The 44,798-nt window shown below is 63.4% G+C and carries 46 protein-coding genes and 3 pseudogenes; 27 read left to right on the top strand and 22 right to left on the bottom strand.

Annotated features, from left to right (window positions below; translation table 11 throughout):
* The 3 genes and pseudogenes from AC04SG_RS21140 to AC04SG_RS21130 form a co-directional block, all read left to right on the top strand.
* Positions 1 to 150, top strand: a pseudogene (locus AC04SG_RS21140) (ISAs1 family transposase); the annotation flags it as partial.
* Between the two features lie 244 nt (positions 151 to 394).
* Positions 395 to 1,238, top strand: a pseudogene (locus AC04SG_RS21135) (uracil-DNA glycosylase).
* 254 nt (positions 1,239 to 1,492) lie between these two features.
* On the top strand, positions 1,493 to 2,305 hold the full coding sequence (locus AC04SG_RS21130; RefSeq protein ID WP_488552639.1) for a helix-turn-helix domain-containing protein: 813 nt from the start codon (positions 1,493 to 1,495) through the stop codon (positions 2,303 to 2,305).
* Here AC04SG_RS21130 and AC04SG_RS21125 read toward each other — a convergent pair whose 3' ends face one another.
* The gene (locus tag AC04SG_RS21125; RefSeq protein WP_488552638.1) at positions 2,306 to 3,280 is read right to left on the bottom strand and encodes a DMT family transporter; all 975 of its coding nucleotides are present in this window, start codon (positions 3,278 to 3,280) and stop codon (positions 2,306 to 2,308) included. It lies immediately after the preceding gene.
* A gap of 242 nt (positions 3,281 to 3,522) precedes the next feature.
* On the opposite strand from AC04SG_RS21125, the gene pepN reads away from it, so the two are divergent.
* From pepN to AC04SG_RS21105, 4 genes are all read left to right on the top strand, one after another.
* Positions 3,523 to 6,162, top strand: coding sequence for an aminopeptidase N (gene pepN / locus AC04SG_RS21120; RefSeq protein ID WP_488552637.1), 2,640 nt, complete (start codon positions 3,523 to 3,525; stop codon positions 6,160 to 6,162).
* 316 nt (positions 6,163 to 6,478) lie between these two features.
* Positions 6,479 to 8,800 (top strand): PAS domain-containing sensor histidine kinase, encoded by a 2,322-nt coding sequence (locus tag AC04SG_RS21115; RefSeq protein WP_488552636.1) that lies wholly within the window; start codon positions 6,479 to 6,481, stop codon positions 8,798 to 8,800.
* A gap of 88 nt (positions 8,801 to 8,888) precedes the next feature.
* On the top strand, positions 8,889 to 9,149 hold the full coding sequence (locus AC04SG_RS21110) for a type II toxin-antitoxin system prevent-host-death family antitoxin (RefSeq protein WP_488552635.1): 261 nt from the start codon (positions 8,889 to 8,891) through the stop codon (positions 9,147 to 9,149).
* On the top strand, positions 9,146 to 9,583 hold the full coding sequence (locus AC04SG_RS21105) for a type II toxin-antitoxin system PemK/MazF family toxin (protein WP_488552634.1): 438 nt from the start codon (positions 9,146 to 9,148) through the stop codon (positions 9,581 to 9,583). Before AC04SG_RS21110 ends, AC04SG_RS21105 begins: the two co-directional genes overlap by 4 nt.
* Positions 9,584 to 9,638: 55 nt before the next feature.
* Here AC04SG_RS21105 and AC04SG_RS21100 read toward each other — a convergent pair whose 3' ends face one another.
* From AC04SG_RS21100 to AC04SG_RS21080, 5 genes are all read right to left on the bottom strand, one after another.
* On the bottom strand, positions 9,639 to 10,112 hold the full coding sequence (locus AC04SG_RS21100) for an EF-hand domain-containing protein (protein WP_488552633.1): 474 nt from the start codon (positions 10,110 to 10,112) through the stop codon (positions 9,639 to 9,641).
* Between the two features lie 64 nt (positions 10,113 to 10,176).
* Entirely contained in the window at positions 10,177 to 13,143 is a 2,967-nt protein-coding gene (locus tag AC04SG_RS21095) for a bifunctional [glutamine synthetase] adenylyltransferase/[glutamine synthetase]-adenylyl-L-tyrosine phosphorylase (RefSeq protein WP_488552632.1), read from the bottom strand.
* Complete coding sequence (locus tag AC04SG_RS21090; protein WP_488552631.1) at positions 13,143 to 14,618, bottom strand: sensor histidine kinase; 1,476 nt, start codon at positions 14,616 to 14,618, stop codon at positions 13,143 to 13,145. The genes AC04SG_RS21095 and AC04SG_RS21090 overlap by 1 nt, the downstream gene beginning before the upstream one ends.
* A 107-nt stretch (positions 14,619 to 14,725) precedes the next feature.
* The gene (locus AC04SG_RS21085; protein WP_112564197.1) at positions 14,726 to 15,397 is read right to left on the bottom strand and encodes a response regulator transcription factor; all 672 of its coding nucleotides are present in this window, start codon (positions 15,395 to 15,397) and stop codon (positions 14,726 to 14,728) included.
* A 257-nt stretch (positions 15,398 to 15,654) separates the two neighbouring features.
* A complete protein-coding gene (locus AC04SG_RS21080; RefSeq protein WP_192256622.1) occupies positions 15,655 to 17,205 on the bottom strand; it encodes a Do family serine endopeptidase in 1,551 nt (516 codons plus the stop codon).
* Between the two features lie 168 nt (positions 17,206 to 17,373).
* Here AC04SG_RS21080 and AC04SG_RS21075 point away from each other — a divergent pair, with 168 nt between their 5' ends.
* On the top strand, positions 17,374 to 17,559 hold the full coding sequence (locus tag AC04SG_RS21075) for a hypothetical protein (RefSeq protein WP_436261936.1): 186 nt from the start codon (positions 17,374 to 17,376) through the stop codon (positions 17,557 to 17,559).
* On the opposite strand, the gene AC04SG_RS21070 is transcribed toward AC04SG_RS21075, so the two are convergent.
* From AC04SG_RS21070 to AC04SG_RS21035, 8 genes are all read right to left on the bottom strand, one after another.
* A complete protein-coding gene (locus tag AC04SG_RS21070; protein ID WP_488552630.1) occupies positions 17,556 to 18,020 on the bottom strand; it encodes a cytochrome c-type biogenesis protein in 465 nt (154 codons plus the stop codon). The two genes, AC04SG_RS21075 and AC04SG_RS21070, sit on opposite strands and share 4 nt — an antisense overlap.
* Positions 18,017 to 20,008 carry a heme lyase CcmF/NrfE family subunit gene (locus AC04SG_RS21065; protein ID WP_488552629.1) on the bottom strand — a complete coding sequence of 664 codons (1,992 nt, stop codon included), beginning with the start codon at positions 20,006 to 20,008 and terminating at the stop codon, positions 18,017 to 18,019. Before AC04SG_RS21065 ends, AC04SG_RS21070 begins: the two co-directional genes overlap by 4 nt.
* Positions 20,008 to 20,451, bottom strand: coding sequence for a cytochrome c maturation protein CcmE (gene ccmE / locus AC04SG_RS21060; protein WP_488552628.1), 444 nt, complete (start codon positions 20,449 to 20,451; stop codon positions 20,008 to 20,010). The genes AC04SG_RS21065 and ccmE overlap by 1 nt, the downstream gene beginning before the upstream one ends.
* Before the next feature lie 3 nt (positions 20,452 to 20,454).
* Positions 20,455 to 21,609 (bottom strand): c-type cytochrome biogenesis protein CcmI, encoded by a 1,155-nt coding sequence (ccmI, locus tag AC04SG_RS21055; RefSeq protein WP_488552627.1) that lies wholly within the window; start codon positions 21,607 to 21,609, stop codon positions 20,455 to 20,457.
* A gap of 100 nt (positions 21,610 to 21,709) precedes the next feature.
* Positions 21,710 to 22,153, bottom strand: coding sequence for an RT0821/Lpp0805 family surface protein (locus AC04SG_RS21050; protein WP_488552626.1), 444 nt, complete (start codon positions 22,151 to 22,153; stop codon positions 21,710 to 21,712).
* 175 nt (positions 22,154 to 22,328) lie between these two features.
* Positions 22,329 to 23,750, bottom strand: a complete 1,422-nt coding sequence (locus AC04SG_RS21045) for an ATP-binding protein (RefSeq protein ID WP_203278030.1) — start codon at positions 23,748 to 23,750, stop codon at positions 22,329 to 22,331.
* Entirely contained in the window at positions 23,734 to 24,399 is a 666-nt protein-coding gene (locus AC04SG_RS21040) for a response regulator transcription factor (RefSeq protein WP_488552625.1), read from the bottom strand. Before AC04SG_RS21040 ends, AC04SG_RS21045 begins: the two co-directional genes overlap by 17 nt.
* A 64-nt stretch (positions 24,400 to 24,463) precedes the next feature.
* A complete protein-coding gene (locus AC04SG_RS21035) occupies positions 24,464 to 24,724 on the bottom strand; it encodes a hypothetical protein (RefSeq protein WP_488552624.1) in 261 nt (86 codons plus the stop codon).
* Positions 24,725 to 25,004: 280 nt separating this feature from the next.
* Here AC04SG_RS21035 and AC04SG_RS21030 point away from each other — a divergent pair, with 280 nt between their 5' ends.
* Positions 25,005 to 25,391 carry an ester cyclase gene (locus AC04SG_RS21030; RefSeq protein ID WP_488552623.1) on the top strand — a complete coding sequence of 129 codons (387 nt, stop codon included), beginning with the start codon at positions 25,005 to 25,007 and terminating at the stop codon, positions 25,389 to 25,391.
* Positions 25,392 to 25,401: 10 nt separating this feature from the next.
* Here the strand turns inward: AC04SG_RS21030 and AC04SG_RS21025 are convergent, their stop codons facing one another.
* Positions 25,402 to 25,806, bottom strand: a complete 405-nt coding sequence (locus AC04SG_RS21025) for a DUF3168 domain-containing protein (protein WP_488552622.1) — start codon at positions 25,804 to 25,806, stop codon at positions 25,402 to 25,404.
* Positions 25,807 to 26,086: 280 nt separating this feature from the next.
* On the opposite strand from AC04SG_RS21025, the gene AC04SG_RS21020 reads away from it, so the two are divergent.
* Positions 26,087 to 26,302, top strand: coding sequence for a hypothetical protein (locus AC04SG_RS21020; RefSeq protein ID WP_488552621.1), 216 nt, complete (start codon positions 26,087 to 26,089; stop codon positions 26,300 to 26,302).
* 6 nt (positions 26,303 to 26,308) lie between these two features.
* Positions 26,309 to 26,500, top strand: a complete 192-nt coding sequence (locus tag AC04SG_RS21015) for a hypothetical protein (protein ID WP_488552620.1) — start codon at positions 26,309 to 26,311, stop codon at positions 26,498 to 26,500.
* Positions 26,501 to 26,523: 23 nt separating this feature from the next.
* Here AC04SG_RS21015 and AC04SG_RS21010 read toward each other — a convergent pair whose 3' ends face one another.
* Together AC04SG_RS21010 and AC04SG_RS21005 are read right to left on the bottom strand one after the other, a co-directional pair.
* Complete coding sequence (locus tag AC04SG_RS21010) at positions 26,524 to 26,790, bottom strand: DUF1488 family protein (protein WP_112564165.1); 267 nt, start codon at positions 26,788 to 26,790, stop codon at positions 26,524 to 26,526.
* Complete coding sequence (locus AC04SG_RS21005; protein WP_112564162.1) at positions 26,787 to 27,050, bottom strand: hypothetical protein; 264 nt, start codon at positions 27,048 to 27,050, stop codon at positions 26,787 to 26,789. The genes AC04SG_RS21010 and AC04SG_RS21005 overlap by 4 nt, the downstream gene beginning before the upstream one ends.
* 247 nt (positions 27,051 to 27,297) lie before the next feature.
* Here AC04SG_RS21005 and AC04SG_RS21000 point away from each other — a divergent pair, with 247 nt between their 5' ends.
* The 6 genes from AC04SG_RS21000 to AC04SG_RS20975 all read left to right on the top strand — a co-directional run bounded on the left by AC04SG_RS21000 (position 27,298) and on the right by AC04SG_RS20975 (position 30,819).
* Positions 27,298 to 27,612, top strand: a complete 315-nt coding sequence (locus AC04SG_RS21000; protein WP_112564160.1) for a co-chaperone GroES — start codon at positions 27,298 to 27,300, stop codon at positions 27,610 to 27,612.
* 60 nt (positions 27,613 to 27,672) lie between these two features.
* On the top strand, positions 27,673 to 29,307 hold the full coding sequence (groL, locus tag AC04SG_RS20995; RefSeq protein WP_488552619.1) for a chaperonin GroEL: 1,635 nt from the start codon (positions 27,673 to 27,675) through the stop codon (positions 29,305 to 29,307).
* A 123-nt stretch (positions 29,308 to 29,430) separates the two neighbouring features.
* A complete protein-coding gene (locus AC04SG_RS20990) occupies positions 29,431 to 29,595 on the top strand; it encodes a hypothetical protein (protein WP_488552618.1) in 165 nt (54 codons plus the stop codon).
* A gap of 59 nt (positions 29,596 to 29,654) precedes the next feature.
* The gene (locus tag AC04SG_RS20985) at positions 29,655 to 30,155 is read left to right on the top strand and encodes an NAD(P)-dependent oxidoreductase (protein WP_488552617.1); all 501 of its coding nucleotides are present in this window, start codon (positions 29,655 to 29,657) and stop codon (positions 30,153 to 30,155) included.
* Complete coding sequence (locus AC04SG_RS20980) at positions 30,049 to 30,288, top strand: NAD(P)H-binding protein (protein ID WP_488552616.1); 240 nt, start codon at positions 30,049 to 30,051, stop codon at positions 30,286 to 30,288. Before AC04SG_RS20985 ends, AC04SG_RS20980 begins: the two co-directional genes overlap by 107 nt.
* Before the next feature lie 171 nt (positions 30,289 to 30,459).
* On the top strand, positions 30,460 to 30,819 hold the full coding sequence (locus AC04SG_RS20975; RefSeq protein ID WP_488552615.1) for an SPW repeat protein: 360 nt from the start codon (positions 30,460 to 30,462) through the stop codon (positions 30,817 to 30,819).
* A gap of 162 nt (positions 30,820 to 30,981) precedes the next feature.
* On the opposite strand, the gene AC04SG_RS20970 is transcribed toward AC04SG_RS20975, so the two are convergent.
* Together AC04SG_RS20970 and AC04SG_RS20965 are read right to left on the bottom strand one after the other, a co-directional pair.
* A complete protein-coding gene (locus AC04SG_RS20970; RefSeq protein ID WP_488552614.1) occupies positions 30,982 to 32,535 on the bottom strand; it encodes a trimethylamine methyltransferase family protein in 1,554 nt (517 codons plus the stop codon).
* 12 nt (positions 32,536 to 32,547) lie between these two features.
* Positions 32,548 to 32,751, bottom strand: a pseudogene (locus tag AC04SG_RS20965) (glycine cleavage T C-terminal barrel domain-containing protein); the annotation flags it as partial.
* A 26-nt stretch (positions 32,752 to 32,777) separates the two neighbouring features.
* On the opposite strand from AC04SG_RS20965, the gene AC04SG_RS20960 reads away from it, so the two are divergent.
* The 8 genes from AC04SG_RS20960 to AC04SG_RS20925 all read left to right on the top strand — a co-directional run bounded on the left by AC04SG_RS20960 (position 32,778) and on the right by AC04SG_RS20925 (position 40,410).
* Positions 32,778 to 32,987 (top strand): hypothetical protein, encoded by a 210-nt coding sequence (locus AC04SG_RS20960; protein WP_488552613.1) that lies wholly within the window; start codon positions 32,778 to 32,780, stop codon positions 32,985 to 32,987.
* Between the two features lie 94 nt (positions 32,988 to 33,081).
* Entirely contained in the window at positions 33,082 to 33,459 is a 378-nt protein-coding gene (locus AC04SG_RS20955; protein ID WP_488552612.1) for a nuclear transport factor 2 family protein, read from the top strand.
* Between the two features lie 97 nt (positions 33,460 to 33,556).
* Positions 33,557 to 34,489, top strand: a complete 933-nt coding sequence (locus AC04SG_RS20950; RefSeq protein WP_488552642.1) for an NAD(P)-dependent alcohol dehydrogenase — start codon at positions 33,557 to 33,559, stop codon at positions 34,487 to 34,489.
* A 43-nt stretch (positions 34,490 to 34,532) separates the two neighbouring features.
* Positions 34,533 to 35,237, top strand: coding sequence for a helix-turn-helix transcriptional regulator (locus AC04SG_RS20945; RefSeq protein ID WP_488552611.1), 705 nt, complete (start codon positions 34,533 to 34,535; stop codon positions 35,235 to 35,237).
* Between the two features lie 215 nt (positions 35,238 to 35,452).
* Positions 35,453 to 37,612, top strand: a complete 2,160-nt coding sequence (locus AC04SG_RS20940) for a transglycosylase domain-containing protein (RefSeq protein ID WP_488552610.1) — start codon at positions 35,453 to 35,455, stop codon at positions 37,610 to 37,612.
* A gap of 269 nt (positions 37,613 to 37,881) precedes the next feature.
* The gene (locus AC04SG_RS20935; protein WP_488552609.1) at positions 37,882 to 38,466 is read left to right on the top strand and encodes a DUF1214 domain-containing protein; all 585 of its coding nucleotides are present in this window, start codon (positions 37,882 to 37,884) and stop codon (positions 38,464 to 38,466) included.
* Positions 38,459 to 39,007 (top strand): DUF1254 domain-containing protein, encoded by a 549-nt coding sequence (locus AC04SG_RS20930; protein WP_488552608.1) that lies wholly within the window; start codon positions 38,459 to 38,461, stop codon positions 39,005 to 39,007. Before AC04SG_RS20935 ends, AC04SG_RS20930 begins: the two co-directional genes overlap by 8 nt.
* A 404-nt stretch (positions 39,008 to 39,411) precedes the next feature.
* Positions 39,412 to 40,410, top strand: a complete 999-nt coding sequence (locus tag AC04SG_RS20925) for a hypothetical protein (protein WP_488552607.1) — start codon at positions 39,412 to 39,414, stop codon at positions 40,408 to 40,410.
* Here AC04SG_RS20925 and AC04SG_RS20920 read toward each other — a convergent pair.
* The 3 genes from AC04SG_RS20920 to AC04SG_RS20910 form a co-directional block, all read right to left on the bottom strand.
* Entirely contained in the window at positions 40,397 to 40,744 is a 348-nt protein-coding gene (locus tag AC04SG_RS20920; RefSeq protein ID WP_488552606.1) for a DUF1491 family protein, read from the bottom strand. The two genes, AC04SG_RS20925 and AC04SG_RS20920, sit on opposite strands and share 14 nt — an antisense overlap.
* A 73-nt stretch (positions 40,745 to 40,817) precedes the next feature.
* Entirely contained in the window at positions 40,818 to 41,606 is a 789-nt protein-coding gene (locus AC04SG_RS20915; RefSeq protein WP_488552605.1) for a peptidoglycan-binding domain-containing protein, read from the bottom strand.
* Positions 41,581 to 43,326, bottom strand: coding sequence for a PAS domain-containing sensor histidine kinase (locus AC04SG_RS20910; protein WP_488552641.1), 1,746 nt, complete (start codon positions 43,324 to 43,326; stop codon positions 41,581 to 41,583). The genes AC04SG_RS20915 and AC04SG_RS20910 overlap by 26 nt, the downstream gene beginning before the upstream one ends.
* A 537-nt stretch (positions 43,327 to 43,863) precedes the next feature.
* On the opposite strand from AC04SG_RS20910, the gene AC04SG_RS20905 reads away from it, so the two are divergent.
* Both AC04SG_RS20905 and AC04SG_RS20900 read left to right on the top strand, forming a co-directional pair.
* Positions 43,864 to 44,238, top strand: coding sequence for a DUF5330 domain-containing protein (locus AC04SG_RS20905; protein ID WP_488552604.1), 375 nt, complete (start codon positions 43,864 to 43,866; stop codon positions 44,236 to 44,238).
* Positions 44,239 to 44,353: 115 nt separating this feature from the next.
* Positions 44,354 to 44,782 (top strand): SufE family protein, encoded by a 429-nt coding sequence (locus AC04SG_RS20900; RefSeq protein ID WP_192256860.1) that lies wholly within the window; start codon positions 44,354 to 44,356, stop codon positions 44,780 to 44,782.
* Positions 44,783 to 44,798: the final 16 nt, after the last annotated feature.

Here is a 44,798-nt window from a genome sequence, read left to right as displayed (position 1 = left end):
CTCGATGTCGTCTTCCATGAAGATGACGCCCGCACCCGAAAGGATAACGCTCCACAAAACTTGGCTGTCATCCGAAGGCTCGCGCAAAACATCTTGGCTGCCCATCCGCTCGACAAACCTATCGCCAGCAAGATGCGAAGGGCAAACTGAGCAAAGACTTCTTCTATGACCTCTTTACTCATATGCGATAGCCCTGCCCTTGAGGGGGAGATGTCGCCAAAGGCGACAGAGGGGGTCGGTACGTCCTGACGCGACACTCTCCCTCACTGACAGACGAGGCTAGCGCTCCACGCGCGGCGACCCCTCTGGCCTGCCGGCCATCTCCCCCTCGAGGGGGGAGATTACTAACCGCCCAACCTTGCAAATCGTCTCTCGCCGGACGAATGTGCCCGGCATGACTGCCGCCTCCCCCAACAACCGATCCGACCTTGCCGACCTTCTGGCATTCTACGCCAGCGCAGGCGTCGACGAGGCATTGGAAGACGCGCCGGTGAACCGGTTTGCCGAGGCCGCACCGAGGCCTGCCGAGCGCGTAGCGGCGCCGGCCGCGCCTCCACGCGAAAACAAGGCAGCGGAACAACCAACAGCCAGCCCCAGGCTGGATGCGAGCCAGGTGCCGGACGCGCCGGCGCGCTCCGTGCCGGCCACCGCGACCGTGCCCGATGAGGCACAGGCAGCACTTGCCCGGCAAATGGCGGCAAGCGCCTCGACGCTCGACGCGTTGCGCCAGCACATGGCGTCCTTCGACGGCTGCAACCTCAAATTCACCGCCAAGAACCTGGTCTTTGCCGACGGCAATCCGCAGGCATCGCTGATGCTGGTCGGCGAGGCGCCCGGCCGCGACGAGGACATTGAGGGCTTGCCCTTCGTCGGCCGCTCCGGCAGGCTGCTCGACCGCATGCTGGCGGCGATCGGGCTTGACCGCACTTCCGCCTATATCGCCAACGTCATCCCCTGGCGGCCGCCCGGCAACCGCACGCCGACGCCGCACGAGACCGAAATCTGCCGCCCCTTCATCGAGCGGCAGATCGAGCTGGTCAATCCCAAGGTGCTGGTCAATCTCGGCGGCCCATCGGCCAAGACCTTGCTCAACACGAGCGAAGGCATTTTGCGGCTGCGCGGCAATTGGCGGGTGCACACAACGGCGTCCGGCCTATCTGCTCAGGACCCCGGCGCACAAGAAGCTGGCTTGGCGGGATTTTCTCGAGGTGAAGGCGAAGCTGAAGGGGTTGGGGTGACTAGCAATCTCCCCCCTCGTGGGGGAGATGTCCGGCAGGACAGAGGGGGGCGCGAAGGATCGCCAGCCTCGCAATCTCGCTTATTTTCGCCCAGCGGAAGCAGCCCAAAAAAAAGCGGACAGGTCGGCGGGACAGCGCCCCCCTCTGCCTTGCCAGGCATCTCCCCCACAAGGGGGGAGATCAATTGTCGCCTCGGCCTCACCATAACCTCCGACGTAATTGAAATCCCTCCCCTGCCGGCCTACTCATCCCGCATGACAACAGCCCAGACCTCCGCCGGCAGCATGATCCGCGAATGGCGCACGCGGCGGCGCATGAGCCAGCTCGATCTCGCCATGGAGGCCGAGATTTCGCAGCGGCATCTCTCCTTCGTCGAAAGCGGCCGCGCGGCCCCTTCGCGCGACATGGTGCTGCATCTGGCGGAGCAGCTTGAGATCCCGCTCAGGCAGCGCAACCAGCTGCTGCTTGCCGCCGGTTTCGCACCGAGCTTCAGCGAACGGCCGCTCACCGACGCGACGCTGGCGCCGGCGCTTGCCGCAGTCGAGACCGTGCTCAAGGGGCATGAACCGTTCCCAGCGCTCGCCGTCGACCGGCACTGGAACCTGGTTTCGGCCAATGCCGCCATCGGCCCGTTTCTAGCCGATGTTGCCGAGCGGTCGCTGCTTCTGCCGCCGGTCAATGTGCTGCGTCTCAGCCTGCACCCGAACGGCATCGCGCCGCGCATCGTCAATCTCGGCGAGTGGCGGGCGCATCTGCTGGAGCGGCTAAAACACCAGAACGATGCCGCCGGCGACCCCGTTCTGGTCGAACTGGAGCGTGAATTGCGAACCTATCCGTCCGGCCTCAAGGGCACGCGGCCTGTGCCGGTCGAGCCCAGCGGCATCGTCCATCCGCTGCGGCTGGCGCATGGTGATCAGGTGCTGTCCTTCATCAGCACCATCACCGTCTTCGGCACGCCGCTCGATGTGACGCTGTCGGAACTGGCGATCGAATCGTTTTTCCCGGCCGACGAGCAGACGCGGACGGTGCTGGTGCGGCTTGCCAAAGAACGTTCGCAATCGTCCTGATCACCCCTGCGGCGGCGCTGCCTTTCTGGTGCGGGTGCGCTCAAGACCGAGCTGGCGCTCGCGCCAGATGATGAAGATGCCGGCGGCGACCACGATCACGCCGCCGACCAGCGTGTTGATGGTGGCGACATCGCCGAAGGCGAAATAACCGACGACGACACCAAGGATCATCGAGGTGTATTCGAAAGGCGCCACCACCGAGGCCTCGGCATGGCGGTAGGCGGCCGTCATCAGGATCTGCGCTAAGCCGCCGCAGAACCCGGCAGCAACCAGCAGACCGGCCTGCAGCGGCGTCAGCGCCTGCCAGCCGAAAGGCAGTGAAAACAGCGCCATGACGCTCGCCGTCGCCGAGAACCACAGCACGATGGTTGCTGTCCGTTCGGTCTGGACCAGATTGCGCACGAGCAGGATGGCGTTGGCGGAAATTGCAGCTGAAACCAGCGCCGCAACCACGCCCAGCACCTCCTGGTCAACGAGTGCGGCGCCCGAAGTGAGCAGCGTCAGTTCCGGCCACGAGATGATCAACACGCCGACCAGACCAACGGCAACCGCGCTCCAGCGATAGATACGGATGGCCTCGCCGAGGAACAGCGAGGAGAACACCACCACCAGCAGCGGCTGGGCATAGTTGAGCGTTATCGCCTCCGGCAGCGGCAAGCGCGTCAGCGCGAAGAAGCCGAGCCCCATGGCGCAGACGCCGACGACACCACGTGCGATGTGGTTCAGCGGTCGCTTGGTCGCGAACGCCGTGCCCAGTTTCCCCTTGAAAGCCAGGAAGACGATGATCGGAAAGATGGCGAAGAAGGAGCGGAAAAAGACAATCTGGCCGGCAGGCAAAGTGCCGGCTGCCTTGATGCAGGTCTGCATGCCGACAAAGACCGCCACCGACATGATCTTGAGCGTGATCCCGGTCAGGACACGGCCGGGGTGGTCGGACAGTTTCCCGGCCGCTTCGTTTCCCGGTCCGGCTTTCACTGCGGTGTTGCTTCCCGGATCGCCGCTGAGATGCACGTCACGGGACGCAGCACAGAGGCGCGCATGCCAAATTTCGGTGTGACGATGGTCATCAAGGCCTCGCGATGGAAGGAGAACGCCGTGAAATAGGCATTGGTGCAGTTTTGTCGAGTGGCCGTTTCGTGTAAAGAGCGCGCAACTTCAGATTTTATGGGCCAGCGGACACATCAGCGGCCCCTATAACGACAGGGAAACCCCAGGGAATGCGAACCGATACCGGCCAGGTCTTCAAGCTCGAAGACTATCGCCCCAGCGACTTTTCCATTCCGCAAACTGGCCTGACCTTTCGCCTTTCGCCAGACGCAACGCGCGTCACCGCCGTGCTGACGATCGAACGCCGCGATGGCGCCGCCGCCTCGGCGTCGCTGGTGCTCGACGGCGACGGGCTGCTGCTGAAGCGCATCGCCATCGACGGCCGCGAGCTCGCGCCGGCGGATTATCTCGCCACGCCGGACCAGCTGACCATTCTGAAGCCGCCGGCCCGCTTCGAGCTGCTGCTCGAGACCGAGATCGCACCGGCCAGCAATGAGGCGTTGATGGGTCTCTACCGCTCCAGCAATGTCTATTGCACGCAATGCGAGGCCGAGGGCTTTCGCCGCATCACCTATTTCCTCGACCGCCCCGACATCCTGTCGGTCTACACCGTGCGCATCGAGGCAAGGCTGGACGAGGCGCCGCTGCTGCTCTCTAACGGCAACCGGGTGGAAAACGGGCCGCTCACCGATGGCTGGCACTATGCCAGATGGCAGGATCCCTTTCCCAAGCCGTCCTATCTGTTTGCGCTGGTGGCCGGCAATCTCGGCCAGGTCGCCGATAGTTTCGTCACCATGTCCGGCCGCAAGGTCGAGCTCGGCATCTATGTCGAGCCGGGCAAGGAGGGGCTTGCCGGCTACGCCATGGATGCGCTCAAGCGCTCGATGCAATGGGACGAGCAGGCCTTCGGCCGCGAATACGACCTCGACGTCTTCAACATCGTCGCCGTCTCCGACTTCAACATGGGCGCCATGGAGAACAAGGGCCTCAACATCTTCAACGATAAATATGTGCTGGCCGACCGGGAGACCGCGACCGATGCCGATTTCGCCAATATCGAGGCGATCATCGCGCATGAATATTTCCACAACTGGACCGGCAACCGGATCACCTGCCGCGACTGGTTCCAGCTCTGCCTGAAGGAAGGGCTGACGGTCTTTCGCGACCACGAATTCTCCGCCGACCAGCGCTCGCGCGCGGTCAAGCGCATCGCCGAGGTGCGTACGCTGAGGGCGCATCAATTCCCCGAAGATCAGGGACCGCTGGCGCATCCGGTGCGGCCGCGCCGCTACCGCGAGATCAACAATTTCTATACGGCGACGGTCTACGAAAAGGGCTCGGAAGTCGTGCGCATGATCCGCACTATCCTCGGGGCCGAGACTTTCCGCGCCGGCATGGACCTCTATTTCGAGCGCCATGACGGCGAAGCCGCGACGATCGAGGATTTCCTGAAGGTGTTCGAGGACGTTTCCGGGCGCGACCTGTCGCAGTTCGCGCTCTGGTACCACCAGGCGGGCACGCCGAACCTGACCGTCAGTTCGACGCACAACCCGGCCACGCGCGAGTTCACGCTCGAGATCGAGCAGTCGGTGCCGCCGACACCGTCGGAAAGCCGCAAGCGGCTGATGCACATTCCGCTCGCCTTCGGCCTGGTCGGCGCCGGCGGCGAGCCGGTCGCCTATGGCGGCGTCGAGGGCGCCGCCGTCGAGGATGGCGTCATCCATATCCGCAAGCGCCGCCATATGGTGCGCTTCTCCGGCGTTGACGAGCGTCCGGCGGTGTCGCTCAACCGCGGCTTTTCGGCGCCGATCACGCTTTCTGTCGAGCAGAAGGCCGACGACCAGTTCTTCCTCGCCGGCCACGACAGCGACGCGTTCGCGCGCTGGCAGGCGTTCAACACACTGCTCACCGATGCACTGATAGCGGCCTTCCGCCAGATCCTCGGCGGCGCGAAGCCAGCCTTCAGCGCGAGGCTGACCGGGCTTGCCGGCAAGATCGCCGGCGATGAGACGCTTGAGCCCGCCTACCGCGCGCTAGCGCTCTCGCTGCCCGGCGAGGCCGATATTGCCCGCGACATCGGCAGGACCATCGATCCCGACGCCATCTTTGCCGCCCGCGAGGCGCTGGCGCTGGCAATCGCCCGCGCCAACCAGGACGCCTTCGCCGATCTTTACGGCCGCCTTGCCGACGATGGTCGGTTCAGCCCCGATGCGGCAAATGCGGGACGACGGGCGCTGCGCAACATCCTGCTCGACTATCTCTCGCTGTTGCCGGCAGGCGTCGAGTTGGCCACCCGGCATTTCGAGGCCGCGACCAACATGACCGACCGCGCCGCGGCGCTCACCGTGCTTGCGCATCGGCATGACGGGTCGCCCGAGGCGGTCAAGGCGCTGGCCGGCTTCGAGGCGCGCTATGGGGCCGATCCGCTGGTCATGGACAAATGGTTCCAGATCCAGGCCAGCGTGCCGGGACCGAAGACCGTCGAGCGGGTGCGCGCTCTGACCGGCCACGCAGCCTTTTCGATGGCAAATCCGAACCGGGTGCGCTCGCTGGTCGGCACATTTTCCAGCGCCAACCAGACCGGCTTCCACCGCGCCGACGGCGAAGGCTACCGGTTTTTTGCGCAGACCGTACTCGAGGTCGAAAAGCGCAACCCGCAAGTCGCGGCAAGATTGGCGACGGCGCTGCGCTCCTGGCGTTCGTTGGAACCGGGCAGACAGGCCAAGGCACGGGAAGCGCTGCTGGCGATCGCCGGTGCCGAGAACCTCTCGGCGGATTTGCGCGATATTGTGGAGCGGACCCTGGCGTGAGCCTACCCCTCCCCCTTGAGGGGAGGGTGGACAGCCGCCGAAGGCGGATGGACGGGTGGGGTCGTTGCGGCAGCGCGCGACCTCAACCAATTTCGATCGTGATTGAAAGAGTCGAGCGCTTCGCCGAGGACCCCTCCCGGCCCTACGGGCCACCCTCCCCTCAAGGGGGAGGGATTCCAGTGCTATTTCAATCAATTTTTAACGTTTTTTGCCCGCGCCACTGGACAAGGCGAATCACCTTTGATTCTTTACAGACGATTCGGACGTGCGGTGTTGCCGGATCGTCAAGCGTACGGAAATTCGGGGAGTGCCATTTATGGCCAAGGCGGACGCGTGGGGCGCGCCCGAAGGGACGGCTTTTGAGCGGCGCAAGGCGCGAGGCGACGGCCTCGCCGGCAATACGCGGCTCATTGCTGAACCAGCCTACCGGCGGCTCCTGGCTGCCGAACCCCTTCTGCGTCGCTCGATACCGGCGCTCATCATCATCTTCCTGATCGTCATCGCCGCACTGCGCGTCCTGTCGCTGATGAACGAACGCGACGAGGTCGAGCGCGACGTCAAGGCAGTGCTGGGACTGGCTGCCGGCCAGATGGCGAACGCAATCTCGGCCGATCCGAACGCGGCCGCCGGCGGCGCCATCGATCTTCTGGAAAGCACGACCCGCCAAGGCGCCATGGGCAGGAGCCATGTGCTCGTCATCACCGACAGCGCGTTCAAGATCATCGCCGTGTCGCCGCTGTCGACCGGCTGGCAAGGGCGATCGCTCGACAGCCTGGTGCTGGACGGCCAGCCCCTGTTCATGTTCGGCGACCGCGCTGGCGTCATGGATGTCAGCATCGGCGGACAGGACTGGTACGCGGCGGTGAGCCTGACCCGCGACAGGAAGAACGCCGCCGCCGTGCTGGTGCCGCAGGAAGCGGTGTTCGACAGCTGGCGCAAAACCGTGTCGCTCAATGTCACGCTGTTCGTGCTGACGGCGGGTGTGCTGATCATCATCCTCTACGCCTATTTCGGCCAGGCATCGCGCGCCCAGACGGCCGACCGCATCTACCTCGAAGCCCACCAGCGCATCGACATGGCCCTGGTGCGCGGCCGCTGCGGCCTGTGGGACTGGGACATGGTGCGCGGCAAGATGTACTGGTCGCGCTCGATGTACGACATGCTGGGCTACGAGCCCTGCAACTCGATGCTGTCGTTTGGCGAGGTCGACGACATCATCCACCCCGAGGACGGCGACCTGTTCGAGCTGGCCAACAAAATCGTCGAGCGCGAGATCGACCATATCGACCAAGTGTTCCGCATGCGCCACGCCGACGGCCAGTGGGTGTGGATGCGCGCCAGGGCCCAGGTGATCGACCCGGAAGCGCCTGAGATCCAGCTGATCGGCATTGCCGTCGACGTCACCGAACAGCGGCATCTGGCGTTGCGCTCGGAGGCGGCCGACCTGCGGCTCAGGACCGCGATCGAGAACATCAATGAATCCTTCGTGCTGTGGGACGCCGCCCAGCGCCTGATCATGTGCAATTCCAAATTCCAGAAGGACAACGGACTGTCGGACCGCGACGTCATGCCGGGGGCGGCGCGCGCCGTGCTGGAGGAGCGCATGCTGGCCTTCGCCTCGGAACGGCGGCTGGCCAACACCAACGGACCGCAAGGCGGCGCGACCTTCGAGCGGCAGCTCTCCGACGGGCGCTGGCTTCAGGTCAACGAATTGAGGACCAGGGATGGCGGCACCGTCTCGGTCGGCTCCGACATCACCCAGATCAAACTGCACCAGGAAAAGCTGGTCGACAGCGAGCGTCGGCTGATGGCGACCATCCACGACCTCAGCCTCGCCCGTCGAGCCGAGGAGGAACGCGCCAGCGAACTGGTCGAGCTCAACCGCAAATACATGAGGGAAACCGAGCGCGCCGAAGCCGCCAACCGGGCCAAGTCCGAGTTTCTGGCCAACATGTCGCACGAACTGCGCACACCGCTCAACGCTATCATCGGTTTCTCCGAACTGATGGAACAGGGCCTGTTCGGGCCGCTCGGTTCGCCACGCTACGAGGAATATGCCAACGACATCAATGGCAGCGGCAAATATCTGCTCGGCGTCATCAACGACATACTCGACATGTCGAAGATCGAGGCCGGCCAGTTCTCGATGGACCGCGAGGAAATCGATCTCTGTCCGCTGATCCGCGAGACGGTGCGCGTGATCTCGCTGCAGGCGGCGGAAAAATCGATCACGGTGGAAACCCGCATCGCCGATACGATGACCCTGTTCGCCGACCGCCGGGCCATCAAGCAGATCGCCATCAACCTTCTGTCGAATGCGGTGAAGTTCACCGGCCAGGGCGGCCATATCTCGGTGCGCGCCCGCAACACGTCAGGCGCGCTGGTGCTGACCATCGAAGACAATGGCTGCGGCATTCCGAAGGAGGCGCTGAGCAAGCTTGGGCGGCCATTCGAACAGGTGCAGAACCAGTTCTCCAAGAACCACGCTGGCTCCGGCCTTGGGCTCGCCATCTCGCGCTCCCTGGCCGAGTTGCAGGGTGGCGCGCTGAAAATCCGCTCGACCGAAGGCGTCGGCACAATCGTGTCCGTGCGCATCCCGGTGAAGAAGGCAGCGCCGTCGGTGAAGGCAGCGGCCTGAGGTAGGCCACCCTATCCCCGCGTGCTGAAACAACCATCCTTGAAAAGGTTATCTATTCTATCTATTATAGACAAAGAGGTAGCTTTTCATGCGCGTGACATCGACCGAATTCCAGCAGAACGTCGGACGCTTCCAGGACGCCGCACAGCGGGCGCCGGTTGCGATTACGAAAAATGGCCGCACTCATACGGTGCTTCTTTCGGCGGCAATGTTTGAAGTGCTGGTCAAGGGACGGGTCGCCCGTGCCGTTGAGGACCTGGACGACGAGACCTTGAACGCGATCGCCAAAAGCGCTGTCCCATCAGAATATGACGAGCTGGATGCGATGCTCAAAGACTGGACGCCGTGAGCCTGCCCAAGCCTGTCCCCGGTCTGGTGATTTCCTACTCCTATCTATGGGCGGACGAGCACAGCAAAGGTGCGGAAGAAGGTCGCAAGAATCGGCCCTGCGCAATCGTTGCCGCGCGTCGGATCGTGGAGGGCCGCGAGGTCGTCACAGTGGTTCCGATTACTCACTCGGCTCCGGGTGATCCCGCCGATGCGATAGAGATACCTGCGCCACTCAAGGCCCATCTCGGACTCGACAATATGCCGTCATGGGTGCTTGTCAGCGAAACCAACGATTTCCTCTGGCCCGGGCCTGATCTCAGGTCCATTGCGGGAAGCAGGCCCACCCGCTTTCACTATGGGATGCTGCCGCCTCGCTTCTACGCGTATCTGCGCGAGCGGATTTTGCAGGCTCATGCGAGCCGCGCTCTGCGCCGTGTTCAAAGAACCGAGTAGCCGAGCGGTCGTGTAAGGTCTCCAGCGGCTTTCGCCGCCGGAGACCTGTCGCCATTCACTGCATGCTGTCGTCGCCGCCGTCCCATTGGCGGTGGCGGCTCATGCGGCCGTTCTTCGGCAGCTCGTTGCGCTCGATCTTGCCGTCATTGTTGCGGTCGAGCATGGCAAACATCTTCTTCTCGCGCCCGGTGATGTCTTCCGTGGTCAGCGTGCCGTCGCCCTTGGTGTCGTAGCGGGCGACGATGCGCTTGGCCATTTCCTCGAACCGCGCCTTCTCCAGCGCGTCGGCGAGCTGGGCGACGGTGAGCTTGCCGCCATTGTCGGCGACCAGCTTCTTCAGCCGTGCGTTCATGGCGTCGGAAAACTGGTCGAAGCTGATGGTGCCGTTGGAGTCCTTCATCGCCTTGTCGAGCCGCATCATCATGCCCTCGCGCATTCTGGCACTGGCATTGTTCTCGGCATAGGCGGTGGTGCCGACGGCGCCGGCGAGCGCGACGAAGGCAAGGGCAAGTCCGGTTGTCTTTCTCATTGATATCTCCTGTTGCATCGTCACCCCCGATGCGATCCGAAACAGCCGCCAGCGCTTCACGCCCTCACGACTGTTTCGTACGAAGCAAAAGGTCGAAATCCTTTCTGACCTTTTGCGACGTTTCCTTGAGATGTGCTTCCAGCACACCGAAATCCGGCAGGTCAGTCACCGCCAGAAGCAGATCCGACAATCCCGGCGGAACGTCGTCACGTTCGAATGCGCCGGTAAGGCAAAGCCGCGTCATCTGGGTCAGCGCCAGATAGAGTTGATAGGCTTCGCAAAGCTGCTGCCTGACATCGGCGTCGGCGAAATCCGGGGCCAGATGCGACAGGATTTCGCCGGTGGCGGTCAGCCTTCCGCCGGCTTCGACCTGGCCGGTGATGACGGCCACCTGCGCGATGAATTCGAGGTCTATCAGGCCGCCCGGGATCAGCTTGATGTCCCAGAGGTCGCGCGGCGATTTTTCCTTCTCGATCAGCGCGCGCATCTCGGATGCCTCGGCCTTCACTTTGTCGACATTGCGCGGCAAGGCCAGAAGTGCCGCCACCTCGGTTTCGACCTCGGCGCACAGTGCCGCGTCGCCGCCAACGGCGCGGGCCCGGGCCAGCGCCATGTGCTCCCAGGTCCATGCTTCCTGGCGCTGGTACTTCTTGAAGGCGTCGACATGGGTCGCCACCGGCCCTTTGTTGCCGGATGGCCGCAAGCGCAGGTCGAGCTCATAGAGAACGCCCTCGGCGGTCGGCGCCGAGACAGCCGCGATCAACCGCTGCGTCACCCTGGTGTAGTAATGCGACGGCGCCAGCGGCTTTTCGCCGTCGGATTCTTCCGCATCGGCGTCGTGGTCGTAAAGGAGGATGAGGTCGACGTCTGAGCCGGCCGTCAATTCGCGGCTGCCGAGCTTGCCCATGCCGAGCAGCGACACCGTGCCGCCGGCGATACGGCCATGGCGGAGTGCGAATTCGGCCGTCACTGCCTGCAGCGCGGCGTCGATGGTGAGGTCGGCGAGGTCGGAAAAGGCACGGCCAGCACGGCTCGGGGTGATCGAGCCGGCGAGCAGGCGCACACCGATCAGGAACTTCTGCTCGGAGGCAAAGATGCGCAGACGGTCGAGCACGTCCTCATAGGCCCTGTCGCCTTCGATGAAAGCCGCAAGCCGCGCCGACAGATAGGCGCGGTTGGGAAGTTCGTTCAGCAGCGCCGGATCGAGCAGACCGTCGAAGACATGCGGGCGCTTGGTGATGATCGCAGCCAGCCGGGGCGCGGCACCCATGATGGTCGCCATCAGCTTCAGCAAAGCGGGATTGGACTGCAGCAGCGAAAACAGCTGGATGCCGGCGGGCAGACCGGCGAGGAATTCGTCGAAGCGCACCAAAGCCTTGTCGGCCCGGCGCGTCTGGCCGAAGGCTTTGAGCAGCGCCGGTGTCAGTTCGGTCAGCCGCTCACGCGCTTCAGCCGACTGGGTGACGCGGTAGCGGCCGAAATGCCAGCCGCGAATGACGCGGCAGATGTCGCTCGGCCGCTTGAAGCCGAGCCCGTGCAAGGTCCGCAGCGTGTCGGGATCGTCGACATCGCCGGTAAAGACCAGATTGCCGACGCCTGCGGACAGTTCCGGAGCTGTTTCGAACAGCGCAGCGTAATGGCGCTCGACTTCCTGCAAAGCCGCGCGGAAGGTTTCGGCAAATTCCGCCGCATCGGCAAAGGTCAGCATATGGGCGATGCGTTCCAACCCCTCATCATCGTCGGGCAGGATATGCGTCTGCTCGTCGGCGACCATCTGGATGGCGTGCTCGACGCGGCGCAAGAACCAGTATTGGCGGATGAGCGTGTCGCGGGCATCGGCGGTGATCCAGCCGCGCGCCGCCAGCGCACCCAGCATCGGCACGGTCTCGCGGCCGCGCAGCTCGGGAAAACGGCCGCCGGCAATCAGCTGCTGGGTCTGGACGAAGAACTCTATCTCGCGAATGCCGCCACGGCCGAGCTTGACGTTGTGGCCCTTCACCGCGATCTCGCCATGGCCCTTGTGGGCATGGATCTGGCGCTTGATCGAATGGACGTCGGCGATTGCCGCATAGTCCATGTATTTGCGCCAGACATAGGGCTGCAGCTCCCGCAGGAACGCTTCGCCGGTGGCGAGATCGCCGGCCACCGGGCGCGCCTTGATCATGGCGGCGCGCTCCCAGTTTTGCCCGCGCGCCTCGTAATAGCGAAGTGCTGCCTCGACCGGGATCGCCAGCGGCGTCGACCCGGGATCGGGTCGAAGCCTGAGATCGGTGCGGAAGACATAACCGTGCTCGGTGCGGTCCTGCAGGATGCGCACCAGCCTGCGGGTCAGGCGCGCAAACAGCTCGGTGGCATCGAGCGGATCGACGATCCCCTTCGCTTCCGGATCGAAGAAGACGACGAGATCGATGTCGGAGGAAAAATTCAGTTCATGGGCACCGAGTTTGCCCATGCCGAGCAGAATCCAGCCGGACTGCTGCGACGGGTTTTCGGGGTCCGGCAATTTGAGCTTGCCCTGGCTGTGCGCCTCGCGCAGCAGGAAGTCGACCGCCGCGCGGGTGCAGGTGTCGGCAAGGTTGCTGAGACGCCTGACCGTCAGCGCGGCATCGGCCTCGCCGGAGAGATCTGCAAGCGCGATCAGGAAGTGAGCTTCCGCCTTCCACTGCCTGAGCTCCATCATCAGGCTGGATTCCGAAACGGTCTCGGCAAAGGCAGCCTTGCCGATCGCTTCGGCAATGTTGAGCAGCCTGGCCTCGACACCGTCATCGAACAGCGCATCGAGGATTTGCGGCCGGCGGCGCGCGACATCGCGGAGGAAAGGCGAGAGATCGACGACCGCAGCGAGAAAATCCTGGGCCGCACCCTTGCCGCCTAAGAATTTCGCCAGCCGCGGCAGACCTTCGTCCTCGGCGTCGTCAGCGATCTCCGACAGTTCACGGCGGGCGCGGCTCCTGTCCAGCGGCGCGAGCTTTGCCGCCAGTTGCAGCTGCCATTCGGTCTCGATCGGTTTCTCGGCCATCCTCACCGCCATCAGTGATCCTCCCGCACCGGGAAACTCATGATAACGGACAATCCGGGATTGGCGGGCAGAAGTTCAAGCCGGCCATTGTGGAACGTCATGATCGCCTTGGCGAGGCTGAGGCCGAGGCCGGACCCCGGCTGCGAGCGGCTCTTTTCCAGCCGTACGAAACGCTCGGTCACCCTGGCGCGGTCGGCATCGTCGGGGATGCCCTGGCCGTTGTCGGCGACGGAAAGCCGGATTTCATGGCCGACACGCTGCAGCGCCACGCGCACAGCCGGCTTCTCAGTTGCGTCGGTTGAATATTTGATGGCGTTGTCGACGATGTTCGACAGCGCCTGGCCGATCAGCTCGCGGTTGCCGTTGACGGAGAACTCCCCGTCCACAGAGGCTTCGAGCGCCACGCCCGCCTCCTCCGCCACCGGCTCGTAGAGCTCGACGACGTCGCGCACGGCGGCGGCGAGATCGACCTTGCTGGTGCTTTCCGAGGAATAGCCCGCCTCCAGCCTGGAGATCATCAGGATGGCGTTGAAGGTCTTTATCAGCTGGTCGGACTCGGCAATCGTGCCTTCCAGCGCCTGCCGATAGTCGGTGGTCTTGTGTTTGCCCGAAAGCGTGGCCTCGGCGCGGTTGCGCAACCTGGTCAGCGGCGTCTTCAAATCATGGGCGATGTTGTCGGAGACCTGCTTCAGGCCTTCGTTCAGCGTCGCAATCCTGGCCAGCATTGTGTTGAGGTTTTCCGACAGCCGGTCGAATTCATCGCCGGCGCCAGTCACCGGCAGCCGTCCCGTGAGGTCGCCGCCCATGATGCGACGGCTCGCCTCCGAGACGCTGTCGATGCGCTTCAGCGCCGTGCGGCCGACCAAGAACCAGATCAGCAGCCCGCCCAGGCCCATCATGCCCAGCGCCAGCATCAAGGCACGGCGAATGACGGCACGGAAGCGCTCGGGCTCGCCGAGATCGCGGCCTACAAGCATGATCATCTGGTTGGGTAGCCTGAGCACCAGCGCGATGGCATTGTGGCCCTTCTCGCCCTCGGACTGAATTTCGGTCTCGCCGGGCTGCGCCCCGTTAGGGTCGGCAGCCTGATTGCGCTGCCGCTCAAGTTCGCCTTCGCCGAAGCGGCGGTAGGAGAATGGCTCGGTCGTCCAGCCATCGGTCTCGAGCACGCCCGGCTCCAGGCTCTGCACATTGCCGGTCAGGATCTGGCCGTTGGCGTCGGCGATCAGATAGAGGTTGGCGCCGGGCTGGCGCGAGCGCTGCTCGACCACGCGCACCAGCACCGGCAGGCCGCCGCGCTGATAGGCGCGGGCAAGGCCCAGCACCTCGTCATTGATGGTTTGCTGGGTCTGGCCGGTCAGCATGCGCGCCGATAGCGACGTCATGTAGAAGACCAGCAGCACGGCACAGAGGGCAAAAAGCAGGAAATAAAGCGCCGAAAGCCGCGCCGCCGTCGTCCTCATGATGGCCGGCAGGGAAAGGGCCATGGATGTCTAGATCATGATGAGATTTGGTTGAAATCTCATCATGATCTACCCCTTTGTTGGAGCATGATCTTTTCCAAAAACCGGTACCCACTTTTTGGGATCATGCTCTAGCTCTTCAGCATATAGCCGGCGCCGCGGACGGTGTGCAGGATCGGCTTGTCGAAACCCTTCTCGATCTTGCCGCGCAGCCGCGAGACATGCACGTCGATGACGTTGGTCTGCGGATCGAAATGATAGTCCCAGACATTTTCGAGCAGCATAGTGCGCGTCACCACCTGGCCGGCGTGGCGCATCAGATATTCGAGCAGGCGGAATTCGCGCGGCTGCAGCGTGATCTCGCGCGCGGCGCGCTTCACGGAATGGGAGAGACGGTCGAGCTCGAGATCGCCGACCCGGTAGACGGTTTCGGCTTCCCTGGCGCTGGCGCGGCGGTTCAGCACCTCGACGCGGGCGAGCAATTCGGAAAAGGCATAGGGCTTGGTCAGATAGTCGTCGCCGCCAGCGCGCAGACCGGTGACGCGGTCATCGACCTCGCCCAGCGCCGACAGGATCAGTACCGGCGTGGTGTTGCCGCGCGAGCGCAGGCCGGCAATGACGGAGAGCCCGTCGCGGCGCGGCATCATACGGTCGACCACCATCACGTCATAGTCGCCGGCATCGGCAAGCGCGAAGCCGGTTTCGCCGTCGCCGGCGACATGGGCGGTGTGTCCGGCCTCGGTAAAGGCCTTCTGCATGTAGTCGGCCGCCTCGCGATCGTCTTCTATGACGAGAATCTTCATAGAGCCGTTATACGCGATTTCGCTGGAAGATTGAGGGGCCGCCATGAGCGTGAAAAGCTTTCGTTCAAGCATGTCGTTATTCCAAAACCGCCGTACACTTTTGGGCGACATGCTTTGCTGTTAGAGCGGCAGCGGGCGATGGGAGCCCGCTGCCGCCGGGGGCAGAACACGATGACTGACTAACGCGTTCGGCCCCTTGCTTTCCCGTGCGGCGGCTCGGGGGTGTTGAAACCGCCGCACTGGAAAAGTGTTCGATGTCAGCCCTTGGCGACCGGAAGCGCGACGAAGCGGTTCGAGTCATCGCGGGTGATCTGCATCAGCACCGCCTTGCGGCCGGACTTGACCGCATCGGCCATCGCCTTGGCGACGTCCTCGGTGCCGTTCACTTCCGTCGAATTGACCGAGGTGATGACATCGCCGGGCTGGATGCCGCGGTCGGCGGCATCGCTGTCGGGGTCGACGTCGGTCACCACCAGACCCTTGCCGTTCTCCGACTTGGTGACGGTGAGGCCGAGATCGGCCAGCGCGGCCGGCTTTGCCGGTGCTGCAGGCTGCTGCGGGTCGGCCGAGGCCTGCTTGTCGGTGGACGGCAGCGTGCCGAGGTCGACCTTGATCGTCTCGCTCTTGCCGTCGCGCCACACGGTGACGTCGACCGACTTGCCGGGCGAATAGGCACCGATCAGGCGAGCCAGTTCCTTCGGCGATGCAACGTCCTTGCCTTCGACCTGGGTGATCACGTCACCGGCGGTGATGCCTGCCTTCTTGCCGGGACCGCCGTCCTGGGCGCTGGAGACCAGAGCCCCGTTCTGCGACTTCAAGCCCAGCGATTCGGCGATATCCGACGTGACCGGCTGGATTTCGACGCCGAGCCAACCACGCTGCACCGAGCCGCTCTTCATCAGATCCTGCACAACCTGCTTGGCGGTCGAGGCCGGAATGTCGAAGGCGATGCCGACGCTGCCGCCCGAGGGTGAGAAGATCGCGGTGTTGATGCCGACGACCTGGCCGTTGAGGTTGAAGGTCGGTCCGCCAGAATTGCCGCGGTTGACCGAGGCGTCGATCTGGATGAAGTCGTCATAAGGGCCGGCCCCAATGTCGCGGCCACGGGCCGAGACGATGCCGGCGGTCACGGTGCCGCCGAGGCCGAATGGATTGCCGACAGCCACCACCCAGTCGCCGACGCGAACCTTGGAATCGTCGGCGAAGTCGACATAGGTGAACTTGCCGACGCCGTCGACCTTGAGCACGGCCAGATCGGTGCGCGGATCGGTGCCGATCAGCTTGGCGTCGAGTTCCTTGCCGTCATTCATCACAACGGTGAAGGCAGAGCCTTCCTCGACGACATGGTTGTTGGTGACGAGATAGCCGTCATCGGAGATGAAGAAGCCCGAACCCTGCGCCACCGGGCGGGGCTGGTCGTTGTTGTGGTCGCGACGGTTGAAGCGGCGATTGCCGAACTGGCCGTTCTGGTCGCCGAAGCCACGGAATTGCTTGAAGAACTGGCGCAGCTGCGGATTGTCGGGCAGGTTGTTCATGCCGTCCGGATCATCGGACTGGTCGGAACCGTCATCGGCGGCAGGTTCGATCTTGGCCTTGACCTTGACGCTAACCACGGCGGGCGAAACGCGCTCGACGACATCGGCAAAGCCCGGCACCTGCGGCGCCTCGACCCGCACGGCGTCGGCCAGAACTGGGGCCGTGCCGGTGGTGACGGCGCCGAAACCAATGGCACCGGCAATGGCGAGCGAGGCGGCAGCGGCCAACAGGCGCTTGCGAGTGCGGGAATATGAATTGGGGGCAATAGACATGGATCTTGTATCCTCTTTTCACTGGATGCGGCTCAGGCAGAGCATCCTCGGAAAAGAGGAATAGAGAGGCGCACATTACGGCGCCATTTCCGGTTCATGAAAGTTTTGTAATGTTTGCGGTGCTCACCTACTGCTCTGTTCTAACAGCACAGCGAACGGCGCGGGTCCATGACACAAAACACCACCAAGACAATTCGGGAGTGCGACATTATCGAAGGCATCAAACGCGGCATCGCCGATGCCGTGGCTGGCCACTTGGTGCCCCATGAAGAAGCGATGGCGGAAATTGACGCCTTGATCGAAGCGGAACACAAGATAATAGCGGCCAATCGCCGAGGGCCGAATCGAGCCTAATCGTTCAGCATCTTGTCCAGCGCCGCCTGTTCCTCGGCGCTCAGCGCCTTGGTTGCCAGCGAGCGGCGGGAGCGCGTGGTGAGCACGATGAAGACGCCGCCGACCAGCAGCAGAAGCACCGGCGTGCCCCACAGCAAGGCGTTGCGCAAGCTGAAGCGCGGCTTCAACAGCACGAACTCGCCATAGCGCGACACGATATAGTCCATCACCTGCTGGTCGGTATCGCCGGCAACGAGGCGCTGGCGCACCAGAATGCGCAGGTCGCGGGCAAGGTCGGCATCGGATTCGTCGATCGACTGGTTCTGGCAGACCATGCAACGCAGGCCTTCCGACAGCAGCCGCGCCCTCGCCTCGAGCGCGGGATCGGCGAGAACCTCGTCGGGTTTCACTGCTTGCGCTGCGCCGGCGAACAACAGCGTCAGCAGCAGGACGAGCGAGGCCAGCGAGAACCTGGTGCTCACGGCAGGCCTGCCGATGGCATGGCAGCTGTCGGCTTGCGGCGGCGCGAGGGCGCGCCGACACGCAGGCGGCGGTCGAACAGCGACATTGCCGCGCCCGCCATCATCACGAGAGCACCGCCCCAGATCAGCGTCACCAGCGGCTTCCACCACAGGCGCACGACGACCGAACCGTCGGTGCCCTCGTCGCCCAGCGACAGATAGAGCTGGCTGAACCCGATCGTCTCGATGCCGGATTCGGTCGTCGTCGTCTGCCGCACCGGAAAGAAGCGCTTGGCCGAGGTGATTTCAGCCGCAACGCCGCCATCGGCGCCGATCAAGGAAAAGCGGCCGCGGTCCTCGCTGTAGTTCGGGCCCTGCGCGGGATAGAGCCCTTCGAAGCGCAGCGTGTGGCCGGAGAGTTCGACGCTCTCGCCGGCATGCATCGACAGGATTTTTTCGGTGCCGAAGCACAGCGTGCCGACAATGCCAAGCGTCGTCAGCCCGAGGCCGAGATGGGCCAGGGCGGTGCCGAACACCGAACGCGGCAGGCCGGCGAAACGGCGCAGCATGGTGGAAGGCGACACATTGCCGAAGCCGGATTTGACGGCAAGGTCGGTGAGCGCGCCGCAGACCAGCCAGAAGGCAAGGCCGACGCCAAGAGCGGCGAACACTGATGCGCCGTCGATGAACAGGCCGGTGACCAGCATCGCCAGAAGGGCGGCGGCGAAGGCGGCCATCAGGCGCTGAGCGACCGCATAGAGGTCGCCGCGCTTCCAGGCGAGCAGTGGCCCAAAGGGGACCAGGACCAGCAGCGGCACCATCAGCGGGCCGAATGTCAGGTTGAAGAACGGCGCACCGACCGAGATCTTGCCGGCCGAAAGCGCCTCGACCGCCAGCGGATAGAGCGTGCCGACCAGCACGGTGGCGGTGGCCGTGGTCAGGAACAGATTGTTGAGCACCAGCGCACCTTCGCGCGAGATCGGGTGGAACAGGCCGCCGGCCGTAAGCCTGGAGGCGCGCAGCGCAAACAACGCCAGCGAGCCGCCGATGAACAATGTCAATATGCACAGAATGAAGATGCCGCGCGTCGGGTCGGTGGCGAAGGCATGCACCGAGGTCAGCACGCCGGAGCGCACCAGGAAGGTGCCGAGCAACGACAGCGAGAAGGTGAGGATGGCGAGCAGCAGCGTCCAGATCTTGAGAGCCGAGCGCTTCTCCATGACGATCGCCGAATGCAAGAGCGCGGTGCCTGCCAGCCACGGCATGAAGGAGGCGTTTTCGACTGGGTCCCAGAACCAGAAGCCGCCCCAGCCAAGCTCGTAATAGGCCCAGTATGAGCCCATGGCGATGCCGCCGGTGAGGAACAGCCAGGCGACCAGCGTCCATGGTCGCACCCAGCGCGCCCAGGACGCATCGATGCGGCCTTCGATGAGGGCCGCGACCGAGAAGGAAAAGCAGATGGAGAAGCCGACATAGCCGAGATAGAGCAGCGGCGGGTGGATGGCGAGGCCGAGGTCCTGCAGAACCGGGTTGAGATCGCGGCCTTCGATCGGCGCCGGATTGAGCCGGATGAACGGATTGGACGTTGCCAGGATGAACAGGAAGAAGGTGGCGCCGATCGCCCCTTGCACGGCCAGCACATTCGCGCGCAGCGTTGCCGGCAAATTTGAGCCGAAGACGGCGACCAGCGCGCCGAAGAAGGTCAGGATCAGCACCCAGAGCAGCATCGAGCCTTCGTGATTGCCCCAGGTTCCGGTGATCTTGTAGATGAGCGGTTGCAGCGAATGCGAGTTTTCCCAGACGCTGGCCACCGAGAAATCGGAGCTGGCATAGGCGCCGGCGAGGGCTGCGAACGAGAGCGCGGTCAGCGCGAAGCCGGTGACTGTGACCGGGCCGCCTACAGCCATCAGCCGCTGATTGCCGGTGCGGGCGCCGATGAGCGGCACCAGCGTCTGCACCAGCGACAGGGCGAAGGCGAGGACGAGCGCGAAATGTCCGGTCTCAACCATTACTCACTCTTGCTCTCTTGCCAGACGCCCTTGGCCTTCAGCCCATCGGCCACTTCCTTGGGCATATAACGCTCGTCATGCTTGGCCAGCACGCTGTCGGCGACGAAGACGCCATCCGAGCCGAAAGCGCCCTCGGTGATGACTCCCTGTTCCTCGCGGAACAGGTCGGGCAGGATGCCGGTATAGGTGACCTTGACCGATTTGTGGGTGTCGGTCACCGAGAAGGCAACCGTCGCGCCCTGCTCGCGCACGACCGTGCCCTTTTCGACGAGGCCACCGAGCCGGATCCGCTGTCCCGGCTGGACGCTGGCGGTGGTCAGGTCGGCAGGCATGTAGAAATAGGAGGCCTTCTGGCCGAGCGCATAGAAGGTCAGTCCGGTGGCGGCGCCGAGGAAGGCGAGGCCTCCGATGATCACGGACAATCGCTTCTGCTTACGCGTCATGCCCTACTCCGTCGCCGTCAGGCCGAGCGAGGCGGCAAAGGCGGTGAATTTCTTCGCTTCCTCACTATCGGCGCCGAAAACGGCAATACCGCGATGCAGCGCTTCGCGCGCCTTGTCGGCCTTGCCCAGCACCACATAGGAACGAATGAGCCGCATCCATCCTTCCGTGTCGCGCGGATTTTGCCGCAGTTTTTCATCGAGACCGGCGACCATGGTGTCGATCATGGCCTGCCTGTCCTGCGGCGCCATCGACGAGGCGGCATCGACGGCTGCGGCATCGGGGCCTTTCGCGGGCTCTCCTGACGCGACGCTGCGCTTGGCGGCCTCGGCCAACGCCTGTTGGACAGCGCCCCGCCAAGGCGAATCCGGCGGCAGGAGACCGAGCATCTTCTGCCAGGCAGCGGTCGCCTCTGCCAAGCGGCCTTCCTGCGCCAGCGCCATGGCCAGGTAGAAGGCGGCTTTCTGGTTTGCCGGGTCGAGCTTCAATGCCTGCTCGAATGCCGATTGCGCATCGGCCGAGACAATGCCGCCGGCGGCATTGGCGATCGCTTCGCCGAGACCGGCCTCGCGGGCAGCGGTGTCGCCATCGAGGCGGATGGCGTTGCGATAGGCTGTCACCGCATCGGAAAAGCGCTGCAGGCGCAGATAGATCGGGGCGAGCACGTCCCATCCCCTGCCATCGGACGGATTGGCGGCAAGATGGGCCTCGGCGCGCGCCACCAATTCATCGACCGAACTATCGGCCGGGTTCTTGGCCAGCCGTTCGGCAAGCGGCTGCGACGGCAAATCGGGCGAGCCAAGCTGACTGTACAGGCCCCAACTCAGCAGCGGGACCACCAGCACCGCTGATGTCGCCACCAGCCTGGCCGCCCTCGACGGCTGCCGCGCGCCGGGCGCATCGACCTGGCCGGTATTGGCTTGACCAACATCTCCCAGGCGAAGGATGCGGCGGGCGATTTCGGCACGCGCCTCCTCGGCTTCCGCCGGCTGGATCAGGCCGCGCGAGGCGTCGCGCTCAAGCTCGGCCAGTTGGTCACGATAGACTTCGAGGTCATGGTCGTTGCTGGACGAAGCGCCCTTGCCGCCGCCGGTCAGCGGCAGCAGCACCGCCAGGCTTGCGCCCAGCGTGAGGATTGCAGCTATGACCCAGAACAGCATGGTTCTTCCAATAGAGCGAGAGCCCCGCTCTGCCAACACGGACACACTGCGACGCTTTGACGGCAGCGAGCAAGCAAGCCCGATCAGCCGGCCCGAACGGTCAGGTCAGCGGCGTCCAGCTGCCGTCAGCGTTGCGGCAGGCGGTGCCACGCGCGGTCTGGCCGGCCGTGCCGGTGAACACCGTATGGGTGTATTGGCGGCAATCCTGCGAGCCGACGCGGTACGGCTGGGCCGCGACGACTTCGCCGGAATGGGCCGAACTGTCGCTCTTCCACATCACCTTCTGGCCGCTCGCCGTGTATTCGAGGGCCTTGTATTCCGCCTCGAGCGCCTTGCGCTTCTCGGTCTCGTTCAGGCCACTGCCGATCGATCCGCCGACGAGCCCGCCGGCCATGGCCGAAATGATCGTCGTCGCGACTTTGGCCCCTGAAGGAGGCGTCGCGGGCGGGTTGGTGACGGAGATATCCGGGCCGCTGCCCTTGCTCAGGGTTCCGCAGCCGGAGAGAGCGAGCAGTGCGGAAACGAGCGCAACGCGAATCTTCATGCCAACAACCGGTTTTCTTGAACGGGATGCGCTAGGGGCCGCGTCATCGGGGATGTCTGCTGGCCATAGTATTGATATTTGTCGGAAATTTGGCCGTTTGCCGACCATCCGAGGAGCAATCGACAGGTCGCCTTAACACAGGCGCCCAGCCATGTCGATTGGCCCTGGAAATGCATCATTGCAGGCTCCGCAAGCGTACCACCGCCTTCAGCCCGCCCATGGCAGAGCGGTCCAGCGCCAGAGCGCCGCCATACTCGTTGACGAGGTCGGCGACAATGGCAAGCCCGAGCCCGGTGCCTGGCTTGGTCTCGTCGAGGCGCCGGCCGCGTTTCAGCGCATCGCGCGCCTTGTCCTCAGGAATGCCTGGACCGTCATCCTCGATCGCGATCTCGAACAAGCCGGCGGCGCCGGCCGGCGTGACGGACACGGCGACAGTGCTCTTTGCCCATTTCATGGCATTGTCGAGCAGATTGCCGAGCAGTTCCTCCAGATCCTGGCGCTCGCCGGCAAAGACGATGTCGGCCGCCGGCAGCGCAAGCGACAGACTGACATCAGGCTTGAGTTTTTGCAGCACGCGCACCATGCGCTGGACCAGCGGCGTCACCGGCGTACGGTAGACAACGCTATCGCGCTGCGCCGCGACCCGGGCGCGCTGCAGATAATGATCGACCTGCTTCTGCATCGAGGCGGCCTGGTCGGCGATGAGCTGGCCCTTGGCGCCGCCGAGCGCCCGCCCCTCATTGATCAGCACGGCGAGCGGCGTCTTCAGCGAATGGGCGAGATTGCCGACCTGCGTGCGTGAGCGCTCGACGATGCGCTTGTTGTTTTCGATCAGCGCATTGGTCTCGTTGGCGAGCGGCTCGATCTCGGCGGGGAACTGGCCGTCGAGCCGCTGCGCCGTGCCTTCGCGCACCATGGCGAGCGCATTGCGGACCCGGCGCAGTGGCTGCAGGCCGAGCAGGATGGCGATGGCGTTGATGGCGATCATGCCGACGCCGAACAGGCTGAGATAGGTTAAGAGGCGGCCCTGGAAGGTGGCGATCTCCTGCTCGAGTTCGGTCTTGTTGCCCATGACGCGGAAGCGTGCGGCGCGGTTCTTGGCGTCGAGGACGAATTCGCTTTCGAACACTTGCAGTTCCTCGTCGCCGATGCCGTCGGTGGAATAGCTGCGCTGGAAACTGGAATTGAAAGGCACCTCGGCGACGGTCGGCGACGGGATCGTCGTGGTCATCGAGGACGAATGAAGGTTGCCATGCACGCCTTCGGAAGCCGGCTCCACCGACCAGTACCAGCCTGAATTCGGCTCCGAGAAGCGCAGGTCGCCGAGGTCGGGAGCGCCGGTGAGCTGGCCGGATTCGGAAACGCCGACGGAGCCGATCAGGTTGAACAGATGCGCCGACAAAAGGCTGTCGAAGCCACGCTCGCTGGCTTGGCGGTAGAGCGTGGTGATCAGGGTGAAGATGACGATCAAAGTGAGGATGGCCCAGATGGTGGAAAAGCCGATGACGCGGAAGGCCAGCGAGCGCGGCCAGAGCCGTGCCGAAAAAGGCTTCCTTGCTGGTATGGGGAGCGGTTCCGCCTTACGCCTCCGGCTCACGCATGCGATAGCCCATGCCGCGCACGGTTTCGATCATATCGATACCCATCTTCTTGCGCAGCCGGCCGACGAAGACCTCGATGGTGTTGGAATCGCGGTCGAAATCCTGGTCGTAGAGATGCTCGACCAGTTCGGTGCGCGACACCACCTCGCCCATATGGTGCATCAGATAGGCAAGCAAACGGAACTCGTGCGAGGTCAGCTTCAGCGGCTGACCGTCGACATCGGCCTTGGAGGCCTTGGTGTCGAGGCGCAGCGGCCCGCAAGTGAGTTCGGATGAAGCATGGCCGGCGGCGCGCCGAATCAGCGCCCTTAACCGCGCCAGCACCTCCTCGATGTGGAACGGCTTGGTGACGTAGTCGTCGGCGCCGGCGTCGATGCCCGATACCTTGTCGCTCCAGCGGTCGCGCGCGGTCAGGATCAGCACAGGCATCTTGCGGCCGTTGCGGCGCCAGCGCTCGACGACGCTGATGCCGTCCATCTGCGGCAGACCGATGTCGAGCACGACGGCGTCGTAAGGCTCGGTGTCGCCGAGGAAATGGCCCTCCTCGCCGTCATAGGCGCGGTCGACGACATAGCCGGCATCGACCAGCGCGTCGGCCAGCTGCCGGTTCAGATCCTTGTCATCTTCGACAACGAGTACGCGCATGATTGGTCAGGCCTGTTGATGTCTCAGATATAGGCCGATTCCGGCGGCCTGGGAAACAATGGGGTCAGTTCGCCGGGACGACGATCTCGGACCGGCGGGGGCGCTGACCGTTCTTGCCAGGAACGAGCACGACGATGACGCAGACCTCCTGGCCGCCACGCGTCGACCGCGAGGCCTTGGCCAGTGTGCCGCCATTCTGCTCGGCAACCTGCTGGCCGATCGCGTAGCAGTCGGCCGCAGCTGCCGGCGTCGCCTGCGACGCCAACACGCCGGCGATGCCAAGCGCCAGTGTCGCGGTTCTGAAATGGGAGCGAAGCGTTTTCATGGTCGGCGTTGTAACGCAACTGTGCTGAACGTGAAATGAACGGTGAACGGTTGAAAATCCATCCCCGCAATATCCCCTGCGCGCGAAACGAATGAATGCGATCATGCCGCCCAGTCCCCTCAGACCGGGAATGGGATTCATAGCCGGAAAACCGGCAGCTCGGCTATGGTTTTTGCGAGCAGGTTCTCAAGTCGTAGATGGATTGGGAAGAGGTCAAGGCGCGACCATCCTCAAGGGCGCCCTAATTAGCGTAGGAAACGCCAAACCATCGGAGTGGGCCATGACGGATAATGATCTTGCCGACCTCTACCGGGGCTACATCGCCTGCCTGAATGCCCAGGACTGGGCCAATCTCGGAAAGTTCGTCGGCAATGAAGTTCAGCACAATGGCGAAATGCTGGGCCTGTCAGGCTATCGCCGCATGCTCGAAGGCGATTTCGAGGCCATTCCCGATCTCGGTTTCAACATCGAACTGCTGGTCTGCCAACCACCGCGAGTGGCGGCGCGCCTGCATTTCGACTGTCATCCAAAGGGAATGCTGTTCGGCCTGCCGGTGAATGGCAAGCGCGTGTCGTTCGCCGAGAATGTTTTCTACGAATTCGGAGAGGGTCGTATCCGCAAGGTGTGGTCGGTCATCGACAAGGCCGAGATCCAGGCGCAGATTTAGGCTGCCTCTATCAATTTTGCTGCGTGATGGCGCGAATCCGCAGCAGCCCGTGATGGAGCGCTAGATCCTCGTCATAGCGCGCCTCGGCGAACTCCAGCGACAGGCGTGTCTGTTCGCGCGAGCCGGTGGCGAATGCAGCGCCGTCGAGGCGCGCCCGGATGCTGTCCATGATCAGACGCGTCTCGGCATCGCCTTGCGCCTTCGACCAGACATGCAGCGTGATCAGCTGGTCGTCATCGTTGTCGGCGCCGGTGTCGAGATCGAAAGCGCTGGTCCGGCCATAGGTGACATAGGGGAAGGCGGCACTGTCGGCCGCCTGCTCGCGCAATCCGGCGCCGCCGAGCAGCGCCGTCAGCGAGGCGTCGCTCTTCAATCTCATGAACAAGGCTTGCAGCAAATCGCCGGGCGCCGTCATCCTCGTCTCCGTCCGCCTGTCACGCCTAAGAGCATGATGACATCCGAAAACCGCTTCACACTTTTCGGCATCATGCCCCTGAACAAACCTCATGCCGCTATCAGTTTCGCGCGCAACCTAACTGCGTTGCGCCGATTTCGCCAGATGACAACCGGCCCCACGCAAGTTGCGAATCGGGCGGCCGCGCCGTTTCACCGACCGGTTTCTATTTGGCATGCAGGGAGTTTCAAGAAGGGTGTTATGAGGAGGCCTGTTTTCTCCGACAATTCGAGGTCATTTCATGCGAACGCCATCGCTGCTGCCGGCTTTTGGAAAGCTCGGCGTCAAGCCGCCGGTCGTGATTGCGGCGGCATCCACGCTGTCCAAGAGCATGAATAGCGCAGCTTTGCGCATGCGGAAGGTCCTTTCCGCGCATGGCGGCCTGATCTTGAAGCTGTCGGTGCTGGTCTGGACGATCCTGATCCTGGCGGCGGCGTTTTTCATGTCACGGGCCTGACGCCGCATGGCAAACCGCTACGCCTTGCGCATGGACCAGCCGGAGAGCTGGACTATCTTCGACATCTTCACCGGCCAGCCTGTCGAGCTCAAGCATCAGGTCATGATCGGCATGAATGTGCGCGATGCGGAAGCGTTGGCCGACCGCCTGAACAGCCGGGACGTCAAGCGGCGGGCAAAAGCCGACCGCAAATCCTGATCCAGGCCGATCACGGCCGGGAGCTAACTGAAATCCGCGGCGGTGAGCACATATATGCTCTTGCGGGTGCGCGCATACGCCTTGCTGGCAATGTCATGGATGGACCTGGACGCCGTATCGAAGGCTGCCAGATAGGTGGCTTCCGAGGTCGCCGTCCCAGATGGCGCCTTCGAGATTGCATCGGCGGCGACAGAGAAGGAAATCTGGAACATGCCGTCATGGCCGACAAAGCGGATGCGCTTGCCGGCCTCGTCATAGCTGCGGCTTGGATTGGGGAATGTCAGGCTCATGACTTGGCTCCCTTCGGTGCGGCGGCAGCTTTCTTGACTGTCGCCCGCTTCTTCTTCGGTGTCGGGTTCAGGGCTTCCTCAACGCGGTCGGCCTCTTCCTTGGCCAGGCGCAATCCCCTGAGCCTTGCGGTCTTGATCTCCCTGGCTCTTGCCTCGGATACGTAATCGGAGGTTGCCTTGTTGCGCTCGGCCGTTTTCTTCTGCTTGTCCATGAAGCGGGCCTCAGCTTTTTCCATGATACTCTGATTGCCGTCGGCCATCGCTTAAATCTCCCTTGTGCCTGAAACCGCTGAAATGAAACTTTCCATATAAATAGTCGCTTTGGCGCAGAAATTCAATTTTTTGAATTATTTAGACGGAGCGCGATATCTGGAAATCCTCAGGCCACATAATACTTTTAATATTCTGAGTTGCCCGCGAATAATTTTTGGCACTCCTATCTATCGAGTGCCAACGCGCCTATAAGAGCGGTGTGGCCGCCTGTGCAGGCCCCAGAAAGAAGTTCTCATGAAGTTTCGGCCACTCCACGACCGCGTCGTCATCCGGCGCGCCGAAGGCGATACCAAATCCAAGGGCGGCATCATCATCCCCGACAATGCCAAGGAAAAGCCGCAGGAAGGCGAAGTCATCGCCGTCGGGCCCGGCGCACGCGACGAAAACGGCGCGCTTGTTCCGCTCGATGTCAAGGCAGGCGACTTGATCCTGTTCGGCAAATGGTCGGGCACCGAGGTCAAGATCGATGGCGAGGACCTTCTGATCATGAAGGAAGCCGACATCATGGGCGTTATCGAAAAGGCCGTCGAAGCCAAGAAGGCCGCCTGACTGAAGCGCCGCGCATCTGCGCGGTGACGGTCCACTCCAAATGCGAACTGGATGAAAAAAATGTCTGCCAAGGAAATCAAATTCTCCACCGACGCGCGCGACCGCATGCTGCGCGGCGTCGAGATCCTCAACAATGCGGTGAAGGTCACGCTTGGCCCCAAGGGCCGCAACGTCATCATCGACAAGGCCTATGGCGCGCCGCGCATCACCAAGGACGGCGTCACCGTCGCCAAGGAAATCGAGCTTGCCGACAAGTTCGAGAACATGGGCGCGCAGATGGTGCGCGAAGTGGCTTCGAAGACCAACGACCTCGCCGGTGACGGCACCACCACCGCCACGGTGCTGGCCGCCTCGATCCTGCGCGAAGGCGCCAAGCTCGTTGCCGCCGGCATGAACCCGATGGATCTCAAGCGCGGCATCGACCAGGCTGTCGCCGCCGTGGTCAAGGACATCAAGGCGAAGGCCAAGAAGGTCAAGTCGTCGGCCGAGATCGCCCAGGTCGGCACCATCGCCGCCAATGGCGACGCCACTGTCGGCGCCATGATCGCCAAGGCTATGGACAAGGTCGGCAATGACGGCGTCATCACCGTCGAGGAAGCCAAGACCGCCGACACCGAACTCGACGTCGTCGAAGGCATGCAGTTCGACCGCGGCTATCTCTCGCCCTATTTCGTCACCAATGCCGACAAGATGCGCGTCGAATTGGAAGAGCCTTACGTCCTCATCCACGAGAAGAAGCTCGGCAATCTGCAGGCGATGCTGCCGATCCTCGAGGCGGTGGTGCAGAGCGGCCGGCCGCTGCTGATCATTTCGGAAGACGTCGAGGGCGAAGCGCTGGCGACGTTGGTCGTCAACAAACTGCGCGGCGGCCTCAAGGTCGCGGCCGTCAAGGCACCGGGCTTCGGCGACCGCCGCAAGGCGATGCTGGAAGACATCGCGGTGCTGACATCGGGCCAGATGATTTCCGAGGATCTCGGCATCAAGCTCGAAAACGTCACCATCGAGATGCTCGGCCGCGCCAAGCGGGTGCTGATCGAGAAGGACACCACCACGATCATCGACGGCGCCGGCACCAAGGCGACCATCCAGGCGCGCATCGCCCAGATCAAGGGGCAGATCGAAGAGACGACGTCCGACTATGACAAGGAGAAGCTGCAGGAGCGGCTGGCCAAGCTCGCCGGCGGCGTTGCCGTCATCCGCGTCGGTGGCGTCACTGAGTCGGAAGTGAAGGAAAAGAAGGACCGCATCGACGACGCACTGAACGCCACGCGCGCGGCAGTGGAAGAAGGCATCGTCCCCGGTGGCGGCGTCGCACTTCTGCGTGCCAGATCGGCGCTTACCGGCCTCACCGGAGCCAATGACGATGTGACGGCGGGCATTTCGATCGTGCTCAGGGCACTCGAGGCGCCGATCCGCCAGATCGCCGAGAATTCCGGCGTCGAAGGCTCGATCGTCGTCGGCAAGCTGTCCGAGAGCAAGGATCACAATCAGGGCTTTGATGCCCAGAACGAGGTCTATGTCGACATGATCAAGGCGGGCATCGTCGATCCGGCGAAAGTGGTGCGCACCGCACTGCAGGATGCCGGCTCGATCGCAGCGCTTCTGATCACCGCCGAAGCGATGATCACCGACGTTCCGCCGAAGGATGCGGCACCGGCAGGTGGTGGCGGCGGCGGCGGCATGGGCGGCTACTGACCACCCGCTTGAAAGGCCCGCCCGGGAAAGCCGGGCGGGCGACAGCGGCCGCCGGGGGCATTTCCCCGGCGCGCCCAAGGATTTCCGTCAGTCAGCACTCAGCAACGACAGGGAGATCGACAGATGATCAATTTCGCTCCGAAGCCAAATGCTGTGCCTGCGACCAAGCCGGCTGAGGAAAGCCGCTTCGATCGCATTCGCCGGCTTGCCGCCGACAAGCACGGGCAGACCGATGCCGGCACGATACGCCGCGAACCACCGAAGACCGGCGACAAGCGGCCCATGTGAGACGCGCGCTGCGTTCCCTCAGGGGCGCGGCAGGCTGATCAGTTCCAGGGGAGCGGATGATGAAACTGCTCATCTTTGGCGCCTCAGGTGCCACTGGGCGCGTCCTCGTCTCGGCAGCGCTGGCAAAAGGCCATGCGGTTACCGCCTTCGCTCGCACCCCGAGCAAGCTTGCCGTCAGCCATGAAAACCTGAGGGTGATCGTCGGAGATGTCGCCGATCACCAGGCGGTGACGCACGCCGTCAGCGGGCATGAGGCAGTTTTCAGCTGTCTCGGGGTCAGCGTGCCGCTGAAACACGACCCGGCTGTGGTTGCCGGTATCGGCTTCATCGTCGATGCCATGCAGCGGACCGGCCCTGCCCGGCTCATCTATCTTTCGTTCCTTGGCGTCTGCGACAGCCGGCGGCAATTGGGGCCGCTGCTCGGCGGTGTCCTAGTGCCGCTTGTGCTGCATAATGAAGGTGGCCGATCACGAGGCGAAGGAAAAGCTTATCGTCCAATCCAGCCTCGACTGGACCATCGTGCGGCCGCCCAAGCTCACAAACGGTGCGGCAACCGGTGAATTCCGCCACGGCAATGATATTCGGGCAGCATCCCTGCTGCCGACATTGACGCGTGCCGATGTGGCGGCATTCATGCTCGGCCAACTCGACGACACCACCTATTCGCGCCGGGCGGTTGCCATCCTGCGTTGACCCTCTAGAGGCCGCTCCGACCCTGTTCGGTAGCTACGCCATGACTTCGCAGCCATCGGCCGCCCTGGGGCAGGTCCTTGAAGGTCATTTGAAGCGTAATTATATCAACAACTAAGCGTGCGGTGCACGCGAAACGTAGTGCTTTGGTCAAGCTTCTCTATGGAGGTTGTCATGGCCAATAAACTCATGGAAGGAAAACGTGGCCAGGATTTGATTAATCTGATCCTTGCCGTTTGCCTGTTCGTCTCACCCTGGGTAGTCGGCTTCGCCGCTGAAACCACTGCCGCTTACAACGCCTGGATTGTTGGCGTTGTGCTCGGTGCGCTGGCTTTCGCGACGCTTTCCGTATTCGCCGAGTGGGAAGAGTGGGTGAATCTTGTTCTCGGGCTCTGGCTAATCGTCTCGCCCTGGCTGCTTGGTTTTATGGCGAACGCAAACGCAATGGGAACCCATGTGGTTCTTGGCGTGCTGGTGGTTCTCGCATCGGCCTGGGCAGTCTGGGACGTTCATCACCCGCACGCGCATGCGTGATCGGTGACGACAAAGGAGGGGCCCGGCGCGTGGGCGGCGGGCTCCACTGATCGCTGAGAGCGATCGGCCCGTGAGCCGGGCCGCGTGCATATAGCGTGAAAAACAGGACCGCCCGGTCAATATCCGGCGGCCCAGCAGATTATCATTGCCGTTGCGTTCCTTTCACGAGACCGGTGCTGCCCCGCCCTGTTCGGTGCGCCGCTCTATGAATTCATCGAGAATACCTGATGTCGCAGCCGCCGAAGCCGGTGGCTGGAAGTCGGCCAGCACCCGCTTCCAGATGCCGGTGGCGCGTTCGGTGGCCGACTTCGAACCGGACTGCGTCCAGTTGCCGAAATTCGACCAGTCGCCGACCAGCGGCTCGTAGAAGGCGGTGCGGTAGCGCGCCATGGTGTGGCCGGCCGAGAAGAAATGCCCACCCGGCTGGACTTCGGCGATGGCCTCGAAACCGATCGCGTCGTCGTCGCCAGGAGTTGCCGCGCAAAGCTCGGCAATCGACTGCACTGCCTCGATGTCGGTGATCAGCTTCTCGAAAGAGACACTCAGGCCACCCTCTAGCCAGCCCGCCGCGTGGATGCAGACGGTGGCGCCGGCAAGCACCGAACCCCAAAGGGCGAACTGCGACTCATGAGCTGCCTGCGCATCGGAAATGTTGGCGGCACTGCCGGCACCCGAACGCCAGGGAAGGCCGATGAAGCGCGCCAGTTGGCCGGCCCCAAGTGTCGCCTTGACGTGTTCGGGCGTGCCGAATGCCGGCGCGCCCGACTTCATGTCGACATTGGAGGAGAAGGAACCGTAAAGCACGGGTGCACCCGGGCGCACGATCTGCGCCAGTGCCAGACCGGCGAGCGCCTCGGCATGCTGCAGCGTCAGCGCGCCGGCGACCGTGATCGGCGCCATGGCCCCGGCGAGGCAGAACGGCGTGATGACTAGGACCTGCCCGGCGCGGGCGAAGTCGATGATGCCTTGCGCCATCGGAATGTCGAGCTGGCGCGGTGAATTGGTGTTGATGATGGTGTAGCAATGGGCGCCAGCGCGAAATTCATCCTCTGACAGCCCGCGCGCCAGCCGGATCATCTCAAACCCATCCTCGACCTGCGGCGTTCCACGAGCGAAGACAAAGGGGAACTTGTCGGACAGCGTCAACTGCGCGCGGTTGACGGCATAGTGGCGTAAACGGTTGTCGACATCCTGCGGCTCGATGCAGGGGCAAAGCATATGCAGTACGTCGAAATGCTGGATGAGCTTGGTCAATTCCTCGAACGCGCTGAGCGTGCCCGGCCGGCGGCCGCGTTCGAGATCGGTGACGTTAGGTGCGCCAGCGCCGGCGAGGAAGGTCATGGAGCCGAGTTCGAGCGTGAGGTCTCGGCTGCGATCGCCGGCCAGCGCCGGGATCGACTTTGGCGCCGAGGCCAGTGCGGCCGCGACGATGTCTCGACCGATGCGCACCATCTGGCTGTCCTCATCGACCAGCGCACCGGCTTTCGCGTAAATCGCGCGCGCCTCGGGCAGCAGCACCTTGATGCCGAGCTCTTCCAGTACGCGCAGTGCCGTGTCGTGGATGGCGACGACGCGATCGTCCGAAAACACCGGCTGCGGCAGGAACGGGTTTTTGAGCGAACGATAATTCGGGTGGCGGCTCGACCCGCTGCCGGCCTCACCGGTGTGTCCGCGCCGGCGCTCGCGCCTGGTCTCCCTTATGACATCATCGACCATGGCCACCACTCCTCATTGCCTCATTGCCTTGCCGTCAGGGTCGTAGGGTGAAGCCGCGATGACACGTGCAGGCCGCTCGACGCCGACAATGTGCACCGAAAGGTCGGTTCCCTCCCCGGCGAAATCGTCGTCGACCAACGCCAGCGCGACGCTTTTGCCAATCGTGTAACCATAGCCACCGGAGGTGACGAAGCCGACGCGCCGACCCTTGTGCCAACGACCGTCTTGGCGCCATCCGCGAGATGTATCGCCGCCACGGCTATGACGAGGAAGACGCCTTCATCCGGGCGCGCGTGCTCTACTGCATGCAGATCGGCTATTACTTGCTCGACCACAAGGAGCCGGTCGAGGCGCGGGTCAGCCCTCTCGCCGCCTATCTGCGCGCCTTCACCGGCCAGGAGCCGAGCGATGCGGATGTAGCGCATTTCATGCACTTCATGGCGGCTAGGTGACGTCGGGCGCAATCTGCGCGCATCATGCTGACAAAATCTGTCACTGCCTTGTTCTATACCCTGCGCATCATGAACTCCACCAAAGGACAGAACGATGAACAGAACAAACGGCAAGGCCGTGACAGTCGCCAAAGCCTACTTCGACGCCATGGCCGCAAAGGATGTCGACACCATCATATCGCTGTGTGCTGACGACGTGGTCTGCACGTCGCCCGTGGGAGAGCTCCAGGGAGCGCTTGCATTCCGCGGCTTCCAAGAAGGCTTCGCCAAGATGATCAAGAAGCTTACGCCGGTCGCAATTTTCGGCGACGATGAGCATGCCGTCGTGGTCTACAATTCTGAAACCTATCCGGTTCCCAACGCGATTGTCGCCGAGCATATCACCCTCAGCGACGGCAAGATTGCGTCGACGACGGTTATCTACGACGGCACGCCGTTCGTCGCCTACTTACAGACGGTTCAGCCGCACTAAGCCATCAGCGAAAGCCTCATCAATTGATTGCGTCGGCGGCAACCGGCCGCCACGTGCGGCTTGTTGCCGAACCAATCTTCAACAGAAACGACCTGCCATGAAACGAATTCAATATCACCAATATGGTGGCCCGGAATTGATGAAGCTCGAAGACTTCGCGCTTCGCACGCCTGGCAAGGGGGAGGTGGCTGTCAAGGTCAACTTCGCCGCCATCAACCCAATCGACTGGAAGGTGCGTAATGGTGCGCTCAAGATGGTAACGGGAAAGAAATTCCCTCGCGCCTTGGGCAGCGACTTTTCCGGTACCGTGATTTCCGTTGGTCCGCATGTCACCCGCTTCGATGTGGGTGACGCGGTGTTCGGGCTTGCCCAAATCAAAGACGGTGGCGCGATTGGCGAAGCCATAGTTGCCTCGGAAACCTTTCTCGCCAAGAAGCCGGCATCCGTTTCCTTCGAGGAGGCGGCATGTCTTGGAACTCCAGGCGTCACTGCCTGGAACGGCATCATCGACAAGGCAAGCCTCAAGGCCGACGCCAAGGTCTTCATCAACGGCTGCACCGGTGCGGTTGGCGAATCCGCCGTCCAGATCGCACGAATGATGGGAGCCATCGTCTCCGGCAGTTGCAGTGCGCAAGCGATGCAGCGCGCCAAGGAGATGGGAGTGCACCGTGTGTTCGATTATCGCACTATCGATCTCTCAAAGATTAGCGACCATTTCGACGTCGTCTACGATACGGCCGGCACGATGGCGGTCGCGACAGGGCTTGGTTTGCTGCGCAAGCACGGTGTCTTTCTCGACATCAACCCGACGCCCGCAAAGTTCATCCGGGCGGTTTTCAACCGGCACCTCAAGCCGATCGTCTGCACCGCCAGGGCGGACATATTGGACGGCCTGGCTCGCGCTGCCGAGGAAGGAGCGCTCAAGCTGCCGGTCGCCGACGTTGTATCGCTCAAGGACGCGATCCCATTGATCATCACTCTTGAAAAGGGCCGCAAACTCAACGGGAAAGGCCTTGTTGCTATGGGGTGACAGGCCACTGCCACTTTTTGGCACTGGCTGGTAGAATGGTCCGATGTCCAAGAGCAACCGGCTTTTCGACCGTATGCAGATGCTGCGCCGGCACAGCGGTCCTGTACCGGGCACGGAACTCGCACGCGAAGCCGGTGTCTCATTGCGAACCATCTACCGCGACATCCAGACCTTGCAGGCGATGGGGGCCGATATCGAGGGAGAGCCAGGTTTCGGTTATGTGCTGAAGCCCGGGTTTCTGTTGCCACCCCTTATGTTTTCGCAGGAAGAGCTGCAAGCGCTCACTCTTGGCGCACAGTGGGTCAGCCGTCAGACCGATGACGGGTTGGCACTTGCCGCCCAGAACCTGATTGCCAAAGTGGGGGCGGTGCTTCCGGGGGAATTACGGTATCTACTAACTGACAATGCCTTCCATGTCGGCCGCGCGAAGCCTTCATCATCGTCAGTTGATCTCCAATTGCTGCGCCAAGCCATGCGTGAGCAATTCAAGCTTCAACTGGCCTATCGCGACCCAGCAGGTGCCGTGACGCAACGGGTCATCTGGCCGATTATGCTCGGTTTTATCGAAGACAAACGTTTCGTCGCCGGGTGGTGCGAGTTGCGCCAGGATTTTCGCACCTTCCGGATGGATCGGATCGAGCACGCAGAACTCCTCGAAGAGCGCTATCCGGGCCGGAGGCGTGACCTTGCCAAGCGGTGGCGACTTTTGGCGGACGAAGAGAGGACGAAAGCCAATCCCGCTACGTAGCCGCAGGGAGCCGAGCGACGCGGATGTGGCGCGTTTCATACATTTCATCGCCGCGCGCTGATACAGGCGGCATGCCCATGCTCAACAAACCGTGCGGTGTGGCCTGGCTGCCCTTGTGAGCGGGGCTGAAATGGACGAATAGTCTTCGCCGGGTACCCCTGCCCTGAAATTGCCCGCTTGCGGTTCTCAGGTCCTGGGTGGGGTGAGTTTCGGGAATGGCCAGTTCTTTAGAACGACGTCCAAGGAGAAGAGGCCCGATCGCCGCCGCACTGCTGGCGGTGGATGCCTGGATCGATTCCTCACTCTACGAAATCCGCTTCAAGGCCGGCCAGTTCTGGGAATCGGCGACCATTTTTTCGCGGCGCTTCCGCGTCACCGGCTGGCGGCGCGGCATCATCGAGGTGCTAAGCGAAAGTTTCACCATGGGCGCCGGCGGCTTTGTGGTGCTCCTGGCGCTGGCCATGCCGGCCTTCCAGATCACCACGGGCGACTGGCGCAGCCAGGGCGATTTCGCCGTCACCTTCCTCGACCGCTACGGCAACGAGATCGGCCAGCGCGGCATCATCCAGCGCGATTCGGTGCCGGTCGACGAGATGCCGGACCATGTCATCAAGGCGGTGCTGGCGACCGAGGACCGGCGTTTCTTCGAGCATTACGGCATCGACGTGCTCGGCCTGTCGCGCGCCATCTTCGAGAATGTGCGGGCCAATTCCGTCGTCCAGGGTGGCTCCAGCATCACCCAGCAGCTGGCCAAGAACCTGTTCCTGTCGAATGAGCGGACCTTGCAGCGCAAGATCAAGGAAGCTTTCCTTTCGCTGTGGCTGGAGGCCAATCTGTCGAAGAAGGAGATCCTGCAGCTCTATCTCGACCGCGCCTATATGGGTGGCGGCACGTTCGGCATCGAGGCGGCGGCGGATTTCTATTTTGGCAAGAGCGTCAAGGATCTGAACCTCGCCGAGGCGGCGATGCTGGCCGGCCTGTTCAAGGCGCCGACCAAATACGCCCCGCACATCAACCTGCCGGCTGCCCGCGCCCGCGCCAATGTGGTGCTGTCCAACCTCGTCGATTCCGGCTTCATGACAGAAGGCCAGGTGTTGCAGGCACGGCTGCACCCAGCCGAGATCGTCGACCGCGGCGAGCAGAAGAGCCCGGATTATTTCCTCGACTGGGCCTTCGACGAGGTCAAGAAGATCGCCAAGCCCGGCCAGCATTCGCTGGTCGCCCACACCACATTCGACGCCAACATCCAGAAGGCGGCGGAGGAATCCGTCGAATTCCACCTCCGCCAGTTCGGCAAGGAATACAACGTCACCGAGGGCGCCGTTGTGGTGATCGAGACCAATGGCGCTGTGCGCGCCATTGTCGGCGGCCGCGACTATGGCGCCAGTCAATTCAACCGGGCCACCAAGGCGCTGCGCCAGACCGGTTCATCATTCAAACCTTACGTCTACGCCACAGCAATGGAGCATGGCTTCACCCCGGACTCCGTCGTCTCGGGCGGGCCGATCAGTTGGGGCGGCTGGTCGCCGCACAATTACAATGGCGGCTCGGCCGGCAATGTGACGCTGATCACGGCGATCGCCAAGTCGATCAACACCGTGCCGGTGCGGCTGGCCAAGGACTATCTCGGCATCGGTCCGATCAAGGCGATGGCGGAATCATTCGGCGTGGAATCGCCGCTGGAATCGCACAAGACCATGGTGCTCGGTACATCGGGCATGACGGTGATGGACCAGGCGACGGGCTACAGCGTATTCGCGCAGGACGGCTTCGCCGGCTCGCGGCACGGTATCACCCAGCTCGTCACCCGCACCGGCGATGTCGTCTACGACTGGGCCAAGGATGCGCCTGCGCCGCATCGGGTGCTGTCGGAACAGGCGTTGAAATACATGAACACCATGCTGGCGGCCGTGCCGGCGATCGGCACGGCGCGGCGCGCGCAGCTGCCCAACATCGTCGTTGCCGGCAAGACCGGAACGACGCAATCCTACCGCGACGCCTGGTTCGTCGGCTTCACCGGCAACTACACGGCCGCTGTCTGGCTCGGCAATGACGACTTCACCCCGACCCGCAACATGACCGGCGGCACGCTGCCGGCGATGGTGTGGCAGCGGCTTATGGTCTACGCGCACCAGAACATCGACCTGAAGCCGATCCCCGGCCTCGACAAGCCCTTTGTCGATGAAGAAATCGCCGCCAAGGCCGAGGAGGCGGAGAAGAAAAATGCCGATCAGGCGGCACCGGATGCCGCCGCCGAGCGCCCGCCCGTGCTGTCCAGCCGCACGACGCAGACACTGCGCGAAATGACCAAGGTGTTCCAGGCCGCGCCCGTGCTGGTCGCACCATCGGCGCCGGAGACCCTGTCGGCGCTCTGACCAACGCGGCTTTTCCTTCTCCCCTTGTGGGAGAAGGTGGATCGGCGCGCAGCGCCGAGACGGTTGAGGGGTGGGTGACGGAGAGCCGTCGCCGCCAAGCTGGAGCACCCCTCATCCGACCTCGCTTCGCGAGGCCACCTTCTCCCACAAGGGGGAGAAGGGGGAGCGCCGCCCACCTGCTGCCTATCTGCAATTTCGCTACTGGCTTGCCACAAACCCCTCGCCCGCGATATCCCGACCAACAACTCCTTCCTTCGTCCCGGTTCTTCATGCTCAAGACCGCCTTTTTCACGCTGCTTTCGCTTGCCATTGCCATCGGCGGCGGCGGCGGCAGTGTCTGGTATGCGCTGCAGGCGCAGAGCGGGGTCGGCGCGATCAGCATCGGCCAATGGACCGCCTTCCCCGAGATCGGCACGCAAGATGCCGACCCCTATTCGAAGGCGCGCGTGGCGCGCGAGGGCGTACTGGCGCTCGGCAAGGCGGAAGGCTTGTCCTTCATCGCCGAACGCGATGCGGCCGGCGATGAGCTTCAGCGGCAATGCGACTACAGGATCGAAGGCAGTTTCCCCACCGCCCGGTTCTGGACGCTTTATGCCGCCGACCAGTCGCTCAGCGTGGTCGACACCGGCAAGCCGCGCCTGGCGGCACTGCAATCCTACCAGGTGCTGCGCCAGCCCGACAATTCGGTGATCATTGCCGTCGGCAATCGCCCGGCGCCCGGCAACTGGCTTCTGACCGAAGGCTTTGGCCGGATGTATTTCGTGCTCACCTTCTACGACACGCCGATCGCCTCAAGCACCGGCCTTTCCGACGTGACGCTGCCCCATATCGTCAAGGCGGGCTGCAATGCGTAGGCTGCTGCACGCCATCCTGCTCGGCTTGCTCGGTGCCGGCATCGTCCACATCGTCGTGCTCTTGCTGGTGCCGGAGTTTACCGAGCGCGATGCCTGGTCGCGGCTGGCTACGGCATCCGACCTCTACAAGATAACCAGGCTCGACGCAGAGGCCGGCGGCGCGCCGGTGGTCAAGTCGGTCGATCCGCTGTTTTACGCCGCCGCCTGCCGTTTCGACCTTGCCGAAGGCATGGTGCGGATCAAGGCGCCGGGCAGCGTGCCGTTCTGGTCGGTGTCGGTCTATGACCGCAACGGCCACAATTTCTATTCCTTCAACGACCACACCGCGACCGACAGCAAGCTCGACACCGTGGTGCTGACGCCGGCGCAGATGATCGACGTGCGCCGGGAGCTTCCGGAAGACCTGCAAGGGGCGATCTTCGTCGAAGCGCCGATCGAGGAAGGCATCTTCGTCATCCGTGCCTTCGTGCCCGACGACAGCTGGAAGCCGGTTGTCTCGCAGTTTCTGGACCAGAGTTCCTGCGAGCTGCAGGACTACTGATTTTCAGCCCTGATCAGGAGGAGGCTCAGTGGTGCGGAACAGGCATGTTTGGTGTGCCTGGCTTGTCCGAACCGGCCGGCCGCGCCCCGCCCGCCACCGGCGGATGCTCGTAGCGGACGCCTGGGAAAATGATCACCGCCGCCGGCGTGCCGGTGTCCTGAACTGCTCGATTGACTGGTGCCCGTCGCGGCACGAAAGACAGTACCATGCCCATGGTTCGCGTATTCCTCTCGGTTGCCCCGGAGCACAACGCAACGCCTCCAAATGTGATTAAGGCAGGCAGAGGGTTAACGGAGCGCTAACGGATCGCCGCTAATTTGATGTTTGTTCCAGGCCTTACGCGAAACCGACACAGTTGCGGTTGAGCATGGTCCGGGTCGTGTCGAGTGTCGGGCGTATCTTCCGTGTCAGTTTCGGATTTCAGGCAAATCGCTATACGGACGGAATCGGGAAAAGCCGAAAGGCTGTTTCGCGCCGCCGTGTCGGCGTTCTGCTCGCTGACCCGCCCGTCACGCCGTGAGATCGCCCAGCTCGAGGATCTGACGCTGCCGCTTTTCGAGACTGTGTCGGTCGAATCACGCCGCTATGTCGCCGCTGCCCTTTCCGAATGCGAATATGCGCCGGCTGCCCTGGTGCGGCGGCTTTGCGAGGAGCCGGTCGATGTCTGCGCGCCCTTGATTGTCCGTTCCCGCACCCTGAGCGATATCGACCTGATTGCGCTGATCGGCCGTCACGGCCTGCCGCACGCGCGCGCCATTGCCCGCCGCAAGGATTTGAACCCGACCATCGCGCAGCTGATCAAGGCGCTGGAGAAACCAACCCTGGTGCGGGTGCGGCAGCCCGAGCCGATCGCCCAAGTGGCGGGCGACAGTGCCGAATCCGCTCCCACCGCTCCCACCCCACCCAAACTGCCCGGCAGCGCTGCCGAAAGCGCCAGGCGCCGGCTGCGCACGATGATGCTCGCCGAGGGCGAGGCGACATCGGTCAATCCCTTCGTCGGCTCAGCAACCTACGGCAAGCTGCGCGAGACGGCGCTGACCGGCAACGCCGCTTTCTTCCAGACCGCGCTTGCCGACGCGCTCGACATCGACTTTTCGACGGCGCGCGCGCTGACCGAACAGTCGAGCTACCTCTCGCTGCTTGCCGCCTTGCGGGCGCTCGACCTCAGCGAGGACAGGGCGTTCCTGATCACGGTCGCGGTCTACCCCCGGGAGTTCCCGCACCCGCAGGCGATCCGGATCTTCCTCGACCGCTACCGCCTGCTGCACCACGAGGCGGCTCTCGAAAAGCTCCGCGGTTGGAAGGCCGAAACAGTGTCTCGAGCGGTGCGCGGCAACGCACCAGTAGCCGCAAACGCCGACCAGGTGCCGGATGGCGACAAGGCAAGCCTCAAGGCATCTTGACGGAGAGAAGTTCCTCGACGGGAACCGAGCCGGCCTCGATCTCGACCACCCAGATATCGGGATCGAATTTTTTCTCCCGCTCCAGCCTGGTATCCAGCACGGTGGCATCGTCGCCTGCGCCGAGCAGCGTAAAAAACCGGTCATCCGGTTTGGCCGAATCGTAGCTGGTCTGCGGCGCCGGGCCGAACAGGGAGACCTCGCCCAGCCGGCCGCGCGACAGCACGAAGACAGCGCCGGCCTCGGTCGCGCCGCGCTTGACGACGGCCGCAAAGCCGCCGGCGCCGAACACACGGCGCAACAGGGCCGACACCCAAAGATCGGTGGTTACGCGCATGGCAGGGTTCCGGACGACATGCGCAGGGTCTTAGCCGGATTTTTGCCCATCGGCGAGCGGTCGTCCGGCCCGCTCAGTTGGTCAGGCCGATTTCGCGCATCTTGACGTAGACGACCTCGTCCGGCTCGCCGGTCTGCGGCAGGCCGAACAGCGACTGGAATTCCTTGATCGCGGCCTTGGTGCGGGCGCCGACGACGCCGTCGAGCTGCATGTCGTCATTGCCGAATGCCTTCAACCCGGCCTGGATCTTGACGATGCGGGGATCGGGCGCCTGGGCGGATTCCGGTGCTGAGACCGGAATTGGCGCGGGGGCAGCCGTAGGCGCGGCAGCGGGAGCAGCGGCCATATCCACGGGCCGTGGCACCGGATGGGGAATACCGGCCGTCGTCTGCTTGGCGCCGAGCTGGTCGAGCAGGACGGCGTCGATCTCGCCGGATGCCGGCAGGCCGACCTTCTGCTGGTAGGCCTGGATGGCCTTGTGGGTATTCGGCCCGGAAATGCCGTCGACGGTGCCGGTGTAGAAATCGAGGTCCTTGAGGATGCCTTGCACCTGCTCGACCGTCGGGTCGCTCTTGGCCGGCGCCGGGCCAGGCCGCAGTATGTTGATGGTGGTTTCGGGTTCGTCCGTGCCGGGGTGCGGAAAACCCTCGATGCTGCGAGTGGCGAAGAAGGCGCCGGCATGCGGAAACGGCTGGTACCATAGCGCGTTGGCGGAAACGTAGAACAGCGTTACCAGAAAGGCTGTCGAGCCGCCGACCAGGACCGGATTGCGCGAGATCGCTCCGCCGAGCGCAATCGCGCCGGCCTCGAAAGCGCCGCTGCGGCGCTTGACCGCCTTAGGCTGTTTTGCGGAGCGAGCCATTCCTGTCCCCTTTCGCGTCGCCCTTCGTCCTGGTCGCGGGCATCGGCAGCACGCCGTTCCTGTCGGTCGTGCGCTTCTTCGGCCCGTTCACCGGCAGGCTGATCGTGACCGTGGTCCCCTCGCCCGGCATGCTCTCGATCGACATCGTGCCGTCGTGCAAGGCCACCAGGCCCTTGACCAGCGACAGGCCGAGCCCGGTGCCCTCAAAGCGGCGCGTATAGTCGTTCTGGATCTGCATGAACGGCTTGCCGAGATTGGCGAAATCCTCTTCGGCGATACCGATACCGGTGTCCCTGACCCAGAAATGCAGCCGCGTGCCGATCCGCTTGGCGCCAACGACAACATCGCCGCCATCTGGCGTAAACTTGATCGCATTGGAGACGAGGTTGATCAGGATCTGCTGCACGGCGCGACGGTCGGCATTGATCTCGCCGGCGTCGGGCGCAATCTGCGCCTGGAGGTCGATATTCTTGGCGTTGGCCTGCAACTGCATCATCGACCGGCACATCTCGACCGCCTCGATGAAGCGGAACGGTTCGGGCTCGGTTGCGTAGGCGCCGGCCTCGATCCTCGAGACGTCCAGGATCGAGGTGACGACGGCAAGCAGATGCTGGCCCGAATCCCTGACCAGGCCGACATATTCCTTCTGGCGCGGGTCCTTGAAGCCGCCGAACATCTCGTGCAGCAGCATATCGGAAAAACCGATGATGGCGTTGAGCGGCGTGCGAAGCTCGTGGCTGACCACGGCCAGGAAGCGGCCTTTCGCCACCTCGGCCGACGCTGCCGCCTCATTGGCGGCGGCAAGCTCGTCGCGCAGTTCGGCGATCTCGTCGTTCTCGCGCAGCAGCAGGGTGAAGGTTTCCTGCTGCTCTTCGGCCCGAACCAGTTCGAGCTGGAATGGCCGGTAATTGTCGGCCATCGGAGCATTGCCGTCCTGGGGCAGCCGTACCCGAAGATCGAGCCGCCGCGCCAGGGCGCCATCGCGCAGGTCGGCAAGCGCGCTCAGATAAGCAACGCGATCGGACAGATGGATGCGGTCAAACAGGCCGGCGCCGAAAAGCAGTTCCGGCGGCAGCTTCAGGATGGTGCGCGCCTTGGCCGAGGCATCCAGGATCTCGCCATGCCGGGCAACATGCAGAACAACGGCGTCGATCATGTCCTCGAGGCGGTCGCTTGGAAGGAGCGCGGGCTGCGCAAGTGCGGCACCGCCAAGGGCTGCAAGCCGGGGAACCAGCGTCAGCCCCCAGGCCAACGGCAGAAGCCAGTGCCATGCCGCGACTTGCACCGCGCCGAGCGGGACGACAGTGCCGACAAAGGGCTGCAGCAGCACCGCGGCAAGGGCGGAAATGCCGCCCCAAAGTGCCGCGCGCTTTGAACCAGCGATCCACCAGGCTTCGAATGGCAGCGCCAGAGCCAGCAGCGCAACCGGCGACGCCAGGCCGCCCGCTGCCGCGATGGCGCCGGCAAGGGCAAGACCGCCGGCGGCAAGCGCGACCTGGGCGGCCAGCGCCATCTTGCCCGACGCCGCCACCAGCAAGGCCGCGAACCAGCAAAGACCGAAGGCGGCGAAGATAGTTGCGACAGTGACGGCGGCGCCCATCCCCGAGGTGACCAGTGTCACCGCGGCACCCGCGGCAAAGAACGGAGCGGCAAGCATGATGCCGATGAACCGGCGCTGGCGCAGGCGGTCGTCCCGGCCAACGATGGCCGGATGGACCATGCGTTCGCAACCGGCCGCCAGCGCGCCAGGCAGTTCAAGATATCTGGCCTTTATCAAACTCAACTCAACGCACTCGCACCCGGTCGTGACTGCCCCTGCTTTGCAGGTCGTTTTTGTTTGTTTGAAACTCGCATCGAGCGTTTAAGGAATGAATAAGGCTGACCGGAACAACGACCTCCCTGCGGCAAAAATTGCGGCGCAGGCGCCAGAATGCACCGTCATTTGCGGCCATAGTAAACGGAGCGTTATGGGCAAAAGGCGTGCCTGCGGCGGCAAAATCCTGAGCCGGCATGCCAGCACCTCTGGATATATCCATTCATAACAATCGCTTAGATGGTTAGTGCAAGGTGAAGAGAACCGGCGGCGTTTGAAACCAATGCATTGCAAAATGCTTCGTTTCGAATTTGCCTAAAATTTGAGGAAAATTTTCGCTGAGCAAGCAAGCCGTCCTTTGCGCCTCATGTGTCATTGTCGCTGAGATAAAAGAGGTCATGGCGCATGGACGCATGATCCGGTCATGGACGAGAGGGCAATTCGATGGGCTTTCTGATAAGAATGGCGTTCTGGTTTTCGCTGGTGCTGCTGGCGCTGCCACTGAGCGTCGGCTCCGACAAAGAGGGCCACGAGAGCGTCGGGCCGATCCAGGCACTGTTTGCGGCGCGCGAGGCGGTCGGCGACATCGCCGGCATTTGCGAGCGCAAGCCCGATGTCTGCGAGACCGGCAAGTCGGCGATGCATACGATCACCGCCCGGGCCAAGGAAACCGCCAAGATCGCCGCCGCCATGCTGGACGACAAGGGCACCGAGCCCGAGACGTTGCCCGATACCTCACTGGCAACCGGCAGCGTCGCCGAGGACATTGTGCTGCCGGCGACCGTCAACATCCCGGCCAAGCTGGTGGCGAAGAACTAACACCGTTTCCGCTGTCTCTACAGCGACACCGCAGGCCGGTCGCACCTCCCGGCGCCTGCGGTGTTTTTCTTCTTTTTCCGTGACGCCGCAGCCGCGGATGACTATATCCCAAGCAATGGCCACGACGATCCAGATGATCCGCGACGACTTTTCCCTGCTCGACGAGTGGGAAGACCGCTATCGCTATGTGATCGAGCTCGGCGAAGCGCTGCCGCCATTTCCCGACGCCGAACGCAATGCCGTGAACAAGGTGCCTGGCTGCGTCAGCCAGGTCTGGCTGACCACTGAACAAGCGCCGGGCGCCGATCCCGTCATCACCTTCACTGGCGATTCGGACGCCCATATCGTGCGCGGCCTAGTCGCCATCATGCTGGCATTGTTTTCGGGACGGTCCGCCAGCCAGATCCTGGAAACCGACGCCGAGGCGACGCTGAAGTCGCTCGGCCTCGACGAACATCTGTCGCCGCAGCGCGCCAACGGTCTGCGCTCGATGGTCAAGCGCATCAAGCGCGACGCGGAGATGGCGCTCAAGCAAACTGCTTGACCCCGGGAACAAAAAC

This window comes from Mesorhizobium sp. CNPSo 4684 (assembly GCF_057784315.1).
This window is presented reverse-complemented; position numbering and strand designations above follow the sequence as displayed.

Bases quoted from the DNA above. Each gene is read 5' to 3' on its own strand.
- AC04SG_RS21025 (WP_488552622.1), bottom strand. From the start codon at position 25,806: ATGACGGCGCCCGGCGATTTGCTGCAAGCCTTGTTCATGAGATTGAAG.
- AC04SG_RS21035 (WP_488552624.1), bottom strand. From the start codon at position 24,724: ATGAAAACGCTTCGCTCCCATTTCAGAACCGCGACACTGGCGCTTGGC.
- AC04SG_RS21050 (WP_488552626.1), bottom strand. From the start codon at position 22,153: ATGAAGATTCGCGTTGCGCTCGTTTCCGCACTGCTCGCTCTCTCCGGC.
- AC04SG_RS21030 (WP_488552623.1), top strand. From the start codon at position 25,005: ATGACGGATAATGATCTTGCCGACCTCTACCGGGGCTACATCGCCTGC.
- AC04SG_RS20950 (WP_488552642.1), top strand. From the start codon at position 33,557: ATGAAACGAATTCAATATCACCAATATGGTGGCCCGGAATTGATGAAG.
- AC04SG_RS20905 (WP_488552604.1), top strand. From the start codon at position 43,864: ATGGGCTTTCTGATAAGAATGGCGTTCTGGTTTTCGCTGGTGCTGCTG.
- AC04SG_RS21090 (WP_488552631.1), bottom strand. From the start codon at position 14,618: ATGGCCCTTTCCCTGCCGGCCATCATGAGGACGACGGCGGCGCGGCTT.
- AC04SG_RS21005 (WP_112564162.1), bottom strand. From the start codon at position 27,050: ATGGCCGACGGCAATCAGAGTATCATGGAAAAAGCTGAGGCCCGCTTC.
- AC04SG_RS21100 (WP_488552633.1), bottom strand. From the start codon at position 10,112: ATGAGAAAGACAACCGGACTTGCCCTTGCCTTCGTCGCGCTCGCCGGC.
- AC04SG_RS21000 (WP_112564160.1), top strand. From the start codon at position 27,298: ATGAAGTTTCGGCCACTCCACGACCGCGTCGTCATCCGGCGCGCCGAA.
- AC04SG_RS21085 (WP_112564197.1), bottom strand. From the start codon at position 15,397: ATGAAGATTCTCGTCATAGAAGACGATCGCGAGGCGGCCGACTACATG.
- AC04SG_RS20955 (WP_488552612.1), top strand. From the start codon at position 33,082: ATGAACAGAACAAACGGCAAGGCCGTGACAGTCGCCAAAGCCTACTTC.
- AC04SG_RS21040 (WP_488552625.1), bottom strand. From the start codon at position 24,399: ATGCGCGTACTCGTTGTCGAAGATGACAAGGATCTGAACCGGCAGCTG.
- AC04SG_RS20920 (WP_488552606.1), bottom strand. From the start codon at position 40,744: ATGCGCGTAACCACCGATCTTTGGGTGTCGGCCCTGTTGCGCCGTGTG.
- AC04SG_RS21010 (WP_112564165.1), bottom strand. From the start codon at position 26,790: ATGAGCCTGACATTCCCCAATCCAAGCCGCAGCTATGACGAGGCCGGC.
- AC04SG_RS21065 (WP_488552629.1), bottom strand. From the start codon at position 20,008: ATGGTTGAGACCGGACATTTCGCGCTCGTCCTCGCCTTCGCCCTGTCG.
- AC04SG_RS21115 (WP_488552636.1), top strand. From the start codon at position 6,479: ATGGCCAAGGCGGACGCGTGGGGCGCGCCCGAAGGGACGGCTTTTGAG.
- AC04SG_RS21075 (WP_436261936.1), top strand. From the start codon at position 17,374: ATGACACAAAACACCACCAAGACAATTCGGGAGTGCGACATTATCGAA.
- AC04SG_RS21130 (WP_488552639.1), top strand. From the start codon at position 1,493: ATGACAACAGCCCAGACCTCCGCCGGCAGCATGATCCGCGAATGGCGC.
- AC04SG_RS20960 (WP_488552613.1), top strand. From the start codon at position 32,778: ATGTATCGCCGCCACGGCTATGACGAGGAAGACGCCTTCATCCGGGCG.
- groL (WP_488552619.1), top strand. From the start codon at position 27,673: ATGTCTGCCAAGGAAATCAAATTCTCCACCGACGCGCGCGACCGCATG.
- AC04SG_RS20940 (WP_488552610.1), top strand. From the start codon at position 35,453: ATGGCCAGTTCTTTAGAACGACGTCCAAGGAGAAGAGGCCCGATCGCC.
- AC04SG_RS20935 (WP_488552609.1), top strand. From the start codon at position 37,882: ATGCTCAAGACCGCCTTTTTCACGCTGCTTTCGCTTGCCATTGCCATC.
- AC04SG_RS20980 (WP_488552616.1), top strand. From the start codon at position 30,049: ATGAAGGTGGCCGATCACGAGGCGAAGGAAAAGCTTATCGTCCAATCC.
- AC04SG_RS20915 (WP_488552605.1), bottom strand. From the start codon at position 41,606: ATGGCTCGCTCCGCAAAACAGCCTAAGGCGGTCAAGCGCCGCAGCGGC.
- AC04SG_RS21080 (WP_192256622.1), bottom strand. From the start codon at position 17,205: ATGTCTATTGCCCCCAATTCATATTCCCGCACTCGCAAGCGCCTGTTG.
- AC04SG_RS21095 (WP_488552632.1), bottom strand. From the start codon at position 13,143: ATGGCGGTGAGGATGGCCGAGAAACCGATCGAGACCGAATGGCAGCTG.
- AC04SG_RS21020 (WP_488552621.1), top strand. From the start codon at position 26,087: ATGCGAACGCCATCGCTGCTGCCGGCTTTTGGAAAGCTCGGCGTCAAG.
- AC04SG_RS20985 (WP_488552617.1), top strand. From the start codon at position 29,655: ATGAAACTGCTCATCTTTGGCGCCTCAGGTGCCACTGGGCGCGTCCTC.
- AC04SG_RS20900 (WP_192256860.1), top strand. From the start codon at position 44,354: ATGGCCACGACGATCCAGATGATCCGCGACGACTTTTCCCTGCTCGAC.
- AC04SG_RS20930 (WP_488552608.1), top strand. From the start codon at position 38,459: ATGCGTAGGCTGCTGCACGCCATCCTGCTCGGCTTGCTCGGTGCCGGC.
- AC04SG_RS20945 (WP_488552611.1), top strand. From the start codon at position 34,533: ATGTCCAAGAGCAACCGGCTTTTCGACCGTATGCAGATGCTGCGCCGG.
- AC04SG_RS21015 (WP_488552620.1), top strand. From the start codon at position 26,309: ATGGCAAACCGCTACGCCTTGCGCATGGACCAGCCGGAGAGCTGGACT.
- ccmI (WP_488552627.1), bottom strand. From the start codon at position 21,609: ATGCTGTTCTGGGTCATAGCTGCAATCCTCACGCTGGGCGCAAGCCTG.
- pepN (WP_488552637.1), top strand. From the start codon at position 3,523: ATGCGAACCGATACCGGCCAGGTCTTCAAGCTCGAAGACTATCGCCCC.
- AC04SG_RS20975 (WP_488552615.1), top strand. From the start codon at position 30,460: ATGGCCAATAAACTCATGGAAGGAAAACGTGGCCAGGATTTGATTAAT.
- AC04SG_RS20910 (WP_488552641.1), bottom strand. From the start codon at position 43,326: ATGGTCCATCCGGCCATCGTTGGCCGGGACGACCGCCTGCGCCAGCGC.
- AC04SG_RS20970 (WP_488552614.1), bottom strand. From the start codon at position 32,535: ATGGTCGATGATGTCATAAGGGAGACCAGGCGCGAGCGCCGGCGCGGA.
- ccmE (WP_488552628.1), bottom strand. From the start codon at position 20,451: ATGACGCGTAAGCAGAAGCGATTGTCCGTGATCATCGGAGGCCTCGCC.
- AC04SG_RS21110 (WP_488552635.1), top strand. From the start codon at position 8,889: ATGCGCGTGACATCGACCGAATTCCAGCAGAACGTCGGACGCTTCCAG.
- AC04SG_RS20990 (WP_488552618.1), top strand. From the start codon at position 29,431: ATGATCAATTTCGCTCCGAAGCCAAATGCTGTGCCTGCGACCAAGCCG.